Consider the following 45,611-nt stretch of genomic DNA (forward strand, 5'->3'; position numbering starts at 1 on the left):
CGGTCCTTCCGGGCGCCCTGGGCGGCCGCGCCGAGGTGCTCGGCGCGCTGGCTCTGGTACTGAGTGAAATGGGCGATTCGACCCTGTTGGAGAGCGCTCTCCCTGCTGGGGCTCCTGCCTTCACTTAGATAACGGATGGCACCGTTGTCATCTCGTTAAGGATTTACTCCTTGACGGTGGCCCCCCAGCCGAGTTGACTTCCAGCCACCTCGGCCGCAACGTCGCGGCCTCGTCAGGGAGGTTCCAGAATGAACACGCGTATGCGTCGTGCCGCCGTGGCCGTGGCCGCCACCGCAATGGCTGTCTCTCTCGCCGCCTGTGGAAGCGCCAAGGAATCGGGCGACAAGACCAAGGAGTCGACCGGCTCCAAGAAGGGCGACGCGATCAAGATCGGTCTGCTCCTGCCGGAGAACCAGACCGCGCGTTACGAGAAGTTCGACAAGCCGCTCATCGAGAAGAAGGTCAGCGAGCTGACCAACGGCAAGGGCAAGATCGTCTACGCGAACGCCAAGCAGGACGCGACGACGCAGACGCAGCAGGTCGACACGATGATCACCAACAAGGTCGACGCGCTGATCGTGGACGCGGTGGACTCGAAGGCGATCGCGGGCGCGATCAAGAAGGCCAAGGACCAGGGCATCCCGGTCGTCGCCTTCGACCGTCTGGCCGAGGGCCCGATCGACGCGTACACGTCGTTCGACAACGAGCAGGTCGGCCATGTGCAGGGCAAGGCCCTGGTCGACGCGCTGGGCGCGAAGGCCAAGGACGGCCAGATCGTGATGATGAACGGCGCGATCACCGACCCGAACGCCGCCCTGTTCAAGAAGGGCGCGCACGCCGAGCTCGACGGCAAGGTGAACATCGGCAAGGAGTACGACACCAAGGAGTGGAAGCCGGAGAACGCCAACGCCAACATGGAAGGCGCCATCTCCGCCCTGGGCAAGGACAAGGTCATCGGCGTCTACTCCGCCAACGACGGCATGGCCGGCGGCATCATCACCGCCCTCAAGGCCGCCGGCCTGTCCACGCTTCCCCCGGTCACCGGCCAGGACGCCGAACTCGCCGGAGTCCAGCGCATCGTCGCGGGCGAGCAGTTCATGAGCGTCTACAAGCCCTACGTCCAGGAAGGCCCGATCGCGGCCGAGATGGCCGTGGCGCTGGCCAAGGGTGAGAAGCTGGACTCGATCGCGAAGTCCAAGGTCGACAGCCCGACCACCAAGGGCGTCCCGTCGGTGATCCTCCCGGTCGTGTCGCTGACCAAGGACAACATCAAGGACACCGTCATCAAGGACGGCATCTACAAGGTCGACGAGATCTGCACCTCGAACTACAAGGCCGCCTGCGACGCGCTCGGCCTGAAGTAGTCCCCCGCCGGAACCCCCGCGCGCACGCTGTGCGCGGGGGGAGCCCCGGCCCCCGAAGCCTGTCCGGCGCCCCGCCCCCCTTCTCAGCCCCCGCTATCGGGCGGGGCGCCGGACGGAACGCTTCTCCTCCTCGTTCTCTTCTGCTCAACCTCCGCGCCCTCCTCCTCGGGCGCGGCATCCCCGCCGGTCAGGCGGCGAAGGAGATGGTTCACGTGTCCGCTACGCCCGTGCTGGCGTTGCGCGGGGTCTCCAAGCGATTCGGTGCCGTTCAGGCGCTCACCGACGTAGAGCTTGAGGTCCACGCCGGTGAGGTTGTCGCCCTGGTGGGCGACAACGGAGCCGGAAAGTCCACGCTGGTCAAGACGATCGCGGGTGTGCACCCCATCGATGACGGCGTCATCGAGTGGGAGGGCCGCGGCGTACAGATCAACAAGCCGCACGACGCCCAGTCGCTCGGCATCGCGACCGTCTACCAGGACCTCGCGCTGTGCGACAACATCGACGTCGTCGGCAACCTCTACCTCGGCCGGGAGCTGCGCAAGCGCGGCATCCTCGACGAGGTCGAGATGGAGCGCCGCTCGCGCGAGCTGCTCACCACGCTGTCGATCCGCATCCCGAGCGTCCGCATCCCGATCGCGTCGCTCTCCGGCGGTCAGCGCCAGACCGTCGCCATCGCCCGTTCGATGCTCGGCGAGCCCAAGCTCGTCATCCTCGACGAGCCGACCGCGGCCCTCGGCGTCGAGCAGACCGCGCAGGTCCTCGACCTGGTCGAGCGGCTGCGCGAGCGCGGCCACGCGGTCATCCTCATCAGCCACAACATGGCCGATGTGAAGGCCGTCGCGGACAAGGTCGCCGTGCTGCGCCTCGGCCGCAACAACGGCGTCTTCGAGGTCAAGAACACCTCGCAGGAAGAGATCATCTCCGCCATCACCGGCGCCACGGACAACGCCGTGACCCGCCGTGCGGCGCGCAACGCGGAGGTTCAGAAGTGAACACCGACAAGACCTCCCCCGTGGACAAGGCCGCGGCGGCCGACCCGACCGCGCCCATCCACCTCGACAAGCCGCACGAGGCCCCCGTCGACGCGCCGCCGGCCGCGGGCGAGGCGGTCACCGCCGTCGACCCGCGCCTGCTCGTGCGCGAGCAGGGCTTCGCGGGCTACCTGTCCGAGTTCAAGCGCAAGATGAAGGCGGGCGACCTCGGGTCGCTGCCGGTCGTCGTCGGCCTGATCGCCATCATGGCGATCTTCCAGAGCCTGAACTCGAACTTCCTGACCGCCGGCAACCTCTCCGACATCAGCGTCGCCATGGTCGGTACGGGCATGATCGCCACCGGCATCGTCTTCGTGCTGCTGCTCGGCGAGATCGACCTGTCGGTCGGCTCGGTCAGCGGTGTCGCGGGCGCCAGCTTCGCGGTGCTCAACGTCACGCACGGCATGGCCGAGTGGCTGGCCCTGGTCCTGGCCGTCCTCACCGGTACGGTCGCCGGCGCCATCCACGGCTTCGTCTTCGCCAAGATCGGCGTCCCCGCGTTCGCCGTGACCCTGGCCGGTCTGCTGTTCTGGAACGGCTTCATGCTCCAGGTCCTGGGCAGCAACGGCACGATCAACCTGGACCCCGAGGGCCTGGTCGCGAAGCTGACCAGCTACTACTTCAGCGATGTGGCGGCCGCCTACGGCCTGGCCGCGATCGCGGTGGTGGCGTTCTTCCTCACCTCGTTCCTCGACAGCCGGCGCCGCGAGGCGGCCGGGGTGCCGTCCCGGCCGCTCAGCGAGATCGTGCTGCGCACGGTGCTGCTCGCGATCCCGGCCGTCGGCGCCGCCGCCGTCTACAACCAGTACAAGGGCCTCCCGCTCGCGGTGGTGCTCTTCCTGGCGGTCCTGGTGCTCACCGACTTCGTGCTCCGGCGCACCGCGTACGGCCGCAAGGTCTTCGCGCTCGGCGGCTCCATCGAGGCCTCCCGCCGGGCCGGCATCAACGTGGTGATGATCCGCACCTCGATCTACGCCATCTCCGGCACCTTCGCGGCCATCGGCGGTCTCTTCCTCGCCTCGAAGATCACCGCGGCCAACCAGGGCGCGGGCAGCGGCGAGCTCCTGATGAACGCCATCGCGGCGGCCGTCATCGGCGGCACCAGCCTCTTCGGCGGCCGCGGCCGCACCTGGAACGCGCTGCTCGGTGTGCTGGTGATCACCTCGATCCAGTACGGCCTGGCCCTGCAGGGCATCGCCTCGCCGATCCAGTACATGATCACGGGTGGCGTACTGCTCGCGACCGTCGTGATCGACGCGGTCACCCGCAAGACCCAGAAGTCCGCCGGCCGCGCCTGACCCGCGGCCCACACCCCTCGCGTTCCTTGTGGGGCAAGGGGGCCCCACGGTAGGACCACCGACGTGCCCGGTGCCCTCGCGGCGCCGGGCACGTCTGTGCGCGGGCGCGGATGTCAGCCATTCGCGTGACGCGGAACGCACCGCCCGATGACCGCCGTCGCGAACGGAACATTAGACTCGGCGGAATCGGCATGCTCGACCAGCACGGATGCAAGGAGGCACGGGTGCCGCTGCTTACCCGTATCAGGGGACCGCGCGATCTCGACCGGCTCAGCCCGGAGCAGCTGGACCAGCTGGCCGCTGAGATCCGGACCTTTCTCGTGGACGCGGTCTCCAAGACCGGCGGGCACCTCGGCCCCAACCTGGGCGTCGTGGAGCTCACGATCGCGCTGCACCGCGTCTTCGAGTCGCCCAAGGACAAGGTCCTGTGGGACACCGGCCACCAGAGCTATGTGCACAAGCTCCTCACCGGCCGCCAGGACTTCTCCAAGCTGAAGATGAAGGGCGGGCTCTCCGGCTACCCGGCCCGCGCCGAGTCCGAGCACGACTTCATCGAGAACAGCCACGCCTCCACCGTGCTGGGCTGGGCCGACGGCCTGGCCAAGGCCAACGAGGTCCTGAAGAAGGACGACCACGTCGTCGCGGTCATCGGCGACGGCGCGCTCACCGGCGGTATGGCCTGGGAGGCGCTGAACAACATCGCCGCCGCCAAGGACCGCCCGCTGGTCATCGTGGTCAACGACAACGAGCGCTCCTACGCGCCGACCATCGGCGGCCTCGCCAACCACCTGGCCACCCTGCGCACCACCGACGGCTACGAGCGCTTCCTGGCCAAGGGCAAGGACCTCCTGGAGCGCACCCCGGTCGTCGGCAAGCCGCTGTACGAGACGCTGCACGGCGCCAAGAAGGGCCTCAAGGACTTCATCGCCCCGCAGGGCATGTTCGAGGACCTGGGGCTGAAGTACGTCGGCCCGATCGACGGCCACGACATCGAGGCCCTGGAGTCCGCCCTGACGCGCGCCAAGCGCTTCGGCGGCCCGGTCATCGTCCACTGCCTCACCGAGAAGGGCCGCGGCTACCAGCCCGCCCTGGCGGACGAGGCCGACCGCTTCCACGCCGTCGGCAAGATCCACCCCGACACCGGGCTGCCGGTCTCGACCTCCGGCCTCGACTGGACCTCGGTCTTCGGCGAGGAGATGGTCAGGCTCGGCAAGGAGCGCGAGGACATCGTCGCGATCACCGCGGCCATGCTCCAGCCGGTCGGGCTCGACAAGTTCGCCAAGGCCTTCCCGGAGCGGGTCTACGACGTGGGCATCGCCGAGCAGCACGCCGCGGTCTCCGCGGCGGGCCTGGCCACCGGTGGGCTGCACCCCGTCTTCGCCGTCTACGCCACCTTCCTCAACCGCGCCTTCGACCAGGTCCTGATGGACGTCGCCCTGCACAAGTGCGGGGTGACGTTCGTCCTGGACCGGGCCGGGGTCACCGGCACCGACGGCGCCTCGCACAACGGCATGTGGGACATGTCGATCCTCCAGGTAGTCCCCGACCTGCGGATCGCGGCCCCGCGCGACGCCGACCAGGTGCGCGCCCAGCTCCGCGAGGCCGTCGAGGTGGATGACGCCCCTACCGTCGTGCGCTTCTCCAAGGGCGCGGTCGGCCCGGCGGTCCAGGCGGTCGGCCGGATCGGCGGCATGGACGTGCTGCGCCGCCCCGAGGCCGAGAGCCCCGACGTGCTCCTCGTCTCGGTCGGCGCGCTCGCCCCGATGTGCCTGGAGATCGCCGACCTGCTGGACGCCCAGGGCATCTCGACCACCGTCGTCGACCCGCGCTGGGTCAAGCCGGTCGACGAGGCGCTGGCGCCGCTCGCCGAGACCCACCGGGTCGTCGTCACCGTCGAGGACAACAGCCGCGTCGGCGGTGTCGGTTCGGCCGTCGCGCAGGCGCTGCGCGACGCGGGCGTCGACGTACCGCTGCGCGACTTCGGCATTCCGCCGCGCTTCCTCGACCACGCCTCCCGCAAGGAGGTCATGGCCGAGATCGGGCTGACCGCGCCGGACATCGCGCGCCAGGTCACCGGCCTGGTCGCCAAGCTCGGCGGCCTGGAGAGCGAGAGCGCCGTGGAGCCCGCGCGCGACTGACGAAGGCGCCGGTGAACAGCCGGCGACCGGTCAATGGGCCGGTCCGATCGCCCTGTACGGGTGGTTGGACCGGCCCATCCGCGTGAATTACCGCCGCCGCCCGGTACCCGTACCGCCACTCGTCCCGATCATGGCGGGGACATGAGCTAGCGGAGGTGCACAAGGTGGCTGGTACCGGTCTCTTTCGGACCAAATCAATCGAGAAGTCCATCGCGGACACAGAGGAGCCGGAACACGCACTCAAGAAATCGCTGTCCGTCCTCGATCTGACGGTCTTCGGCGTCGGTGTCATCATCGGCACCGGCATCTTCGTCCTCACGGGCAAGGTCGCCAAGGAGAACGCGGGCCCGGCGGTCTCCCTCGCGTTCGTGGCGGCCGGCGTCGTCTGCGCGCTGGCGGCGCTCTGCTACGCGGAGTTCGCCTCCACGGTCCCGGTGGCCGGGTCCGCCTACACGTTCTCGTACGCCTCGCTCGGCGAGCTCCCCGCCTGGACCATCGGCTGGGACCTGGTGCTCGAATTCGCCCTCGGCACCGCGGTGGTGGCCGTCGGCTGGTCGGGCTACGTACGCTCGCTGATGGACAACGCGGGCTGGCACCTGCCGGATGCGCTGTCCGGGCGCGAGGGCGCCGACGGCTTCGGCTTCGACATCCTCGCCGCCGCCCTCGTCCTGGTGCTGACCGCCATCCTGGTCTTCGGGATGAAGCTCTCCGCACGCGTCACCTCGGTCGTCGTGGCCATCAAGGTCACCGTCGTACTGATCGTGATCATCGCGGGCGCCTTCTTCATCAAGTCCGAGAACTACAAGCCGTTCATCCCGAAGGCGCAGCCGCAGCCCGCGGGGAGCAGCCTCAAGGCGCCGCTGATCGAGCTGATGTCGGGGTACGCGCCCACCAACTTCGGTGTGATGGGCATCTTCACCGCCGCCTCCGTCGTCTTCTTCGCCTTCATCGGCTTCGACATCGTGGCGACGGCCGCCGAGGAGACCAAGAACCCGCAGCGGGACATGCCGCGCGGCATCCTCGGCTCGCTCTTCATCTGCACCGCCCTGTACGTCGCCGTCGCGATCGTCGTCACCGGCATGCAGCACTACACCCAGCTCTCCATCGACGCCCCGCTCGCCGACGCCTTCAAGGCCACCGGGCACCCCTTCTACGCGGGCGTCATCAGCTTCGGCGCGGCCGTCGGCCTCACCACGGTCTGCATGATCCTGCTGCTCGGCCAGACCCGGGTGTTCTTCGCGATGAGCCGGGACGGGCTGCTGCCCCGCTTCTTCTCGCGCGTCCACCCCCGCTACCGCACCCCGCACCGCCCGACCATCCTGCTCGGCGGGCTCATCGCGATCCTCGCGGGCTTCACCAGCCTCAGCGAACTCGCCGAGCTGGTGAACATCGGCACCCTCTTCGCGTTCGTCATCGTCGCGGTGAGCGTGGTCATCCTGCGGCGCACCCGGCCCGATCTGCACCGCGCCTTCCGCACCCCGCTGGTGCCCTGGGTGCCGATCCTGTCGGTGGCCGCCTCGCTGTGGCTGATGCTCAATCTGCCCGCCGAGACCTGGCTGCGGTTCGGGATCTGGATGGCGATCGGCTTCGTCGTCTACTTCCTGTACGGGCGGTCCCACAGCCGCATCAACGTAGAGTGACGCTCGCTGGTTCCCCGAGTTGATCGCGCGGCCCCGTATGTCCCGCTTCGGAGGGAACTGCGGGGCCGGATAGCGTGCACCCCGTGCACCGTACGTCCACCGACTCCCTCGCCCCGTCACACTCCGTACGCACGTCACGGGTGCCGCGGCCGCGTGCGGAGCCGGCGGCGGGGCGCGGCGCCGGATACTGGACGCGGCTGCTGCCCGCGCTCGCCGCCCTGGCCGTACTGACCCGGCTGCCCTCCTTCCGGCATCCCCTGTGGAACCCCGACGAGGGCTATCTCGCCGTCCAGGCCCGCCAACTCGCCGCCGGGGGAGTGCTGTACGACACGGTCGTCGACCGCAAGCCGCCGCTGCTGCCCTGGCTGTACGAGGCCGCCTTCGCGGTGTTCGGCGACACCTCGCTCGGCCCGCTGCGGGTCGCGGCGGTCGGGGCGCAGCTGCTCACCGCGGTGCTGCTCGCCTCCACCGCGCGCCGCCGCTGGGGCGACCGGGCGGGCCGGGTCGCGGGCGTGCTGCACCTGCTCGTCTCCGTCGGCCTCAACCCCGAGGACACCCAGGCGGCCACGTTCGAGGTGTTCATGCTGCCGTTCACGGTCGCCGCCGTGCGCTGCGCCGACCGGCGCCAGTGGGCCCGCGCCGGGCTCGCCGTCGCCGGGGCCTTCCTCACCAAGCAGACCGGCGGCGCGGCGCTCGTCCCGGTGCTCTGGCTGATGTGGCGCACGGCCCCGCCGCGCCGCGCCGCCCTGCTGCGCACCGGCGCCGGACTCTGCGGCCCGGTGCTGCTCGGCGCGCTGCTCACCGGCCCGGCCCGGTTCCTGTTCTGGACGGTCACCGGCTCCGGCGCCTACGCCTCCTTCACCGGCTCCGAACTCCACGTCCTGGCCCGGGGGTTGATCAACACCGCGCTCCTCGCGTTCGCCTGCGCCGGGCTCCTCCCGCCGGTGGTGCGGGTGCTGCGGATCGCCAGGACCGGCGCCGCGGACGTGTGGCTGTGGCTCGCCTCCTCGGCCGGGGCCGTCCTCGCCGGCTTCCACTTCTTCGGCCACTACTACCTCCAGCTCGTCCCGCCGCTGGTGCTGCTCGCGGCGGCCGCGCTGCAGATCCTGCCGCCGCACCGGCTGCCCGGCGCGCTGCTCGCGTCGGCCTGCGCCTGCGCGCTCTTCCTCGCCTGGGGCCTGCTCGCCCCGCGCCCCGAACTGGCCCACGCCGAGCGTCTGGCGGCCGCCGTACGGGCGCGCTCGGCGCCGGACGACCCGGTCCTGGTGTGGGGCATACACCCCGAGACGTACTGGCTCTCCGGGCGCGCCCCCGCCACCCGCTATCTGACCGCCGGACTCCTCACCAACTACAGCGGCGGCCGCGACGGCCCCCAGGTGGGCGAGAAGTACGGCGTGGAGGGCTCCTGGCCGGTCTTCCGCGCGGAGCTGACCGCGCGGCCGCCCGCACTGATCGTCGACGACTCCCGGGGCGAGCCGTACGCCCCCGAACGCCTCCCGAGCCTGCGCCGACTGCTCGCGGCCCGCTACGAGCCGCTGGCCGGGACGGTCGACGGGGCCGTCCTGTACGTACGGACTCAGCCGTCCGTGTCCGCCGCGTCCCCGGCGGGATGACGCACCGCCCGCGGCCCCACGCACCGCGCCCCGTGCGCCTCCACCCGGCGGCGCAGCTCGCGGTCGGCCGTCACCACCAGACAGGGGCGGTCCCGGGCGCGCCCGGCGGCCAGCTCCACGATCCGGTCGTCGCCGCTGCCGGGCGCCGAGTCGACCCGTACCCCCGCCACCGGCTCCACCCCGCGGGCCGCGCCCTCGACCACCAGGACCAGGTCGACGGGGCCCGGACAGCCCGGCAGACCGGTCTGGGCGTAGCCCGTCAGGCGGTCGCGCAGGCGCTCCGCGGCGCCGCGCCGGTCGCGCCACCAGCCGTCCGGCACCGAGCCCACCACATTGGCCGCGTCCACGATCACCAGCGAGGTCGTCCCCATCCCGCCACGGTGCCACGGGACACGGGAAAATCGCACGTCGGGCAGGGGAAATCCCGCGAAATCCGGGCCCGGGAGCGAGTGTTATTGTCGCTGGAGTCTCATGGTGTGTCGCATCTTGCCGCTCATCGCGGATCTGGTAGGGAAAGGTGGTCGGTGAGCCATGGCGTCGAAGCCTGCGCGTACATCGAAGGGGCAGGCGGGCCGGGAGCACGAGACCCCCACCGCCGCACCCGCCGCCACCGCCGTGCCCGGCCTCGTCCCCGCTCCCGCCCTGCCCGACGGCTCCCCGGCGGTCACCGGCTGGCTGCTGCGCGGCACGGACGGGCGGCTGACCGCGTACGCGCCGTGCGCGGGCGGTGTGCTCCGCTGGACCGAGACGCACCCCGGCGGCCCCGAGTGGACCGGCCCCGAGCTGGTCGCCCCGGCGACCGGGCTCGACCCGCGGCTGTCGGTCGCCCAGGGCGGCGACGGCTATGTGCATCTGCTCGCCCTGCGCCGCACCACGACCCCCGCCGGTGAGCCCAGGACGGACGTCGTCCACGCCATCCAGTACCAGTCGGGCCGCCCGGTGAAGGACTGGTACCCGATGGGCACCCCCTACCGCGACCAGGAGAAGGCCGCGCAGATCGGCCACCCGGCCGCCGTCGTCGACTCCGCCGACAACCTGAACGTCTTCGTCCGCAACGCCGGGGGCGGCGTCTGCGCCCGTGGCCAGCTGTCCTCCGGCAAGTGGGGCAACTGGAAGGACCTCAAGGGCTCCGGCTCGTACGGCACGATCTGCGCGGGAGCGGACGACGACGGCCGCGTCGAGGTGCTGGCCCCGGCCAAGCGCGGCGTGATGCGCTGGGCGAGGAGCACGACCGGCAGCGAGTACGAGCAGGTGCCCGACCTCAAGCTCCAGGTGGCGGACGGCTCGGTGAGCGCCCAGCACACCGGGGAGGGCCGGATCACCTTCTTCTGGCGCGAGTCCGAGGGCGGTGACGTGCACGCCTTCCGCGCCGACGACCCGGCCGTGCCGCTCGGCGGCGCCGCGAGCGGCCCGGTCGCCGTGCTGCGGACGCCGGTGGACGGCCACGACTGCACCCTGATGGCCCAGCGCGGCCCCGACGGCCGCCCGGCGCTCGCCGCCTACCCGACGGAGGCCGAGTCGGCCGGCGCGGTGTGGGCCTCCACGGGCGAGGTCTGCGCGGGCGTACCGGCGCTGGCCACCGATGCCGCCGGGCGGGTCGTCCTCGCCGCCTTCGGCACCGACGGACGGCTGCGGATCACCCGCCAGAAGACCACCGAGCCGGGCCTTGCCCTGGAGCCCTGGACGGTCGTCTGACGGGTCGTCCGCCCTCGGTACGACCCGAAACGCCAGGAGGCCCCCCGCGACTGCGGGGGGCCTCCTGCGTGCTGCTCAAGGGGCGTTACGCCGGGACGCTCGCCACGCCCTGCGCCAGGAACTTCTTCCCGTTCACGCGCTCCGAGACACCCTCACGGTCCAGGTACGGCGTGATGCCGCCCAGGTGGAAGGGCCAGCCGGCGCCGGTGATGAGGCAGAGGTCGATGTCCTGGGCCTCAGCCACGACACCCTCCTCCAGCATCAGACCGATCTCCTGCGCCACCGCGTCCAGGACGCGGTCACGGGTCTGCTCCTCGGTCAGGACGACATCGCCCTGCTTGAGGAGCGCGGCGACCTCGGGGTCCAGCTCCGGCTTGAAGTTGTTCTCGGCGGAGTACACATAGAAGCCGCGCTTGCCGGCCTTGACTACCGCGGCCAGGTTCTCGGAGACCGTGAAGCGCTCCGGGAAGGAACGGTTCAGCGTCTCGGAGACGTGCAGACCGATGGCCGGGCCGACCAGCTCCAGGAGCACCAGCGGCGACATCGGCAGACCCAGCGGCTCGACCGCCTTCTCGGCGACCTCGACCGGGGTGCCCTCGTCGATGACGTTCTGGATCTCGCCCATGAAGCGGGTCAGGATGCGGTTGACGACGAACGCCGGGGCGTCCTTCACCAGGACCGCGGTCTTCTTCAGCTTGCGCGCCACACCGAAGGCCGTGGCCAGCGAGGCGTCGTCGGTCTGCTCGCCGCGCACGATCTCCAGGAGCGGGAGGATCGCGACCGGGTTGAAGAAGTGGAAGCCGACGACCCGCTCGGGGTGCTTCAGCTTGGACGCCATCTCGGAGACCGACAGCGAGGAGGTGTTGGTGGCGAGGATCGCGTGCGCCGGGGCGACCGCCTCGACCTCCGCGAACACCTGCTGCTTGACGCCGATCTCCTCGAAGACCGCCTCGATGATGAAGTCCGCGTCGGAGAAGCCCTCGGCCTTGTCCAGGACACCGGAGACCAGGCCCTTGAGGCGGTTGGCCTTGTCCTGGTTGATACGGGACTTGGCGAGCAGCTTGTCGATCTCGGCGTGGACGTAGCCCACACCCTTGTCGACGCGCTCCTGGTCGATGTCGGTCAGGACGACCGGCACCTCAAGGCGGCGCAGGAACAGCAGCGCGAGCTGCGAGGCCATCAGGCCCGCGCCCACCACGCCGACCTTGGTGACCGGGCGCGCCAGCGACTTGTCGGGCGCACCGGCCGGACGCTTGGCGCGCTTCTGCACCAGGTTGAACGCGTAGATGCCGCTGCGGAGTTCGCCGCCCATGATCAGGTCGGCGAGCGCCTTGTCCTCGGCGTCGAAGCCGGCTTGGAGGTCGCCGTCCTTGGCCGCCGCGATGATGTCGAGCGCGCGGTAGGCGGCCGGGGCCGCGCCGTGCACCTTGGAGTCGGCGATGAACCGGCCCTTGGCGACGGCCTGGTCCCAGCCCTCGCCGCGGTCGATCTCCGGGCGCTCGACCGTGACGTCGCCCTTGAGGACGTTCGCGGTCCAGACCAGCGACTGCTCCAGGAAGTCCGCGCCCTCGAAGATCGCGTCCGCGATGCCGAGTTCGAAGACCTGCTTGCCCTTGAGCTGGCGGTTCTGGTTCAGCGAGTTCTCGATGATGACCGAGACCGCGCGCTCCGCGCCGATCAGGTTCGGGAGCAGGGCGCAGCCGCCCCAGCCCGGAACCAGACCGAGGAAGACCTCGGGCAGCGAGAAGGCCGGGATGGCCTTGGAGACGGTGCGGTAGGTGCAGTGCAGACCGACCTCGACACCGCCGCCCATGGCCGCGCCGTTGTAGTACGCGAAGGTCGGCACGGCCAGCGCGGCGAGGCGCTTGAAGACCTCGTGGCCGCTCTTGCCGATGGCCAGCGCGTCCTCGTGCTGCTTGAGGATCTCGACGCCCTTGAGGTCGGCGCCGACCGCGAAGATGAACGGCTTGCCGGTGACACCGGCGCCGACGATGGCGCCCTCGGCCGCCTCCTTCTCGACCTGGTCGATGGCGGCGTTCAGGTTCGCCAGCGAGCCGGGGCCGAAGGTGGTCGGCTTGGTGTGGTCGAAGCCGTTGTCCAGCGTGATCAGCGCGAACTTGCCCGCGCCGAACGGCAGGTCGAGGTGGCGCACGTGCGCCGAGGTGACGACCTCGTCCGGGAACAGCTCGGCCGCACCCTTCAAAAGCTCAGCGGTGGTGCTCACTTGCTGCCTCCGGCGTCCTTGTGGTGCGGGTTCTCCCAGATGACCGTGGCGCCCATGCCGAAGCCGACGCACATGGTGGTGAGGCCGTAGCGGACCTCCGGCTGCTCCTCGAACTGCCGCGCCAGCTGGGTCATCAGGCGTACGCCGGAGGACGCGAGCGGGTGGCCGTACGCGATGGCGCCGCCGTACTGGTTGACGCGGGCGTCGTCGTCGGCGATGCCGTAGTGGTCCAGGAACGCGAGGACCTGGACGGCGAAGGCCTCGTTGACCTCGAAGAGGTTGATGTCCTCGATCGAGAGACCGGCCTTGGCCAGCGCCTTCTCGGTCGCCGGGATCGGGCCGTAGCCCATCACCTCGGGCTCGACGCCCGCGAAGGCGTACGAGACCAGGCGCATCTTGACCGGCAGGCCGTTCTCGCGCGCGAACTCCTCGGACGCGATGATCGACGCGGTGGCGCCGTCGTTGAGGCCGGCCGCGTTGCCCGCGGTGACGTTGCCGTGGACGCGGAACGGCGTCTTCAGGCCCGCCAGGCTCTCCAGCGTGGTGCCCGGGCGCATCGGCTCGTCGGCGGTGACCAGGCCCCAGCCGGTCTCGCCCACCTCGGCGTTGGTGTTGCGCACCGAGATCGGGACGAGGTCCTGCTGGATCTTCCCGTTCGCGTACGCCTTGGCCGCCTTCTCCTGCGAGCGCACGGCGTACTCGTCGGCGCGGCGCTTGGTGATGTGCGGGTAGCGGTCGTGCAGGTTCTCCGCGGTCATGCCCATGAACAGGGCGGACTCGTCGACCAGCTTCTCGCTGACGAAGCGCGGGTTCGGGTCGACGCCCTCGCCCATGGGGTGGCGGCCCATGTGCTCGACGCCACCGGCGATCACGGCGTCGTACGCGCCGAAGGCGATCGAGCCGGCGACCGAGGTGACGGCGGTCAGCGCGCCGGCGCACATACGGTCGATGGAGTAGCCCGGCACGGACTGCGGCAGACCCGCGAGGATGCCGGCCGTGCGGCCCAGGGTCAGACCCTGGTCACCGATCTGCGTGGTCGCGGCGATGGCGACCTCGTCGATCTTCGTGGGGTCGAGGGCCGGGTTGCGGCGCAGCAGCTCCCGGATCGCCTTGACGACGAGATCGTCGGCCCGGGTCTCGTGGTAGATGCCCTTCGGGCCCGCCTTGCCGAACGGGGTGCGGACGCCGTCGACGAAGACGACGTCCCTGACGGTACGAGGCACGATGGCTCTCCTCCAGGGTGCGGGGTGGCACTGCTGCGCGTGGCGCACTCGCCTGAGCGCGCGCTCACCCCGTCATGCTACTTGCGGGTAACCAAACTGCCCAGTCCCCTCGGCAGGAGCGGCGAAGGTCACACTCCGCAGGGGCCCATCATGGCCGTACCCCCTGATGACCGTGGTCGTCAGGGGGTACGTGAGTGCCGTCCGGCTCAGGCGTTGGCGGCCAGCGCCGCCGCGAGCAGCGGTGTCACCTGCTCGACCTGCCAGCGCCGCGCGCCGTACGCCGTGAGCGCCTGGGCCACCGCCGCCTCGGAGCGGTCGCCCGGCGGCTCCCAGCACACCCGGCGGACCGTGTCCGGAGTGATCAGGTTCTCCTGCGGCATGTTCAGCTGCTCGGCCAGCTCCGAGACCGCCGCCCGCGCCGCCGAGAGCCGTGCCGCGGCGGCCGGGTCCTTGTCCACCCACGAGCGCGGCGGCGGCGGGCCCGCGACCGCCTGCCCGGGCTGCGGGAGGCCGGAGTCCGGCAGGGCCCGCGCCCGGTCGACGGCGGCCTGCCACTGCTCCAGCTGGCGCCGCCCCATCCGGTGCCCGTAGCCGGGCAGGGCCATCAGGGCCTGCACGTCCAGCGGCATCGCGAGCGACGCCTCGATGATCGCGGAGTCGCTGAGCACCTTGCCCGGCGAGACGTCACGGCGCTGGGCGACCTTGTCCCGGGCCGTCCACAGCTCGCGCACGGCGGCCATCTGGCGGCGCCGGCGGACCTTGTGCATCCCGGAGGTGCGCCGCCAGGGCTCCTTGCGCGGCGGCGCGGGCGGCGCCGCGGCGATCGCGTCGAACTCCTGGCGGGCCCAGTCGAGCTTGCCCTGCCGGTCGAGCTCCTTCTCCAGCGCGTCGCGCAGGTCGACGAGGAGCTCCACGTCGAGCGCCGCGTACCGCAGCCAGGGCTCGGGCAGCGGCCGGGTCGACCAGTCCACCGCGGAATGGCCCTTCTCCAGGGCGAACCCGAGGACGCTCTCGACCATCGCGCCCAGGCCCACGCGCGGGAAGCCCGCGAGGCGCCCGGCGAGCTCCGTGTCGAAGAGCCGGGACGGGACCATGCCTATTTCGCGCAGGCACGGCAGGTCCTGGGTGGCGGCGTGCAGGATCCACTCGGTGTCGGCGAGGGCGTCGCCGAGCGCGGAGAGGTCGGGGCAGCCCACCGGGTCGATGAGCGCGCTGCCCGCGCCCTCGCGGCGGAGCTGGACGAGGTAGGCACGCTGGCCGTACCGGTAGCCGGAGGCGCGCTCGGCGTCCACGGCCACGGGGCCGGTGCCGGCCGCGAACGCGGCGACGACTTCGGCGAGCTCCTCGTCGGTGGCTACGACGGGCGGAATGCCGTCACGCGGCTCCAACAGGGGAGTCGGCTGCCCATCGACCGGGACGTCGTCGTCCGGGGGGGCGCCCCCGGTGGTTCGCAGTGCTGTCTCTGCTGCGGTCTTTTGGGCGTCGGTCACCTGTCAAGGGTACTTGTGTATATGCCGCGCCCGTCGACGGAACGTTCCGTCGACGGGCGCGCGAGGGGCGCACGGCGCCTTGTGGGGGGAGCATGCCCCCCGGGACCCCTGGGTCAGTGGATGATTCCGGTACGCAGTGCGACGGCCACCATGCCGGCCCGGTCGCCCGTGCCGAGCTTGCGCGCGATCCGGGCGAGGTGGCTCTTCACGGTCAGTGCGGAGAGCCCCATGGACACGCCGATCGCCTTGTTGGACTGGCCCTCGGCGACCAGCCGCAGCACCTCGACCTCGCGCCCGGAGAGCTCGCGGTAGCCGCCCGGGTGGCTCGGGGAACCCGGGGGGCGGCGGTGCATACGGGCTGCCGCGGCGCCGATGGGGGCGGCGCCGGGGCGGGTGGGGTGGCCGATGTTCGTACGCGTACCGGTGACGACATAGCCCTTCACGCCGCCCGCGAGGGCGTTGCGCACGGCGCCGATGTCGTCGGCGGCGGACAGGGCCAGGCCGTTGGGCCAGCCCGCCGCGCGGGTCTCGGACAGCAGGGTGAGCCCGGAACCGTCGGGCAGATGGACGTCGGCAACGCAGATGTCGCGCGGGTTGCTGACGCGGGGACGTGCCTCCGCGATGGACGACGCCTCGATGACGTCCCGTACTCCGAGGGCCCACAGATGGCGCGTGACCGTGGAGCGGACTCGGGGGTCGGCGACGACGACCATGGCCGTCGGCTTGTTCGGGCGGTAGGCGACCAGGCTTGCGGGCTGCTCAAGGAGAACGGACACCAGGCCTCCTGGGGGGAAGGTGCGGGACGGAGCCGGCTCGGGGATGAAGCCGGGGCGAACCGTGCAGATAGGGTCACAGACCTCTTCGGCAGGGTGCCCGTCCGGCTTTAGGGAATGATCACGATTTGGTGAGAAACATTTAGGGCAATTAGGACAGGTGGTCGAGCGGGGTGCGGCCGGTCGATAGGGGGGCCGACTTACGTACGGGGCCGCATCCGTGCTGCCTAGGGGCGCGGGGAACTGCGCGACCAGCCCACGACGGCCCGCAGACGAATGACGACGCCTCCAGCGAAGCGCAGCGCGCAGCGCTCAGCGAGGATCCCGCCGCTGAGGCAGACTCACCACGCCCGCGTCAGCGGTAGGCGCCGGCGGCAGCCCCGCGACCTGGCAGAGCAGATCGCACCAGGCCGCCAGGTGCGCGGCCGTGTCCGGCACCCCGCCGTGGCCCTCGCGCGGCGTCCAGGACGCCCGGATCTCGATCTGGGTGGCGGGCAGCCGCTGGGCGAGGCCGCCGAAGTAGTACGAGCCGGCCCGCGTCACCGTGCCGCTCGCCTCTCCGTACGAGAGCCCGCGCGCCTCCAGCGCACCCGTCAGCCAGGACCAGCAGACCTCGGGCAGCAGCGGGTCCGCCGCCATCTCCGGCTCCAGCTCCGCCCGTACGAGCGTGACGAGGCGGAACGTTCCCTGCCAGGCGTCGTGCCCGGCCGGGTCGTGCAGCAGCACCAGCCGGCCGTCCGCGAGGTCCTGGTCGTTCTCGACGACCGCGGCCTCCAGCGCGTACGCGTGCGGCGCCAGACGCTGTGGCGGCCTGGTCGGGTCGACCTCGATCTCGGGGCGCAGCCGCGCGCCCCGCAGCCCGTCGACCGCCTGGCGGAAGGCGAGCGGAACGGTCCTGCCGTCCGCACTGTCCGTGCCGCCGGCGCCATCCGAAGTTCGTCCCTGAGCGGCAGCCATGCGGGGAAGACTAGGCGGAACGGGCGCCCCGCGCCGGTAGGGACACCCGGGCCCCGCCGACCGCTTCGCGGTACGTGCGAAGATTCTGGGCGTGAACGCCAACGCACGCCCCTGGGGCCCGCCGACACAGACGTACGACTCCGCCTTCCTCAAGGCGTGCCGCCGCGAGCCGGTGCCGCACACGCCGGTCTGGTTCATGCGGCAGGCGGGGCGCTCACTGCCGGAGTACCTGAAGGTGCGCGAGGGCATCCCCATGCTGGAGTCGTGCATGCGGCCCGAGCTGGTCACCGAGATCACGCTCCAGCCGGTGCGCCGCCACAACGTGGACGCGGCGATCTACTTCAGCGACATCGTGGTCCCGCTCAAGGCCATCGGCATCGACCTCGACATCAAGCCGGGCGTCGGCCCGGTCGTCGCCGATCCGATCCGTACGAGGGCGGACCTGGCGCGGCTGCGCGACCTCACCCCCGAGGACGTCCACTACGTCACCGAGGCCATCGGCATGCTGACCGCCGAGCTGGGCGAGACCCCGCTCATCGGCTTCGCCGGCGCGCCTTTCACCCTGGCGAGCTACCTCGTGGAGGGCGGGCCGTCCCGCAACCACGAGCACACCAAGGCGCTCATGTACGGCGACCCGCAGCTGTGGGCCGACCTGCTCGACCGCCTCGCCGAGATCACCGGCGCCTTCCTGAAGGTCCAGATCGAGGCGGGCGCCTCCGCCGTCCAGCTCTTCGACTCCTGGGTGGGCGCGCTGGCCCCCGCCGACTACCGCCGCTCGGTGATGCCCGCCTCCACGAAGGTGTTCCGCGAGGTCGAGAAGTACGGCGTGCCGCGCATCCACTTCGGCGTCGGCACCGGCGAACTCCTCGGCCTGATGGGCGAGGCCGGGGCGGACGTCGTCGGCGTCGACTGGCGCGTTCCGCTCGACGAGGCCGCCCGCCGCGTCGGCCCCGGCAAGGCGCTCCAGGGCAACCTGGACCCCGCGGTCCTCTTCTCGACGACCGAGGCGGTCGAGGCGAAGACCCGCGAGGTCCTGGACGCGGCGGCGGGCCTGGAGGGCCACGTCTTCAACCTGGGCCACGGCGTCCTGCCCACCATGGACCCGGACGCGCTGACCCGCCTGGTGGACTACGTCCACACGCAGACCCGGCGCTGATCCGACCCCGCGTCAGGCGCCTGCCGCCCGTACGGCCGACACGGCCTTGCGGGCGGCGACCAGGACCGGGTCCCAGACCGGCGAGAACGGCGGGGCGTACCCCAGGTCCAGCGTGACCACCTGCTCCACGGTCATGCCCGCCGTCAGCGCGACGGCCGCGATGTCGACGCGCTTGGCGGCGCCCTCGCGGCCGACGATCTGGACGCCGAGCAGCCGTCCCGTACGCCGCTCGGCGAGCATCTTCACCGTCATCAGGGCAGCCCCGGGGTAGTACCCCGCGCTGTTCGTGGACTCGATGGTCGCGGTCACGAACTGCAGCCCCGCCTCGCGCGCCTCGCGCTCGCGCAGCCCCGTGCGGGCGATCTCCAGGTCGCAGACCTTGCTCACCGCCGTACCGACGACGCCCGGGAACGTCCCGTAACCGCCGCCCACGCCGGAGCCGATGATCTGGCCGTGCTTGTTGGCGTGCGTGCCCAGCGCGATGTGCCGCTCGCGGCCCGACACCAGGTCGAGGACCTCCACGCAGTCGCCGCCCGCCCAGATGTCGTCGTGGCCGCGGACCCGCATCGCGAGGTCCGTGAGCAGCCCGCCGTGCTCGCCCAGCGGCAGCCCCGCCGCCCGGGCCAGCTCGGTGCGCGGCTCGACGCCGACGCCGAGGACCACGACGTCCGCCGGGTACTCGGCGTCCCGCGTGGCCACCGCCCGCACCCTGCCGTCCTCATTGGTGAGGATCTCGGTGACCTCGGCGCCGGTGACCGTGGTGATGCCCATCCCGTCCATCGCCTTGTGGACCAGCCGGCCCATGTCCGGGTCGAGCGTGGACATCGGCTCCTCGCCCCGGGTCACCACCGTCACCTCGTAGTCGCGGTGCAGCAGCGCCTCCGCCATCTCCACGCCGATGTAGCCCGCGCCCACGATCACCGCGCGGCGCCCCCCGGTCGCGTTCAGCGTGTCCAGCAGCGCCTGTCCGTCGTCGAGGGTCTGCACCCCGTGGACGCCCGGCGCGTCGATGCCCGGCAGCCGCGGCCGCACCGGGCGGGCGCCGGTGGCGACGACGAGCTTGTCGTACGCCGTCCAGGACTCCTCGCCCGACTCCAGATCGCGGGCCCGTACCCGCCGCCCGGCCGTGTCGATCTCCACGGCCTCCGTGCGCATCCGCAGATCGATGCCACGCTTGCGGTGCTCCTCGGGCGTACGGGCGATCAGCTCGTCCCGCTCCGGCACGTCGCCGCCCACCCAGTAGGGAATGCCGCAGGCGGAGTACGAGGTGAAGTGGCCGCGCTCGAACACCACGATCTCCAGGGCGTCCGGGCCCTTCATCCTGCGGGCCTGCGACGCGGCGGACATCCCCGCCGCGTCGCCCCCGATGACCACCAGTCGCTCCGCCGCCATTGCGCACCCCTAGCTCGGTCCGTCCCGCTCTTCCTTCGGAAGATACGTGCGGGAGCGCCCGGGAATTCCCGGGGCGCGGCACTCGGCGCAGGGCTGTCGGTGGCGTCTGAGAGAGTGGACGCATGGACAACTCGGCCGTCAGCGCACCGCACATCGTCGTCGTCGGAGGCGGCATCGCCGGACTGGCGGCCGCGCACCGCCTGCTGGAGTCGGGCGCGCGGGTGACCGTCCTGGAGGCCACCGACCGCCTCGGCGGCAAGCTGTACGCGGGCGAGATCGAGGGCGCGCGCGTGGACCTCGGCGCCGAGTCGATGCTGGCGCGCCGGCCCGAGGGCATCGGCCTCGCGCGCGAGGTGGGCCTCGGCGACCAGTTGCGGCCGCCCGCGGCGACGGCGGCGATCTGGACGCGGGGCGCGCTGCGGCCGATGCCCAAGGGACATCTGATGGGCGTCCCGGCCGACCCCGCCTCGCTCACCGGAATCGTCTCCGCCGAGGGCCTGGCGCGCATCGCCCAGGACCGCGAACTGCCACCGACCGAGGTCGGGGACGACATCGGCGTCGGGGAGTTCGTGGCGAGCCGCGTCGGCCGTGAGGTCGTCGACCGGCTCGTCGAACCGCTCCTGGGCGGGGTGTACGCGGGCGACGCCTACCGGATCTCGATGCGCGCCGCCGTGCCCCAGCTCTTCGCCGCCGCGCGCGAGAACACCTCGCTGCTCGACGGCGTCGCCCGGATCCAGGAGAAGGCCGCCGCCCGGCCGCAGAACGGCGGCCCGGTCTTCATGGGCCTCGACGGCGGCATGGGCACCCTGCCGGTCGCGGTCGCGGACGCGGTGCGGGCCAAGGGCGGCTCCATCCGTACGGAGGCGCCGGTCCTCGCCCTGACCCGCACGGCCACCGGCTGGCTGGTCCGTACGGACTCCCAGGAGGCGCCCGTGATCGAGGCGGACGGCGTGATCCTGGCGTCGCCCGCCTGGTCCGCGTCCGCGCTGCTCGCCGCCGAGTCCCCGGCCGCGGCGGCCGAGTTGGCCACCGTGGAGTACGCCTCGATGGCCCTGGTCACCATGGCCTTCCGGCGCGCCGACCTGGAGCGTCTTGAGCGCCGCTCGGGCTTCCTCGTCCCGTCCCTGGACGGCCGCACGATCAAGGCGTCCACCTTCTCCTCGTACAAGTGGCAGTGGGTCACCGACCGGGCCCCGGACCTCTTCGTGCTCCGCACCTCGATCGGGCGCTACGGCGAGGAGGAGCACCTGGACCGCGACGACGCCGACCTGGTGGACATGTCGCTGCGTGACCTCGGGGAGGCGGTGGGCCTCGCCGCCAAGCCGGTCGGGACCGAGGTGACGCGCTGGATCAGGGGCCTGCCGCAGTACCCGGTGGGCCACCTCGCGCGCGTGGCCCGCGTCCGCGCCGCCGTCGCGAAGCTGCCCGCGCTGCGGGTCTGCGGGGCCGCGTACGACGGAGTGGGCATCCCCGCGTGCATCGCCGGCGCCCGGCTCGCCGCGGACGAGATCATCGCCACGTCGACCCTGGCGCAGAACACTCAGCGTGACGCGGGACAATAGCCTCATGAGTGCACCGGAAAAGATCCCGAACGCAGGGAAGAAGGCGAAGGACCTCAACGAGGTCATCCGCTACACGCTGTGGTCCGTCTTCAAGCTGCGCGACGTGCTGCCCGAGGACCGCGCCGGGTTCGCGGACGAGGTCCAGGAGCTGTTCGACCAGCTCGCCGCCAAGGACATCACCGTCCGCGGCACCTACGACCTGTCCGGGCTGCGGGCCGACGCCGACCTCATGATCTGGTGGCACGCGGAGACGGCCGACGAGCTCCAGAGCGCGTACAACCTCTTCCGCCGCACCAAGCTGGGCCGCGCCCTGGAGCCGGTCTGGTCGAACATGGCGCTGCACCGCCCCGCCGAGTTCAACAAGTCGCACATCCCGGCCTTCCTCGCCGACGAGACCCCGCGCGACTACGTGTCGGTGTACCCCTTCGTGCGCAGTTACGACTGGTACCTGCTGCCCGACGAGGACCGCCGCCGGATGCTCGCCGACCACGGCAAGATGGCCCGCGGCTACCCGGACGTGCGCGCCAACACGGTCGCCTCCTTCTCGCTCGGCGACTACGAGTGGCTGCTCGCCTTCGAGGCCGACGAGCTCTACCGCATCGTCGACCTCATGCGTCATCTGCGTGCCTCCGAGGCCCGGATGCACGTCCGCGAAGAGGTCCCGTTCTACACGGGCCGCCGCAAGTCGGTCGCGGATCTGGTGGCGGGCCTGGCCTGACGGCCGCCCCCACCGCGTATGCCCGGTGACCGGGCCCGCCGAGGCGGGCCCGGATTCACCCCTGACCCGGAAGATCAGAGAGCGGACGGCCGCTGCCCAGCCCTGGGCGCCGACCGCTCGTCCAGCGACACCGGGTTCGGCTCCGGGTGCGGCGCGCACGCAGCGCGCCGCACCGGCGTCCGTCCGTTCAGCAGGTAGTCCAGCAGATAGCCGTTGACGCATTTGTTGGGACCGCCGCCGATGCCGTGCGTACCGGCGTCCTTCTCGGTCACCAGGACCGACCCCGGCAGTCTGCGCTGCAGCTCCAGCGCCCCCGGGTACGGAGTAGCGGCGTCCCGCTCGGCCGCCAGGATCAGCGTCGGCGGCAGCGCTCCCCGGCGCGTCCCCACGTCCAGCGGCCTCTGCCGGGGCGCGGGCCAGTAGGCGCACGGCAGGTTCATCCACGCGTTGTCCCACGTCTCGAACGGCGCGATCTCCGCGAGCTTGCTGTTGTCGCGGTCCCAGGTGGCCCAGTCCGTCGGCCAGGGCGCGTCGTTGCACTCGACCGCCGTGTACACCGCGTTCCCGTTCTCGTCGTCCCACGCCGCCTCCGGGCGCGGCGCCGCCTGCGCGATCAGCGGCTTGGGGTCGCCCTTGAGGTACGCGGAGAGCGCGGTCGCCCGCATCGCCCAGTAGTCGTCGTAGTACCCGGCCTTGAGGAACGCGCCCTGGAGCTGCGCGGGGCCGACCGTGCCGCCCGCCGGCTCCTCGGCCAGCCGGGCGCGCACCTTCTCGAAGTTCTCCAGGACCTGCTCGGCCGTGGTGCCCAGGTGGTAGACGCCGTCGTGCCGGGCGACCCAGGCGCGGAAGTCCTCCCAGCGGCTCTCGAACGCCAGCGACTGGTCGAGGTTGTTGCGGTACCAGATCTGCCTCGGGTCGGGGTCGACCGCCGAGTCGAAGACCATCCGGCGCACATGGGAGGGGAAGAGCGTGGCGTACACGGCGCCGAAGTACGTGCCGTACGAGGCGCCGACGAACGTCAGCTTCCGCTCACCGAGCGCGGCCCGCAGCACATCGAGGTCGCGCGCGTTGTTGAGGCTCGTGTAGTGCCGCAGCGCCGCGCCCGCGTTCCGCGCGCAGCCCGCCGCGTACGCCTTGGCCTGCGCGATCCGCTCCAGCTTGTACGAGGGCGAGGGGTCGGTCGGGGACTGGGTGGGCGCCTTGGTGAAGTCCTTCGGGTCCTGGCAGGACAGCGGCGCGGAGCGGCCCACCCCGCGAGGGGCGTAGCCGACCAGGTCGTACGCCCCCGCGATCCGCTTCCACTCGGGGAGGTTCGCGACCATCGGGAAGTACATGCTGGAGGCGCCCGGGCCGCCGGGGTTGTAGACCAGGGAGCCCTGGCGTGCGGCCGCCTTGCCGGTGGCCCGCACCCGGCTGACGGTGAGGGCGATCTGACGGCCCCTCGGCTTGGCGTAGTCGAGCGGGACCCGGATCGTGCCGCACCGGATGATGTCGGGGAGCATCTCCGCCTTGGGACAGCGGCCGAAGGCGATCCCGGCGGCCGCCGCGCGCTGGGCGGCGACCACGGTGCCGCGCGCCTCGGCGGTGAGCGGGTCCACACCGCCGGCCGGTGCGGCGGCCAGGGTGGAAAGAACCAGGGAACCGAGCGTTCCGTACAGCGCTGCTGCTCTCATCGCACATCCCTTTGCGGGTCCATCCGGCACTAAGGAGTCCGGTACAGAAGGTCCGGCACAGGAGGTCCGGTACAAAAGGGATGATTAGCTGAGTAATTGGCGAAGTAAAGCACCGCCGTGCGGTGCGCCGGGATCAAAGTCCGCGTCCGCCGCCCAGGGCGGTCCGCAGTGCCGGGTCGTCGACCGCGCTCACGCCCCGTACCGCGACGGCGGTGAGCGGGTCGTCGGCCGGGTCGATGCGGCCGAGCAGCCGCTGGCCGTCGGGGGAGGCCCAGCGGGTGTGCGGATGGACCTCGAAGCGGGCGATGAAGAGGCAGCCCAGGGTGAGGACCATCGGCAGGGAGAACCAGGCGGCGATCTCGGCCTGGGTGGCCCGGTCCTGACCGGGCATCAGGAACGCGATCAGGCCCAGGGTGAGAGTGAGTGCCGCCGCGCCGCGTACGGCCCGCACGGAGGCCGTGACGCCCGTCCTGGTCGCGTCCGGGACGGCGAGCCCGGCGGCCGCCAGCCGGTCGGCCAGGGCGTGCACCGCGTCGGCGGCGGCCGCGGTCGGCCGTATCGCCGCTATCCGGGCCTGTCCGCCCGGGCCTATCGCGCCGATCACCGACCGCTCCAGGTCGTCGCGGCCCTCCGGGTCGACGACCGTGGCCCAGCCGGTGTGCGCGAGCAGCAGCCGGCGGGCGCGGTGCATGGTGACCAGGGTCAGGTCGGTGACCCGTAACGGGCCTCCCGCGAGGAACGCGGCCTCGTACAGCGAGAGGCCGAGTTCCGGGTCCCGGGTGACCGGGCCCTGGTCGGCCGCGGCGGATGCGGCGAGACAGAGTCGCGCACACGAGACGGCGGACGCGAGGCACGCGGCGACCAGGAAAAGTACCCAGAACATGGCCGAGTTGTATGTGAAACGGGCAGCTCGGCGCCATGCCTTTCCCATGATGTGGACATGGAGTTATCGGTTCGTTACGGAGTGTCGGTCGGGTTGGCCCGGCTGGCGGCGGGCGGCAGCGGGAACGACGGGGTGACCGGTACGGGGGGCGGGGGAGTGGCGCCCGGGGTGGGCGGGGGCGGTCCGCTCGGGGAGGCGGTGGTGCCCGCGACGCTGTCCCGGGTCAGCGCGTCGAAGTCGACGAGGCCGGTCGCCTCCAGCATCCGGATGTGGTCCAGGACGGTCGTGTTGGCGTCGTCGGCGAGGGCGCGCACCAGCGAATTGCGGGTGTTGGCCCGGATCTGCGCGACGAGCGAGAACACCTTCCCGTGCGCCGAGCGTAGGATGTTGGCGAAGTCCTTCTCGTACGTGGTGCCGCTCTCCGCCGTCAAGGTCCGCAGCCACCCCTGCTGTTGGGCGTTGGGCTGGTCCGGCAGCTCCATCCCGAGCTGGGCCGCGACCTCGCGCACGCGCGCGTCGAGGAACGCGTGCCCGTCGACGAGGTGGTGCCCCGCGGCCGTGACGGCCGCGCTGGGCGCCCGCTCGACGGCCTGCTGCCCGGCGGGCAGCTCCCACAGCCCCGCGAGTCTGACCCGTACGACGAAGTCCCGGTCGGCGGCCGACAGCGGCCCCCAGCGGGTGGGCACGGAACCCGCGTTGAGGTTGGCGAGTCCGGTACCCGAGCGGTCGGCGTAGGACCAGATGGGGAAGAGCAGGGCGGCGATGGTCGCGGTCAGGGCGACGACGACCAAGCCGGTACCGGAAAGAATTATCCGACGCATGAAAGCCTCCAAGTGCGGTGCGCACGGTAATGCGGAGGCGGGTGATCCGGGGAGTCTTTTGAGGAAAACGGTGATGAGATGGTGTGGGGGCCATCACGGGTTGGGCGAGTTCGCCCCAATGGTCGAAGTCGGGTGCTAGGTTGCCCGGCTTCGCCTAGGCGGCCCGGACGAGCCCCTTCAGGAAGCGGGCGGCCCGCCCCTGCGGCCGGACGCCGGCCCGCTCCTTCCACCACCGGCCCAACTGCCGCGCGACGTCGCCGTCGAGGTCCTCCCTGAGCAGCGACTCCACGAAGTCGAGGGCGTCGCGGCGGTAGCCGTCGCCCATGGGGCGGCTCCTGGCGTACGCGAGGTACGCCGGGCGGTACGCGTCCCCGAGGATCCGGGGCAGCTCCGGCGCCACCTTCGCGACGACATCGGCCCGCTTCGCCGCGAGCGCCCGCGCCTGGACGCGCAGCCGGGTGGCGTCGAACCCGTACGGGACGGGGGTGCCGGCGACGAGCGCGGAGAGGAGCGAGGCCTGCGCGAGCGCGAGGCGCAGCCGGGCGTCCGTCCCGGGCCCCTGTTCGTCCGAGGAGCGGGGGGCGGGGCGGAGCCCCGCAGGAGCCGCGGGCCCCGCGGTGGGAGCCCCCGCCAGCACGCGGCGAATCGCCCCGAGCTCCCCCGCCAACTCCTCCTCCGGCCCAAACGCGTCGTCCCGCTCCAGCAGGACCCCTCGCGGCGTCACCCGCGACACGAGCTCCGCCAACACGTCGAGCACCTCCGCCCCCACCGGATGCGCATGCGTGTCGTGCCACACGCCGTCCTTCTCGACGCCCCCGGCGACGTGCACGTACGCGATCGCCTCCACCGGCAGCTCGGAGAGGGCCTTCGCGGGGTCCTCGCCCCGGTTCACCCGGTTCGTGTGGAGGTTGGCCACATCGATGAGGAGCCGCACGCCCGTACGCTCCACCAGCTCCGCGAGGAACTGGCCCTCCGTCATGTCCTCGTCCGGCCAGTTCACCAGCGCCGCTATGTTCTCCAGGGCGAGCGGCACCGGCAGGGAGTCCTGCGCGATGCGGACGTTCTCGCAGAGCACCTCAAGCGCGTCCCAGGTGCGCGGCACCGGCAGCAGGTGCCCGGCCTCCAGGCGCGGCGACGCGGTGAGGGCGCCCCCGGCCCGTACGAACGCGATGTGCTCGGTGACCAGCGGAGCCGACAGCGCCTGTGCCCGTGCCGCCAGATCGGCCAGCCGCCCGGCGTCGGGCCGGTCGGCGCCGCCGAGGCCCAGCGACACGCCGTGCGGCACGACCGTGACCCCGCGCCGCCGCAGCCGTAGCAGCGACTCGGGAAGGTGGCCGGGGCAGAGGTTCTCGGCCACCGCCTCCACCCAGTCGACGCCCGGCAGCCGCTCGATCGCGTCGGCGATCTCGGGCCGCCATCCGATGCCGATGCCCAGCTCCATGGTCGCCTCCCCGGCGTGGTGTTCGTGGCACGTCGCGACACAGGGACGTGATGGTGGAGTGGTCATGGCCCCGGCGCGCCCCGGCCAACCCGCCGCGCCCCACCTTCAGAGCTTCATTTGAGGTTGGAGGGCGACCAGTGGGGTTGGAGAGCGGCCGGGCCGGCGACGCCGGCCCAGGCCCGGCTACTGCTGGGCTGCTTCCGGGCTACTTCTGTGCCAGCGAGTCGTAGTCGACCATGCCCGTGGACTCCAGCATGTTGATGTGGTCGAGCACCGTCTGGTTGGCGTCCTGGGCCAGGTCCCGGACCAGTGAGTTGCGGGTGTTGGCGCGGACCTCGGCGACCAGGCCGAAGACCTTGCCGTGGGCGCGCCGCAGCAGGTTCGCGAACTTGACCTCGTAGTCGCGGCCCTGCGCCGCCGTCAGCTCCTTGAGCCACCCCTGCTGCTGCTCGTTGGGCTGGTTGGGCAGCTCGACGCCCAGCTGCGAGGCGACGTCCCGGACGTGCTTGTCGAGCGAGGTGTGGCCCATCACGAGATGGTCCCCGGTGGCCTTGACGGCCGCACTCGGCGCCCGCTCCTGCGCCTGCTGTCCGGCGGGCAGTTCCCACAGCCCGGCCAGGCGCACCTTGGTGATGAACTCGCGGTCGGTGGGCGAGAGCGGGCCCCAGCGGGTCGACACGGACGCCGCGTCGAGGTTCGACCGGTCCGTCCCGAGCCGGTCGGCGTACGACCAGACGGGGAAGGCGAGCGCCCCGATGGTGGCGGCCAGCGCCACGATGATCAGTGCCGTTCCGTTGAACCGGCCGAGGATCCCGACCCGTTCGGTCCGGTCCGTCCGTCGGATGCGTCCCACAACATGCCTCCCAGGCAGGCAACTTGGCAGTACCGGGAGGTACGGGCGGGACGCGTGTTGCGTTCAGCGGCGCCGTGAACCGGTCCGCGATCAGCCGAGCCGGCCCCGCAGCGCCGGATGGTCCGCCACCACCGTGCAGGACCCCGGCGCGATCTCCGTGAACCCCGCGTCCCGGACCACCGGCAGCCCGCCGGCCGTCAGCGCCGCCCACTCCTCGCGCGGCGCCACCCGTACCGACAGCTTGAAGTCCGTCTCCCGCCAGGCCGTGCGCTCCGCCTCCGACAGCTCCCACCACGCGAGCTGCGCCCCGTGGCCGGCCTGGGCCATCGCCTTGCCCGCCGACATGTCGAGCTCCGGGTTGAGCCACAGCACCGGCGCGAGGGGGTCGGGGTCGCCCGGCCCGGCCGGGTCGTCCAGGTCCGTGCCGGAGACCTGGAGCTTGGCCAGCTCCTTGGGCCAGCCGTCGAGCGGTACGGGCGGGAAGACCCGCACCTCCGCCGACTTCCCGGTGACCGTGATGCCCGGCAGTGCCGACGCCTTGCGCCACTCCGCGCCGCGCGCCCGCCGCACCACCTTGCGGATCCTGGCGTCCTGCCAGTCCCGCATGGCCTGGGCCCACTCGCCGTCGCCGAGCGACCGCTCGTCGCTGAGCATCACCAGGACGGCCCGGGCCGCGGTCTCCAGCGCGTCGGTGCGGGCCGGCGGCTCCGTCTTCTCGATGCGGACGACCATCGGGAGGACGTACTGAGGGGCCTCGTCGCGGACGTTCGACTCCTGGTGGAACGGGCTCGGGGCGGGGGTCTCGGGGGTTTCGTCACTGCTCACGCGACCAGTCTGCCAGCCGCCGATTCCCGGATTCTTGGCGGAATGAATCCTTCCGGGACAGGATGCCCGGCATGAAGAGCGATCTTTTCTCAGCGGGGCACATGGCGCAGCCGGCCACCGAGGCCGGAATGACCCTGCAGAACGCCAAGTCCATCAAGTACGCGGTCAACGGCGAGATGCTCGCGCGCCAAGGCGCGATGATCGCTTACCGCGGAAACCTGCAGTTCGAGCGCCGGGGCCAGGGCATAGGCGGCATGCTCAAGCGCGCCGTCACCGGCGAGGGCCTGCCCCTGATGGCGGTCAAGGGCCAGGGCGAGGCGTGGTTCGCGCACGAGGCGCAGAACTGCTTCATCGTCGACATCGAGCAGGGCGACGTCCTGACGGTCAACGGCCGCAACGTCCTCTGCTTCGACGCGTCCCTCACGTACGAGATCAAGACCGTCAAGGGCTCCGGCATCGCCGGCGGCGGCCTCTTCAACAGCGTCTTCACCGGCTGGGGCCGGCTCGGCCTGGTCTGCGAGGGCAACCCGCTGGTGATCCCGGTCACCGCGCAGCAGCCCGTGTACGTCGACACCGACGCGGTGGTCGGCTGGACCGCGAACCTGAGCACCTCGCTGCACCGCTCGCAGTCCATCGGCTCGATGATCCGCGGCGGCTCCGGCGAGGCCGTGCAGCTGATGCTCCAGGGCGAGGGCTACGTCATCGTCCGCCCGAGCGAGGCCACCCCGAAGAAGGCCGAGCAGCACTGAGGTCGGTGGGCCGCCGGTACGGGATCGGCGGCCCCTGGGTGCTGCCCGGGGTCGACCTGGAACCGCACGCGGGCACCAACGGCACCGGGGCAGGCGTCTGCACGCCCAGTGTCCGGCGCGGATGACTACCCTCGTGGATATGGACCGCATGGACCGTACAGACGTCGCCGACGAGACGTACTGCGCCCCGGCCGCCCCCGCGCGGCCCGCCCCGGCCGAGGGGCCTCCGTACGCCGAGTGCGTGCTGTGCCGCGAGCCGACCGAGTACCCGGAGTCGGTCAAGGGCATCACGCTCTGCCCGGTGTGCGAGTGGCAGGAGGCGCAGCGCACCGCCTGCTCCGGCTGACCACGGGGCCTCGCCCCCCAGGGCCTACCTCTTGGCGGCCGAGCCGATGAGGTCGGAGACCTTCACGAAGCGGTAGCCGCGCTTGCGCAGCTCCGGCACGATCCGCTGGACCGCCCGGTCGGTGACCGGCGCCGCGCTGCGGGTGCAGTGCATGACCACCAGTGAGCCCGGCTTCACCCCGGCGAGGACCTGCTCGGCCACCGCGTCCGCGTCGTGCGCGAACGCGTCGCCGCTCACCACGTCCCACTGCACCGCGGTCATCCTCAGCGGGGCCAGCGTCCGCAGCACCTCGTCGTTGTAGCAGCCGCCGGGGAAGCGGAAGTACGGCACCGCGTTGCGCACCCCCGCCTTCTTGAAGGAGGCGGTCGCCTTCTCGACATCGGTGCGCATCTCGTCCTTGCCGACGACCGGCAGCCCGTAGCAGGGGGACTTGAAGGCGTAGTGGCTGTACGAGTGGTTGGCGACCTCGAAGTTCGGGTCCGCCCCGATGGCGCGTGCCTCGGCCGGGTACTCGTCGGCCCAGCGGCCCGTCATGAAGATCGTGGCGGGAACCTTGAGCCGCCGCAGATCGGCGATGAGCGCGGGGTTGTCGAAGTGCTCGCCGCTCGCCGCGCGCGGCCCCTGGTCGGCGGTCATGTCGGCGTCGAAGGTGAGCGCGACGACCTTCTGCCCGCCCTTGGGGGCGCGGCTGAAGACGGGGGTGAGACCGCCGGGGCCGGGCGCGAGGGTGGGCGCCTGGCGGAGGGCCTGCGGGGTGGGGGAGGCGGGGGGCGCCGCGGGGGCGGCGGACGGCTTGCTCGCGCCCGGCGCCGCCTTCGCGCCACGGTCGGCGGGGGCGGGATCGGAGCTGCAGCCCGCGAGCGCGGCACCGAGAACGGCAATCGCCAGCAGCTTTCGTACAGAAATGGTCACGGTTGGAAACTATCCGATCATTCGCTGAGCAACGGTGTGCGCCGCCGTCGGGCCGCATACGTTTCCGGCCAATGAGTGAACCGGACGGAACCGCTCCGAGAACCCGGCGCCCAGGAGCGTATTCGGGTGCGTCGAGTCGCCTCGCCGGGGCGCCCGCGCCCGGCCGCGCGTCGGCCGTCCGCCGTGCGCGCGCCGGGTCCGGTTCGCCGCAGGGAAGGTGAATATGCCGGCGGGGCTGCACGATTCGGCGTGTTCGGACGGGGTGTTCGCCGCAGCGAAGCGAGGGCGCCGGATCCGGCCGACGACCCCGGTCGCGGGGGACGCGGTCATTCCCCTTTTCCCGCAAGGGAGTCGGTAAGAGCCTCCACCGGCGCCGGAACCCGTACAGAGCAATCGGTTTCTTTGCCGAGCGCTTACAGAGTTCAATTCCGGCCTCGGCGGCAGGACCCTTGTCGCTCCGCCGGACCCGTGGTTAGGCTCCCGCTCGTTTCGAATCCTGCACACTTTCTTCGCAACCTGACCAACTGTGGGGTGGCTGTGCGTGAACCAGGGTTTTCGGCGTTGACGGGGCTGTTACCGCAGTCGTCGGAGTTGGCTCTGTTGCCCGTGGGGCGCTGATGGGCTCCGTCACCGCGGCGCCCGGCAAGGCCGTCGTCCGTCGGCCGCTGTCCCGGGACGTCCGGCTGTTCTGGTGCGCGAGCGCCACCGACGCGCTCGGCAGCCAGGCCTCCGGCGTCGTCCTGCCCCTGCTGCTCCTGGGCCTCGGATACTCGGCCACGACCGTCGGGCTCGTCGCGGGCGTGTCCACCGCGGCCGGGCTGCTCCTCGCCCCGCTCGCCGCCGTGCCCGCCGACCGGGGCGCACGCAAACCGGTGATGCTCTGGTCCGCCGTCGTCTCGGCGCTCGCCATGGGCGGGGTGGCCGTCGCCGCCGCCGCGGGCCGTCCGCCGCTCGCCCTGCTCCTGGGCGCGGTCCTGGTGGAACGATTCTCCACCGCCGTGTACGAGGCGGCCGCGGCCGGCACCGTGGCCCTGATCGCCCCGCCCGTCGACACCCCCCGTGTGGTGGCCGGGCTCTCGGCCGCCGACCAGAGCGCGCTGATCCTCGGCCCGGCCCTGGGCGGCGCCCTCTACCAGGCCTCCCGCGCCCTGCCCTTCGTCGCGGACGCGGTGTCGTACACCGTCGCGGCGGTGTGCGTGGGCGCGCTGAAGTCGGACCTGCGGCCGGGGGAGGGAGAGCCCGGGGGAGCGTCAGGGGAGCCGGCGCGCGTCGTCGGCCCCGGCGTCCAGAGCCCGGCGGACCCCGCCCAAAGCCCCCCGCGCCGCCCCGCCCTCCGCGCCGAACTCGGCGCCGGGCTCGCGCTCGTCCGCACCTCGCCCTTCCTCCGGCTCGTCCTGATCTGGACGACCACCGTCAACGGCGTGATCGTCGCGCTGTACTACGGCGCCGTCTTCACCCTCCAGAAGGGCGGCCACGGGGGCGCCCCGATGGGTCTCGTGCTGGCGCTCTCCGGCGCCGCCGGGCTCGTCGGGTCGCTGGCCGCACCCCGCGTCGCGGGCCGGATCAGCGCGACCCGGCTCCTGGTCACCGTCTCGTGGCTGCTGGTGCCGCTCGCCGCCGCGCTCGCGACCGCGAAGGGGCCCTGGACGTACGGCGCTCTGTTCGGGGTGTTCTGCCTGCTGATGCCGCTGGTCACCGTGGTGCTCCAGTCCCGGGCGATCCAGGAGACCCCACCCGCCCTCCAGGCCCGTACCGCCGCCGTCCTCGCCACCGCCGTCGGCGGCTCCGCCGCCCTCGCGCCCGTCGTCGCGGGAGTGTGCGCGTCCCGCGCGGGCACCGCCGCGCCCGCCGTCGCGAGCGCGGCGGTGCTCACGCTGCTCGCCTGCTGGACGACGTACGTACGGGTCCCGGCGCGTGGGGCCGCCGTATGACCGGCCGCTACCAGGTCTACCGGGCCGCCCTGCCCGAGGTGTGCGCCGCCGACCCGGCGCGGATGGCGTTCACCGGCGACGCCGAGGGCCGCTGCGAGGTGTTCACCTGGGACGCCGGGACCGGACGGACCCGACAGGTCACCGATCGCCCGCACGGCACCTTCCACCACGCCGTCGACCGCGACGGCCATGTGTGGTGGTTCGACGAGGACGAACACGGCGCCGGGCACTGGCGGTTCCAGCCCTTCGACGGCGGGGCCGACCGCCCCGGCCTGACCGGGCCGGCCCCGGGCGAGCCGCGCGGCCTCGCCGTCGGCGACAACGCGACGGTCGCGATGGGCCTCGGGGATGCCCGGACCACCGCCGTCCACATCGGGCCGCGCGGCGGCCCGGCCCGCGAAGTGACGCGCGTCGACGGCCACGTCACCCTCTCCGGCATCACCCCCGACGGCCGCCTCCTCGCCGTCAGCGGCGCGGCGGGCTCGGCGCGGGCCGTGACCGTCCTGTCCGACGACGGCACCACGCGCGCGGTGCTGCCCGGCGACGGCCCGCACGGCAGACTCTGGTCCCTGGGCTTCGCCCCCAGTGGCGACCAAGCCGAACTGCTCCTCGTCCGCGAGGCCGACGACCACTATCTGCTGGCGAGCTGGCACGCGGATGCGGATCCGCACCCCGGATCCGGATCCGCATCCGGCGTCACCACCCACACCTGGTGCGCCTTCGACACCGAGATCACCGCCCGCTGGCACCCCGACGGCCGCTCGGTCCTCGTGCGCCAGGACCGCCACGGCCGCAGCACGCTGCACCGCGTCGACCTGCGCGAACGCACGGTCGAGCCGGTTCCGGCGCCGCGCGGCACCCTCCTGGACGCCGCGCCCCGCGCCGGAACCGACGTCCACTACCTCTGGACGGATACCGCGAACCCGCCCCGGATGGGCTCCACCGCCGGGACGCCGCTGCCGCCCACGCACGGCATCCCCGCCCCGGTGCCCGGCGAGCACCGGGACCTGTGGACGCCCGGCCCCGACGGCCCGGTGCACAGCCTGCTCAGCCTGCCCGAGGGCCGCAGGGGAGCCGCTCCCGCGGTGTTCCTGGTGCACGGCGGGCCCGCCGACCACGACCGGGACGCCTACGACGGCGTGGTCCACTCACTGGTCGCCTCCGGCTTCGCCGTCGTCCGCGTCAACTACCGCGGGTCCACCGGCTACGGGCCGCGCTGGCGCCGGGCGTTCAGCCAGGGCGTCGGGCTCACCCAGGTCGACGACCTGGCCGCGGTGCGCGCGGACCTCGTCGCGCGCGGCGTCGTCCGCGCCGACGCGGCCGGGCTGTGGGGCACCTCCTGGGGCGGCTACCTCGTCCTGCTCGCCCTCGGGCTGCGCCCGGACCTGTGGCAGGCGGGCGTCGCGGTGAAGCCGGTGGCCGACTGCGCCGCCGCCCACCGCACCAGCACCCCGGCCCTGCGCGCCCTGGACGAGCGGCTGTTCGGCGGCACCCCCGACGAGGTGCCCGAGCGGTACGAGCGCAGCTCGCCCCTGCGGTACGCGGCCGCCGTGCGGGCCCCGCTCCTGGTCGTCGCCGCGACCCGGGACGCCAAGTGCCCGCCCGGCCAGGTGCGCGACTACCTCGCCGCCCTGCGCCACGCGCGCGTACCGCACGAGTCGATGTGGCTGGAGACCGGCCACGACGGCTACCAGGCGGACGACCACGTGGCGGTCCTGCGCCGCGCCGTGGTCTTCCTCGACCGCGAGCTGCGCGGCCCGGACCGCGCGGCCGCCCCCAAGACTCCCCGCTCGGACCGGAGCGGGGATTCCGGACGGGTCCGCACCAAGGCCCCCGCCGGAACAAGCACCACCCGACACGATGAGAGGAGTTCCCATGCAGAAGGACATCATCCAGAACGACCCGCTCGCGGGTGACGAGGAGAACCGCAAGCCGAGCGTCGGCGTGACCATCAAGGTTCCGTTCCGTAACGCCGAGGACGGCGAAGAGGACTGATCCTTGCCGGTCGGCCCGGCGGTTTCGACCGCCGGGCCGACCGGTGCGGCCCCGGGATCCCGGGGCCGCCACCAGGGCCCTTTCTTCCTTACCTCTCGTACACCCCTACCGCTCTTTTCTCCCTTACGTCGCCGTACCCCGCGAGGAGCCGACATGCGTGTTCTGCTGGTCAACATGCCCTGGTCGCCGATCGACCTGCCGTCGCTGGCCCTGGGAATCCTCAAGCGCAGCGTCGACGAACGCGTGCCGGGCGCCAAGGCGGAAGTGCTGCACGCCAATCTCGAATTCACCGACTGGATCACCGAGCGCACCGAATTCACCGCCGACGACTACGAGTACTACGCGCTCTCCTCCTATTTCATGGGCTGCGGCGACTGGGTGTTCTCCTCCGCCCTCTACGACGACCCGGCCTGGCGCGACCAGGAGTTCGCGGCTGCGATGAAGGGCAAGCTGCGCAAGTCCCGGCTGCGTATGTCACAGGAACTGCACCGTGTCGTACCGGAGTTCGTGGAGATGATCGCCGAGCGGATCGTCGCGTACGCGCCCGACGTCGTCGGCTTCACCTCCACCTTCCAGCAGAACACCGCGGCCCTCGCCGCCGCCCGGCACGTCAAGCGGCTCGCCCCGCACATCGTGACCGTGATGGGCGGCGCCAACTGCGACGGCGAGCAGGGGGAGGCCGTCCACCGCAACTTCGCGTTCGTGGACCACGTCATCCGCGGCGAGGGCGAGACGGCCTTCCCGCAGCTGCTCACCGCCCTCGGCGAGGGCGCCGACCCGGCCGCGCTCGCCGCCGTGCCGGGCCTGTGCCACCGCGGCGCCGACGGCACGGTCGTGGTCAACCCGATGGCCACCAGCCCGATCCCGCCCGTCGCGATCCTGCCCCCCGACTACAGCGGCTACTTCGAGCGGCTCGGCACCTCGGTGGCCCGCAACTGGGTCGAGCCGAAGCTGGTCGTCGAGGGCGCCCGGGGCTGCTGGTGGGGCGAGAAGCACCACTGCACCTTCTGCGGCCTCAACGGCTCCTTCATGCAGTACCGCTCCAAGAGCCCCGAGACGTTCTACTCGGAGATCATGGAGCTCGCCCGCCGCCACCGCGTCCTCGACATGTACCTCGTCGACAACATCCTCGACATGGGCTACCTCTCCACGGTGCTGCCCCGCATCATCGAGAGCGGCTACGACCTGCGCATGCACATCGAGATCAAGGCGAACATGCGCCGCAGCCAGCTCCGTACGCTCGCCGAGGCCGGACTGATCTACGTCCAGCCGGGCATCGAGAGCCTCAACAACCGGGTGCTCGACCTGATGGACAAGGGCGTCAGCGGCTGCCAGAACGTCCGGATGCTCCGCGACGGCGCCGAGACCGGGCTCTCGGTGGCCTGGAACTATCTGCACGGCTTCCCGGGCGAGACCGCCGAGGACTACGACCCGGTGATCGCCCAGATACCGGCGCTCGAACACCTCAACCCGCCGGTCGACCTGTCCGCGCGCATCGCCATCGAGCGCTTCAGCCCCTACTTCAACCGCCCCGAGCTCGGCTTCGACGGCCTGCGCCCCGAGGAGCACTACCGCTTCACCTACGACCTGCCCGAGTCGGAGCTCTACGACCTCGCGTACGTCTTCGAGGCCCCCCAGCGCGGCATCGGCGAACCCACCGTCACCGCCCTCAACAACGCCATCGACGCCTGGAAGAAGCACCACGCGGACGCCCGCCTCACCCACACCGACCTCGGCGACCGCATCGTCCTGGTCAGCCGGCGCCGGACGTTCGCGTGGCGCGCGATGGAGCTGACCGACCCGTACGAGCTGGTCGCCTTCCGCCTCCTCGACCAGCCGCACACGGCCGCGGCCCTCACCCGCAAGGCCGCCGCCCGTGCCAAGGGCGACGCCCGCGAGGAGAGCGAGGTGCAGCGCCTGCTCGACTCCTGGCTCGCGCTCGGCCTGGTCTTCACCGACAGCGGCCAGTACGTCCACATCGCGCCCTCGGCCGTCAACGAGGACCTGCTGCGCCTGGACTTCATGCGCCACGCCCACGCCGCCCTCGACGCGGCCGAGCCCGCCCGCCCCGAGCCCGCCCACGTATGACGGCGACGACCACCGACCGCGAAGACCGTACGAGCCGGAGGACCAGCCCGATGAGCACCGCCCTCACCACGCGCACCGCGGCCCTCACCGTCGCCGCCTGGCGCGACTACGACCCCGACGCCTGCGCCCTGCCCGGGATGCACCTGGGCGACCTCGAACTGACCGGCCCCATGGGGGAGGAGGCCGACCGGCTGTGGGAGACGGGCGTGCGCCGCGTCCGCCTCGCGGAGCCGGTCGACCTCGCCGACACGCGCACCCCGGGCGCCGCCCACCACGCCGTACGCGCCCTCAGCCTCGTGCGGGACCTGACGGCCCGCGCCGTGCTCGTCGAGTGGAAGCTGCGGCTCGACCCGGCGGCGGACGCCGACGCCTGGCAGGTCCTGAGCCACATCCAGCCGCCGCAGCGCCTGGAGGGGCCCGCCGACGCGGCCGAAGCGCTGCGCCTGTGGCGAGACGGCCACTACCTGTGCAAGTGCCTGTGGCGGCAGGGGCCCGGCTTCGTCCAGATCCGCGACCGCCGCTGGGGCGACCTGCGCCGCTTCACCGCGGACGAGCCCGAGTACCACGAGGTCATCGAGGCCCTGGTCTACGGCGCCCCGGCGGACTCGGTGCCGCCCGCCGTCCTCGCCGACTTCCTCTCCGAGAAGCTGGTCCTGGAGGTGGGTGACCTGGCGTGGTGGCTGCCGTACCGGGTGAACCGCTGGATCCAGGAGGCCATGGCGATCTGACGAGCCGTCAGGTCATCCATTCCGGTCAGGTCAGCCGCCTCCGGCACTCCTCCACGTCGAAGTCGCCCTTCGGGTACTGCGGGTCGAGCTCCCGCAGATGCTCCAGGAGGAGTCGGCTGACCGCCCAGTTCCGGTACCACTTGCGGTCGGCGGGCACCAGGTACCAGGGGGCCGCGTCCGTCGAGCACCGCTCCAGGGCGGTCTCGTACGCCTCCTGGTACGCGGGCCACAGCGCCCGCTCGTCGATGTCACCCGGGTTGAACTTCCAGTGCTTGTCCGGGTTGCTGAGCCGTTCGAGCAGCCGGCGGCGCTGCTGCTCGTAACTGATGTGCAGGAAAACCTTGATGACGCTCACGCCGTCGTCCGCGAGCGACTGCTCGAACCGGCTGATCTGCCCGTAGCGGCGGCCCAGCTGGCGGCGCGGGACCAGCTCGCGGACCCGGGCGATCAGCACGTCCTCGTAGTGCGAGCGGTCGAAGATGCCGATCTCGCCGGGCTGCGGCAGCGCCCGCATGACCCGCCACAGGAAGGGGTGGTTGAGCTCCTCCTGGGTGGGCGCCTTGAACGCCTTGATCCGGCAGCCCGACGGGTTGAACAGACCGATGACGTGCTTGACCGTGCCGCCCTTGCCGCTGGTGTCCATGCCCTGGAGCACGAGCAGCACCCGGCGCCGGTCGCCCGCCGTGCTCGCCGCGTACAGCCGCTCTTGCAGCCCGGCGAGCTCGTCGCCCATCCGGGCGGTCGCCGCCAGCCCCTCCGCCTTGTCCTTCGGCCCGGCCGGGGTGGCGTCGGCCGGGCAGGAGGCAAGGTCGACGCGCTTGCCCCCGGGGACGCGCAGCAGCCGACGCAGATCCCGCTGCTCGGGCTTCTTCTTGCCCTTGCCGCCTGTGCTGCCCTGCTTGGCCACTGCGCACCCCTTACGGTCGGTTCCCTCGATCGTGCGACGGAACGCGACGCGGCGCGAGCGCGGGCGCTAGTGGGCGAAGGGCCCCGTCACCGCGAAGGTCGTTCCCGGCGTGTAGCAGTTGACGTACATCGTGCGCCCGTCCGGGGCGAAGGTGACCCCCGCGAACTCGCCCCATTCGGGGGCTCCGGGCTTCCCGATGTCCTGGCGTCCGCGCGCCATGGCGTACACCTCGCCGCGCCGGGTCAGTCCGAAGACGTGCTGGGCGCCGTTGCCGTCCTCGCACACCATCAGCCCGCCGTCGGGCGCGAGAGTGATGTTGTCCGGGGACTCGCCGGGCAGCTGGACGTCGGTGGCCGGGCCGAAGACGACCACCAGGGTGAGGCGGCGGCGCCTCGGCTCGTACCGCCACACCTGACCGAAGTGGTCGGCGCCCGAGCCCTCCGCCACGCGCGCGTAGCTGGAGACGAAGTAGACGCAGTCGCCGCTCCAGTAGCAGCCCTCCAGCTTCTGCGCGTGGGTGATGCCGCGCCGGCCGAAGTCCTGGAGCCGCACCGGTGTCTGCCGGGCCGACGGGTCGGGCACCGGCACCCACTCGATCCCGTCGAAGCACGCACCCGGCTCCTGCACCACCGACAGATCGGGCACGTCCGGGACGCGCATCGCCTCCAGGGCGCCGCCCGCGCGCAGCGAGCCCGTGCCGCCGAGCGGCCGCTCCGGCAGGAAGCGGTAGAAGAGCCCGAAGGGCTTGTCGAAGGCGTCCTCGGTCTCGTACACGACACCGCGGTGCGGGTCGATCGCGATCGCCTCGTGCTGGAACCGGCCCATCGCGGTGAGCGGTACGGCCCCGGTGCGGCGCGGGTCGGCGCCGTCGACCTCGAAAATGTAGCCGTGGTCCTTGGTGTACCCGTTGGTACCGGCCCGGTCCTCGGTCTCCTCGCAGCTCAGCCAGGTGTTCCAAGGGGTGCGGCCACCCGCGCAGTTGACGGCGGTGCCGCTGAGGGCGACCCGCTCGGACAGCACCCGGTTCTCCGCGTCGAGCTCCAGGGCCGTACACCCGCCCTTGCCCATCGGGTCGTACACCAGCCCCTCGACATGCGGGACCGGGATCGCGGCGGTGACCCGGTTCTCGTGGTTGCGCACCAGCCGGACGCCGCCGCGGCGCCCCGCGAACGCGGCCATGCCGTCGTGGTTGCTGGGCACCCGGCCCTCGCCGGAGCGCAGCGGGTCGCCCTCGCGCGAGAGCACCCGGTAGCGGAATCCTTCCGGCAGATCGAGCAGCCCGGCCGGGTCGGGCACCAGCGGCCCGTAGCCGCGCCGGCTGGGGGCGGCCACGGCCGGGCCCCCGCTGAAGAGTTCGGTGACCGCGCCCGTGAAAGCGATCGCGGCGGCCGAGGCGCCGGTGCGGGCGAGGATCTGACGTCGTGTTGCTCGCGCTTCGGACATGAGGCAACTCCCCTGTTGGCGGACAGGTCGAACAAGACCCGCATGATCCATCACGTGATCAGGTGATACGCGGATCATGCGGGTCGTGTCGCTCCACATGGCCGAAAACGGCCGGGGAGTCGGCCGAACAAAGAGGGGAGAGTCGACCGTGCGGACAGCCGGAGCGTCAGGCGAGCTCGGCGGTCAGCGTGATCGTCGTGCCCGTGAGCGCCTGGCTGACCGGGCAGTTCTTCTTGGCGTCCTCGGCGGCCGAGGCGAAGCCCTCCGCGTCCAGGCCCGGCACCTCGCCGCGCACGGTGAGGTGGACGCCGGTGATGCCCTCGCCCGGCTGGAACGTCACGTCGGCCTTGGTCTCCAGCCGGGTGGGCGGGTTGCCGGCGCCGGCCAGAGCGTGCGAGAGGGCCATGGAGAAGCAGCTGGAGTGGGCCGCCGCGATGAGCTCCTCCGGGCTGGTCTTGCCGTTGGCCTGCTCGGCGCGGGCCGGCCAGCTGACCGGCTGCGAACCGATGCCGGACGAGTCGAAGGTGACGGTCCCCGAGCCCTTGAGGAGCTCGCCTTCCCAGACCGTGTGCGCCGTACGCGTGGTGGCCATGATGTATCCCTTCTGATGGCTAAGGGGGTTTACGGCCCCCTGTGCGCCAAACCTACTGCTCCACAAGCCCCTTCGCGTCACGAGCGAGGGCGGTGAGCCGGGAGATGGCCCGGAAGTACTTCTTCCGGTAACCGCCGTTCAGCATCTCGTCACTGAACAGCCGGTCGAAGGGGGCCCCGGATGCCAGCACCGGCACCTCGCGGTCGTAGAGCCGGTCGGCCAGGACCACGAGCCGCAGCGCGGTCGACTGGTCGGGAACCGGCTGCACATCGGTGAGGCACACCGCCGTCACGCCGTCGGTGAGCGCCCCGTACCGGCTGGGGTGGACCCGCGACAGATGGCCGAGCAGCCCGGGGAAGTCGTCGAGCGCCGCGCCCTCGGTCGCGTACGCGGCCTTGGCGACCTGCTCGTCCGAGTACGGCGCCGGAGCCTCGGGCAGCCCCCGGTGACGGTAGTCCTCGCCGTCGATCCGCAGCGGGCGGAAGTGCGCCGACAGGCCCTGGATCTCGCGCAGGAAGTCGACGGCCGCGAACCGGCCCTCGCCCAGCTTGCCGGGCAGCGTGTTGGAGGTCGCGGCCAGCGCCACGCCCTGCTCCACCAGCTTGCCGAGCAGCGACGACACCAGGACCGTGTCGCCCGGGTCGTCCAGCTCGAACTCGTCGATGCAGAGCAGCCGGTGCCCGCTCAGGGTGCGCACGGTCTGCTGGAAGCCCAGCGCGCCGACCAGGTTCGTCAGCTCCACGAAGGTGCCGAACGCTTTGAGCGCGGGCTCGGCCGGGGTGGCGTGCCACAGCGAGGCGAGCAGATGGGTCTTGCCCACCCCGTACCCGCCGTCCAGGTAGACCCCGCGCGGCGCGGCGGGTGCGGCGGGCTTCCTGGCGAACCACTTGCGGCGCCCGCTCCCGGTGGCGTGCGCCCCGCCCAGACTGGCCGCGAAGGAGCCGAGCACCTTGACGGCCTCGCTCTGGCTCGGCTGGTTCGGGTCCGGTACGTACGTCTCGAAGCGGACCGAGTCGAACCGCGGCGGCGGCACCATCTCGGCCACGAGACGGTCGGCGGGGACATGCGGCTCGCGCGCGCAGAGCGACAGCGGGGCCGCTTCGGTTATGGGACTGGTCGACACAGTTCCCCACTGTAAGCGCCGTGTAAGACTGCACGGATGCGACGCCTGTTCCCTGTGACCGACCAGACATCCGCCTCCGACCAGGGCGAGTGGTCGTTGGACGCGCTGGCCGAGGCCTACGCGTACCCCCGGACGGACGGCCCCTGGCTGCGGGCCAACATGGTCTCCTCGCTCGACGGCGCGGGCCAGCACGAGGGCCGCTCGCAGCCCCTCTCCTCCGACACCGACATGCGGATCTTCGGCACCCTGCGGGCGCTGGCCGATGTGGTCGTGGTGGGTGCGGAAACGGTACGCCAGGAGGGTTACCGCCCTGCCCGGGCGCGGGACGCCTTCGCGGCCCGGCGCGCGGCCGCCGGCCAGGGCCCGGCCCCCGTGATCGCGGTGGTGACGGCCGGCCTCGACCTGGACTTCGGCCTGCCCCTGTTCACCTCGCCGCTGGTGCCGACGCTCATCCTGACCGGCGCCCTCGCGCCCCCGGACCGGGTGCGCGAGGCCGAGCTGGCCGGCGCGGAGGTCGTGATCGCGGGCGACGGGCCGGGCGTGGAGTCCGCCAGGGCCGTCGCGGCGCTTGCCGGGCGCGGGCTGAACCGGATGCTGACGGAGGGCGGGCCCCGGCTGCTCGGCCAGTTCGTGGCCGCCGGAGTGCTCGACGAGCTCTGTCTGACGGTGTCGCCGATGCTCACCGCGGGCAGTGCTCAGCGCATCGCCGGAGGGCCCTCGGTGAGCGCCCCCGAGCACTTCCAGCTCGACTTGCTGCTGGAAGAGGCCGGGTTCCTCTACACGCGTTACCGTCGAATCTGACAATCAGCGGAATTTGTCGTTCCGGTTAGCTTCCGGTGGGCACACTTACTCACGCAGACCCCGTGCGGGCACGGGGAAGGATGGTTTCCGCAGGGGCGGGTAACCACGTCGAGGCCCCGCTGCCTCGCGGGGCCCCGGCCGGAGTGAAGAGAAGGGCGTTTGTCGTGTTCACAAGCGTATTGATGATCGAGAAGCCCCTGACCTCCGTAGACGTGGAATTCGTCACCACCCTGCACGGCGACGAGCCGGTCTCCTTCGTCGTGCTCATGCAGCCCCGTGGCGACCAGGACCGCCTCCTGCGCGCCATCGACGACGTGGCCCTCGGCGAACTCGACGAGGCCGTCCACGAGGCCGGTGACGCGGGCCCGGCCGCCGCCGTACGAGCCCTGGAGCACTCACTCCAGTCCCTGCGCACCACGGGCAGTCAGGCCGTCGGCCAGATCGTCCAGGACCACCCCCTGGACCTGCTGAGGTCCGTCGTCGACGAGGTGAACGCCGACGAGGTCATCGTGCTGACGGCACCGCACTACGTGGAGGAGTTCTTCCACCGCGACTGGGCCTCCCGGGCCCGGCACAAGGTCGGCGTCCCGGTCCTGAAGCTCTTCGCGCACAGCGAGGAGGCGCACAGCGAGTAGGGGGGCCGGGCGCGCGGCCTGGCAGCGGCACGCCTGTCAGGCCGGGGCAGACAGGGCTCCCGCCCGTCAGGCCGACGGCCGATGCGCCCGCCGACCGGCGAATAGGGCGAGCGCCGCCCAGCGAATAGGCTGAGGCCGAACCGAAGTCTGTACGTCGCACCCCCCGGGAGACACACGCAATGGCACCCGCGATTCCCACCGCCATGGAACGGCCGCACTTCATCGGCATCGGCGGTGCCGGAATGTCGGGGATCGCGAAGATCCTGGCCCAGCGCGGCGCGAAGGTCGCGGGCAGCGACGCCAAGGAGTCCGACACGGCCGAGGCCCTGCGCGCGCTCGGCGCAACCGTCCACATCGGACACGCCGCGAGGCACCTCGCCTCCGACGCCAGCAGCGTCGTCGTCTCCAGCGCCATCCGCGCCGACAACCCGGAGCTCGTCCGCGCGGCCGAGCTCTCCATCCCCGTCGTCCATCGCTCCGACGCGCTCGCCGCGCTCATGGGCGGCCTGCGCGCCATCGCCGTCGCCGGCACCCACGGCAAGACGACCACCACCTCGATGCTGGCCGTCGCCCTCACCGAGCTGGGCCTCGACCCCTCGTACGCGATCGGCGGCGACCTCGCCGGACCCGGCACCAACGCCCGCCACGGTGACGGCGACATCTTCGTCGCCGAGGCGGACGAGAGCGACCGCAGCTTCCAGAAGTACGACCCCGAGGTCGCCATCGTCCTCAACGTCGAACTCGACCACCACGCCAACTACGCCTCGATGGACGAGATCTACGACTCCTTCGAGACCTTCGTCGGCAAGGTCGTCCCCGGCGGCACCCTCGTCATCTCCGCCGACCAGGCGGGCGCCGTCGAACTCACCCGGCGGGTGCGCGACCTCTCCTCCCTGAAGGTCGTGACGTACGGAGCGGACGAGCACGCCGACGTACGCGTCCACAGGATCACCCCGCGCGGTCTGAGCAGTGAGGTCACCGTCCTGCTCGGCGGCAAGTACCTGACCTTCACGGTCTCGGTCCCCGGCCGCCACTACGCCCTCAACGCGGTGGCCGCGCTCGCCGCCGGCGTCGCCCTCGGCATCCCGGCACACAACCTCGCCTCGGCCCTCGGCAAGTACACCGGCGTCAAGCGCCGCCTCCAGCTCAAGGGCGAGGCCGCGGGCGTCCAGGTCATCGACTCGTACGCGCACCACCCGACCGAGATGACCGCCGACCTGGAGGCGATGCGGGGCGCCGCCGCGGACTCCCGACTGCTCGTGGTCTTCCAGCCGCACCTCTTCTCCCGCACCCAGGAGCTGGGCACCGAGATGGGCCGCGCGCTCGCGCTGGCCGACGCCTCGGTGGTCCTCGACATCTACCCCGCGCGCGAGGACCCGATCCCGGGCGTCACCAGCGCGCTGATCATCGACGCGGCTGGGACGGCCGGCGCCGACGTCACCGCCGTCCACGACAAGACGACGGTGCCCGACGTGATCGCGGGAATGGCCAGGCCCGGCGACCTCGTTCTCACCATGGGCGCGGGCGATGTGACGGACCTGGGCCCGCAGATCCTGGCGCGGTTGAGCTGAGGGAGTGCCTTCGATGTCGTACGAGGTCGAGAAGCCGGACGAGCAGTGGCGGGCCGAGCTGAGCCCGGGGGAGTACGCGGTGCTGCGGCAGGCCGGTACGGAGCCCGCGTTCGTCGGTGAGTACACGGACACCAAGACGAAGGGCGTCTACTCCTGCCGGGCCTGCGGCGCGGAGCTCTTCACCTCCGAGACGAAGTTCTCGTCGCACTGCGGCTGGCCGTCCTTCTTCGACCCGAAGGACACGGACGCGGTGGAGCTCATCGACGACCGCTCGCACGGGATGGCCCGCACCGAGGTGCGCTGCGCCCGCTGCGGCTCGCACCTGGGCCATGTCTTCGAGGGCGAGGGCTACCCGACCCCGACCGACCAGCGTTACTGCATCAACTCGATCTCGCTGCGGCTGACGGCGGACGAGGGCTGACGACGACCGCCCGGCCCGAGTTGACGTCGGATACGGGAGTGCGTAGTGTTCTCCGAGTTGTCGCGGGGCCGTAACGGTTCTGCGACAGCCGTCCGCCGCAGACTTGCGGCAACCCAACTCAGCACGACCTCCCGACCGGGATGAATTTCGGCATGCCGAATTTTATTTCGAATGGGAGTGGACGACTCGAACGGCCCCGATTAGGAGCCGCCCGGAAAATCCGCTAGAGTCTGGGACGTCGGAACGGCCCAACAGCCCGAAAGACAAAACGACTTGACCTGGGAGACCGGGAATCGGACACGAAAGAGTCTGATAGAGTCGGAAACGAAGGAAGCGCCCGGAGGGCCCGGAAACGGGAACAAAGGAAGCGTCCGTACCTTGAGAACTCAACAGCGTGCCAAAAGTCAACGCCAGATTGACAACCCCGGCCCATCCCTTGTGGTGGGTTGGAGGTTCCTTTGAAAAGTCCTGTGCGCCCTTGTGGCGGGCAGGCAATTACACAGCGAGGACGCTGAGGACGGTCGGTCTTATTCCGACATGACTGTCCCGCTCTTTCGTGTGTGTGGACCGGATTACCGGTAAACATTCATGGAGAGTTT

At 71.9% G+C, this 45,611-nt stretch carries 38 protein-coding genes, 1 rRNA gene and 1 pseudogene (2 of these 40 running past the window's edge); 22 read left to right on the top strand and 18 right to left on the bottom strand.

Annotated elements, in window-relative coordinates:
* From OG965_RS30550 to OG965_RS30580, 7 genes are all read left to right on the top strand, one after another.
* Positions 1 to 128, top strand: the final stretch of a protein-coding gene (locus OG965_RS30550) for an ROK family protein (protein WP_371655258.1). The gene continues 1,072 nt to the left of window position 1, outside the view; 128 of the gene's 1,200 nt are visible here — the last part of the coding sequence; its start codon lies beyond the left edge, outside the window; the stop codon is at positions 126 to 128.
* 120 nt (positions 129 to 248) lie between these two features.
* Positions 249 to 1,364, top strand: coding sequence for a sugar ABC transporter substrate-binding protein (locus tag OG965_RS30555; RefSeq protein ID WP_371655259.1), 1,116 nt, complete (start codon positions 249 to 251; stop codon positions 1,362 to 1,364).
* 203 nt (positions 1,365 to 1,567) lie between these two features.
* The gene (locus OG965_RS30560) at positions 1,568 to 2,356 is read left to right on the top strand and encodes an ATP-binding cassette domain-containing protein (RefSeq protein WP_371655260.1); all 789 of its coding nucleotides are present in this window, start codon (positions 1,568 to 1,570) and stop codon (positions 2,354 to 2,356) included.
* Between the two features lie 56 nt (positions 2,357 to 2,412).
* Positions 2,413 to 3,693, top strand: a complete 1,281-nt coding sequence (locus tag OG965_RS30565) for a sugar ABC transporter permease (RefSeq protein ID WP_371657106.1) — start codon at positions 2,413 to 2,415, stop codon at positions 3,691 to 3,693.
* Between the two features lie 224 nt (positions 3,694 to 3,917).
* Positions 3,918 to 5,831 carry a 1-deoxy-D-xylulose-5-phosphate synthase gene (dxs, locus tag OG965_RS30570; protein ID WP_371657107.1) on the top strand — a complete coding sequence of 638 codons (1,914 nt, stop codon included), beginning with the start codon at positions 3,918 to 3,920 and terminating at the stop codon, positions 5,829 to 5,831.
* Positions 5,832 to 5,995: 164 nt separating this feature from the next.
* A complete protein-coding gene (locus tag OG965_RS30575) occupies positions 5,996 to 7,471 on the top strand; it encodes an amino acid permease (RefSeq protein ID WP_371655261.1) in 1,476 nt (491 codons plus the stop codon).
* Between the two features lie 83 nt (positions 7,472 to 7,554).
* Positions 7,555 to 9,084 (top strand): ArnT family glycosyltransferase, encoded by a 1,530-nt coding sequence (locus tag OG965_RS30580; protein WP_371655262.1) that lies wholly within the window; start codon positions 7,555 to 7,557, stop codon positions 9,082 to 9,084.
* Here the strand turns inward: OG965_RS30580 and OG965_RS30585 are convergent.
* A complete protein-coding gene (locus OG965_RS30585; protein ID WP_371655263.1) occupies positions 9,048 to 9,455 on the bottom strand; it encodes an NTP pyrophosphohydrolase in 408 nt (135 codons plus the stop codon). The two genes, OG965_RS30580 and OG965_RS30585, sit on opposite strands and share 37 nt — an antisense overlap.
* Before the next feature lie 160 nt (positions 9,456 to 9,615).
* Here OG965_RS30585 and OG965_RS30590 point away from each other — a divergent pair, with 160 nt between their 5' ends.
* Complete coding sequence (locus OG965_RS30590) at positions 9,616 to 10,779, top strand: hypothetical protein (RefSeq protein WP_371655264.1); 1,164 nt, start codon at positions 9,616 to 9,618, stop codon at positions 10,777 to 10,779.
* 85 nt (positions 10,780 to 10,864) lie between these two features.
* On the opposite strand, the gene OG965_RS30595 is transcribed toward OG965_RS30590, so the two are convergent.
* From OG965_RS30595 to OG965_RS30615, 5 genes are all read right to left on the bottom strand, one after another.
* Complete coding sequence (locus OG965_RS30595) at positions 10,865 to 13,003, bottom strand: 3-hydroxyacyl-CoA dehydrogenase NAD-binding domain-containing protein (protein ID WP_371655265.1); 2,139 nt, start codon at positions 13,001 to 13,003, stop codon at positions 10,865 to 10,867.
* Positions 13,000 to 14,226 (bottom strand): acetyl-CoA C-acyltransferase, encoded by a 1,227-nt coding sequence (locus OG965_RS30600; protein WP_371655266.1) that lies wholly within the window; start codon positions 14,224 to 14,226, stop codon positions 13,000 to 13,002. The genes OG965_RS30595 and OG965_RS30600 overlap by 4 nt, the downstream gene beginning before the upstream one ends.
* Before the next feature lie 206 nt (positions 14,227 to 14,432).
* Positions 14,433 to 15,716 (bottom strand): HRDC domain-containing protein, encoded by a 1,284-nt coding sequence (locus OG965_RS30605; RefSeq protein ID WP_371655267.1) that lies wholly within the window; start codon positions 15,714 to 15,716, stop codon positions 14,433 to 14,435.
* Positions 15,717 to 15,829: 113 nt separating this feature from the next.
* A complete protein-coding gene (locus tag OG965_RS30610; protein WP_371655268.1) occupies positions 15,830 to 16,492 on the bottom strand; it encodes a LuxR C-terminal-related transcriptional regulator in 663 nt (220 codons plus the stop codon).
* 309 nt (positions 16,493 to 16,801) lie between these two features.
* Positions 16,802 to 17,446: a DUF3000 domain-containing protein gene (locus OG965_RS30615; protein WP_371655269.1), complete on the bottom strand. Its 645-nt coding sequence runs from the start codon at positions 17,444 to 17,446 to the stop codon at positions 16,802 to 16,804.
* Positions 17,447 to 17,537: 91 nt separating this feature from the next.
* Between OG965_RS30615 and hemE the strand changes: the two genes are divergently transcribed.
* Complete coding sequence (gene hemE / locus OG965_RS30620; RefSeq protein WP_371655270.1) at positions 17,538 to 18,602, top strand: uroporphyrinogen decarboxylase; 1,065 nt, start codon at positions 17,538 to 17,540, stop codon at positions 18,600 to 18,602.
* A gap of 12 nt (positions 18,603 to 18,614) precedes the next feature.
* Here the strand turns inward: hemE and OG965_RS30625 are convergent, their stop codons facing one another.
* Positions 18,615 to 19,994 (bottom strand): FAD-dependent oxidoreductase, encoded by a 1,380-nt coding sequence (locus OG965_RS30625; RefSeq protein ID WP_371655271.1) that lies wholly within the window; start codon positions 19,992 to 19,994, stop codon positions 18,615 to 18,617.
* Between the two features lie 122 nt (positions 19,995 to 20,116).
* Between OG965_RS30625 and hemG the strand changes: the two genes are divergently transcribed.
* Both hemG and hemQ read left to right on the top strand, forming a co-directional pair.
* The gene (hemG, locus tag OG965_RS30630) at positions 20,117 to 21,556 is read left to right on the top strand and encodes a protoporphyrinogen oxidase (RefSeq protein ID WP_371655272.1); all 1,440 of its coding nucleotides are present in this window, start codon (positions 20,117 to 20,119) and stop codon (positions 21,554 to 21,556) included.
* Positions 21,557 to 21,560: 4 nt separating this feature from the next.
* On the top strand, positions 21,561 to 22,274 hold the full coding sequence (gene hemQ, locus OG965_RS30635) for a hydrogen peroxide-dependent heme synthase (RefSeq protein WP_371655273.1): 714 nt from the start codon (positions 21,561 to 21,563) through the stop codon (positions 22,272 to 22,274).
* 74 nt (positions 22,275 to 22,348) lie between these two features.
* Here the strand turns inward: hemQ and OG965_RS30640 are convergent, their stop codons facing one another.
* The 6 genes and pseudogenes from OG965_RS30640 to OG965_RS30665 form a co-directional block, all read right to left on the bottom strand.
* The gene (locus tag OG965_RS30640) at positions 22,349 to 23,947 is read right to left on the bottom strand and encodes an alpha/beta hydrolase (RefSeq protein ID WP_371655274.1); all 1,599 of its coding nucleotides are present in this window, start codon (positions 23,945 to 23,947) and stop codon (positions 22,349 to 22,351) included.
* Between the two features lie 133 nt (positions 23,948 to 24,080).
* On the bottom strand, positions 24,081 to 24,830 hold the full coding sequence (locus OG965_RS30645; protein ID WP_371655275.1) for a TIGR04222 domain-containing membrane protein: 750 nt from the start codon (positions 24,828 to 24,830) through the stop codon (positions 24,081 to 24,083).
* A gap of 74 nt (positions 24,831 to 24,904) precedes the next feature.
* Positions 24,905 to 25,651, bottom strand: coding sequence for a DUF4142 domain-containing protein (locus OG965_RS30650; RefSeq protein WP_371655276.1), 747 nt, complete (start codon positions 25,649 to 25,651; stop codon positions 24,905 to 24,907).
* 154 nt (positions 25,652 to 25,805) lie between these two features.
* Complete coding sequence (locus OG965_RS30655) at positions 25,806 to 27,092, bottom strand: DUF692 domain-containing protein (protein ID WP_371655277.1); 1,287 nt, start codon at positions 27,090 to 27,092, stop codon at positions 25,806 to 25,808.
* A gap of 208 nt (positions 27,093 to 27,300) precedes the next feature.
* A pseudogene (locus OG965_RS30660) lies at positions 27,301 to 27,903 on the bottom strand (DUF4142 domain-containing protein); the annotation flags it as partial.
* A 132-nt stretch (positions 27,904 to 28,035) separates the two neighbouring features.
* A complete protein-coding gene (locus OG965_RS30665) occupies positions 28,036 to 28,770 on the bottom strand; it encodes an aminoacyl-tRNA hydrolase (protein WP_371655278.1) in 735 nt (244 codons plus the stop codon).
* A gap of 71 nt (positions 28,771 to 28,841) precedes the next feature.
* Between OG965_RS30665 and OG965_RS30670 the strand changes: the two genes are divergently transcribed.
* Together OG965_RS30670 and OG965_RS30675 are read left to right on the top strand one after the other, a co-directional pair.
* A complete protein-coding gene (locus tag OG965_RS30670) occupies positions 28,842 to 29,519 on the top strand; it encodes an AIM24 family protein (protein WP_371655279.1) in 678 nt (225 codons plus the stop codon).
* A gap of 148 nt (positions 29,520 to 29,667) precedes the next feature.
* Entirely contained in the window at positions 29,668 to 29,865 is a 198-nt protein-coding gene (locus OG965_RS30675; RefSeq protein WP_371657108.1) for a hypothetical protein, read from the top strand.
* Between the two features lie 24 nt (positions 29,866 to 29,889).
* Here OG965_RS30675 and OG965_RS30680 read toward each other — a convergent pair whose 3' ends face one another.
* On the bottom strand, positions 29,890 to 30,777 hold the full coding sequence (locus OG965_RS30680; RefSeq protein ID WP_371655280.1) for a polysaccharide deacetylase family protein: 888 nt from the start codon (positions 30,775 to 30,777) through the stop codon (positions 29,890 to 29,892).
* A 617-nt stretch (positions 30,778 to 31,394) separates the two neighbouring features.
* On the opposite strand from OG965_RS30680, the gene OG965_RS30685 reads away from it, so the two are divergent.
* The 4 genes from OG965_RS30685 to OG965_RS30700 all read left to right on the top strand — a co-directional run bounded on the left by OG965_RS30685 (position 31,395) and on the right by OG965_RS30700 (position 37,519).
* Positions 31,395 to 32,708 carry an MFS transporter gene (locus OG965_RS30685; RefSeq protein ID WP_371655281.1) on the top strand — a complete coding sequence of 438 codons (1,314 nt, stop codon included), beginning with the start codon at positions 31,395 to 31,397 and terminating at the stop codon, positions 32,706 to 32,708.
* The gene (locus OG965_RS30690) at positions 32,705 to 34,624 is read left to right on the top strand and encodes an alpha/beta fold hydrolase (RefSeq protein ID WP_371655282.1); all 1,920 of its coding nucleotides are present in this window, start codon (positions 32,705 to 32,707) and stop codon (positions 34,622 to 34,624) included. Before OG965_RS30685 ends, OG965_RS30690 begins: the two co-directional genes overlap by 4 nt.
* Before the next feature lie 232 nt (positions 34,625 to 34,856).
* Positions 34,857 to 36,791, top strand: a complete 1,935-nt coding sequence (locus OG965_RS30695) for a RiPP maturation radical SAM C-methyltransferase (RefSeq protein ID WP_371655283.1) — start codon at positions 34,857 to 34,859, stop codon at positions 36,789 to 36,791.
* 50 nt (positions 36,792 to 36,841) lie between these two features.
* Positions 36,842 to 37,519: a DUF5825 family protein gene (locus OG965_RS30700; protein WP_371655284.1), complete on the top strand. Its 678-nt coding sequence runs from the start codon at positions 36,842 to 36,844 to the stop codon at positions 37,517 to 37,519.
* 25 nt (positions 37,520 to 37,544) lie between these two features.
* On the opposite strand, the gene OG965_RS30705 is transcribed toward OG965_RS30700, so the two are convergent.
* The 4 genes from OG965_RS30705 to zapE all read right to left on the bottom strand — a co-directional run bounded on the left by OG965_RS30705 (position 37,545) and on the right by zapE (position 41,584).
* The gene (locus OG965_RS30705; RefSeq protein ID WP_371655285.1) at positions 37,545 to 38,426 is read right to left on the bottom strand and encodes a PPK2 family polyphosphate kinase; all 882 of its coding nucleotides are present in this window, start codon (positions 38,424 to 38,426) and stop codon (positions 37,545 to 37,547) included.
* 66 nt (positions 38,427 to 38,492) lie between these two features.
* Positions 38,493 to 39,869: an alkaline phosphatase PhoX gene (locus OG965_RS30710; RefSeq protein WP_371655286.1), complete on the bottom strand. Its 1,377-nt coding sequence runs from the start codon at positions 39,867 to 39,869 to the stop codon at positions 38,493 to 38,495.
* A 166-nt stretch (positions 39,870 to 40,035) separates the two neighbouring features.
* Entirely contained in the window at positions 40,036 to 40,461 is a 426-nt protein-coding gene (locus tag OG965_RS30715; protein ID WP_371655287.1) for an OsmC family protein, read from the bottom strand.
* Positions 40,462 to 40,513: 52 nt separating this feature from the next.
* Positions 40,514 to 41,584 carry a cell division protein ZapE gene (gene zapE / locus OG965_RS30720; RefSeq protein WP_371655288.1) on the bottom strand — a complete coding sequence of 357 codons (1,071 nt, stop codon included), beginning with the start codon at positions 41,582 to 41,584 and terminating at the stop codon, positions 40,514 to 40,516.
* A 36-nt stretch (positions 41,585 to 41,620) separates the two neighbouring features.
* Here zapE and OG965_RS30725 point away from each other — a divergent pair, with 36 nt between their 5' ends.
* The 5 genes from OG965_RS30725 to OG965_RS30745 all read left to right on the top strand — a co-directional run.
* Positions 41,621 to 42,385, top strand: coding sequence for a pyrimidine reductase family protein (locus OG965_RS30725; RefSeq protein WP_371655289.1), 765 nt, complete (start codon positions 41,621 to 41,623; stop codon positions 42,383 to 42,385).
* A 182-nt stretch (positions 42,386 to 42,567) separates the two neighbouring features.
* Positions 42,568 to 43,020, top strand: coding sequence for an indole-3-glycerol phosphate synthase (locus OG965_RS30730; protein ID WP_371655290.1), 453 nt, complete (start codon positions 42,568 to 42,570; stop codon positions 43,018 to 43,020).
* A gap of 179 nt (positions 43,021 to 43,199) precedes the next feature.
* Entirely contained in the window at positions 43,200 to 44,591 is a 1,392-nt protein-coding gene (gene murC, locus OG965_RS30735) for a UDP-N-acetylmuramate--L-alanine ligase (RefSeq protein WP_371655291.1), read from the top strand.
* Positions 44,592 to 44,604: 13 nt separating this feature from the next.
* On the top strand, positions 44,605 to 45,012 hold the full coding sequence (gene msrB, locus OG965_RS30740; RefSeq protein WP_371655292.1) for a peptide-methionine (R)-S-oxide reductase MsrB: 408 nt from the start codon (positions 44,605 to 44,607) through the stop codon (positions 45,010 to 45,012).
* Positions 45,013 to 45,597: 585 nt separating this feature from the next.
* Positions 45,598 to 45,611 (top strand): 16S ribosomal RNA (locus tag OG965_RS30745); it runs 1,512 nt beyond the window's last position.

It is taken from the genome of Streptomyces sp. NBC_00224 (genome assembly GCF_041435195.1).
Lineage (GTDB): Bacteria > Actinomycetota > Actinomycetes > Streptomycetales > Streptomycetaceae > Streptomyces.

Bases quoted from the DNA above. Each gene is read 5' to 3' on its own strand.
- OG965_RS30555 (WP_371655259.1), top strand. From the start codon at position 249: ATGAACACGCGTATGCGTCGTGCCGCCGTGGCCGTGGCCGCCACCGCA.
- OG965_RS30560 (WP_371655260.1), top strand. From the start codon at position 1,568: ATGGTTCACGTGTCCGCTACGCCCGTGCTGGCGTTGCGCGGGGTCTCC.
- OG965_RS30585 (WP_371655263.1), bottom strand. From the start codon at position 9,455: ATGGGGACGACCTCGCTGGTGATCGTGGACGCGGCCAATGTGGTGGGC.
- OG965_RS30590 (WP_371655264.1), top strand. From the start codon at position 9,616: ATGGCGTCGAAGCCTGCGCGTACATCGAAGGGGCAGGCGGGCCGGGAG.
- OG965_RS30615 (WP_371655269.1), bottom strand. From the start codon at position 17,446: ATGGCTGCCGCTCAGGGACGAACTTCGGATGGCGCCGGCGGCACGGAC.
- OG965_RS30625 (WP_371655271.1), bottom strand. From the start codon at position 19,994: ATGGCGGCGGAGCGACTGGTGGTCATCGGGGGCGACGCGGCGGGGATG.
- hemG (WP_371655272.1), top strand. From the start codon at position 20,117: ATGGACAACTCGGCCGTCAGCGCACCGCACATCGTCGTCGTCGGAGGC.
- hemQ (WP_371655273.1), top strand. From the start codon at position 21,561: ATGAGTGCACCGGAAAAGATCCCGAACGCAGGGAAGAAGGCGAAGGAC.
- OG965_RS30640 (WP_371655274.1), bottom strand. From the start codon at position 23,947: ATGAGAGCAGCAGCGCTGTACGGAACGCTCGGTTCCCTGGTTCTTTCC.
- OG965_RS30645 (WP_371655275.1), bottom strand. From the start codon at position 24,830: ATGTTCTGGGTACTTTTCCTGGTCGCCGCGTGCCTCGCGTCCGCCGTC.
- OG965_RS30650 (WP_371655276.1), bottom strand. From the start codon at position 25,651: ATGCGTCGGATAATTCTTTCCGGTACCGGCTTGGTCGTCGTCGCCCTG.
- OG965_RS30655 (WP_371655277.1), bottom strand. From the start codon at position 27,092: ATGGAGCTGGGCATCGGCATCGGATGGCGGCCCGAGATCGCCGACGCG.
- OG965_RS30670 (WP_371655279.1), top strand. From the start codon at position 28,842: ATGAAGAGCGATCTTTTCTCAGCGGGGCACATGGCGCAGCCGGCCACC.
- OG965_RS30675 (WP_371657108.1), top strand. From the start codon at position 29,668: ATGGACCGTACAGACGTCGCCGACGAGACGTACTGCGCCCCGGCCGCC.
- OG965_RS30685 (WP_371655281.1), top strand. From the start codon at position 31,395: ATGGGCTCCGTCACCGCGGCGCCCGGCAAGGCCGTCGTCCGTCGGCCG.
- OG965_RS30690 (WP_371655282.1), top strand. From the start codon at position 32,705: ATGACCGGCCGCTACCAGGTCTACCGGGCCGCCCTGCCCGAGGTGTGC.
- OG965_RS30695 (WP_371655283.1), top strand. From the start codon at position 34,857: ATGCGTGTTCTGCTGGTCAACATGCCCTGGTCGCCGATCGACCTGCCG.
- OG965_RS30700 (WP_371655284.1), top strand. From the start codon at position 36,842: ATGAGCACCGCCCTCACCACGCGCACCGCGGCCCTCACCGTCGCCGCC.
- OG965_RS30710 (WP_371655286.1), bottom strand. From the start codon at position 39,869: ATGTCCGAAGCGCGAGCAACACGACGTCAGATCCTCGCCCGCACCGGC.
- OG965_RS30715 (WP_371655287.1), bottom strand. From the start codon at position 40,461: ATGGCCACCACGCGTACGGCGCACACGGTCTGGGAAGGCGAGCTCCTC.
- OG965_RS30725 (WP_371655289.1), top strand. From the start codon at position 41,621: ATGCGACGCCTGTTCCCTGTGACCGACCAGACATCCGCCTCCGACCAG.
- OG965_RS30730 (WP_371655290.1), top strand. From the start codon at position 42,568: ATGATCGAGAAGCCCCTGACCTCCGTAGACGTGGAATTCGTCACCACC.
- murC (WP_371655291.1), top strand. From the start codon at position 43,200: ATGGCACCCGCGATTCCCACCGCCATGGAACGGCCGCACTTCATCGGC.
- msrB (WP_371655292.1), top strand. From the start codon at position 44,605: ATGTCGTACGAGGTCGAGAAGCCGGACGAGCAGTGGCGGGCCGAGCTG.